General features: G+C 68.8%; 26 protein-coding genes and 1 tRNA gene. 11 read left to right on the forward strand and 16 right to left on the reverse strand.

All coding sequences use genetic code 11. The features are described from left to right. Positions 1-159: 159 nt before the first annotated feature. Positions 160-771 (forward strand): MliC family protein, encoded by a 612-nt coding sequence (locus JJL56_RS28675; protein WP_200487216.1) that lies wholly within the window; start codon positions 160-162, stop codon positions 769-771. 31 nt (positions 772-802) lie between these two features. Here the strand turns inward: JJL56_RS28675 and JJL56_RS28680 are convergent, their stop codons facing one another. Both JJL56_RS28680 and JJL56_RS28685 read right to left on the reverse strand, forming a co-directional pair. Next, on the reverse strand, positions 803-1,378 hold the full coding sequence (locus JJL56_RS28680; protein ID WP_200527758.1) for a HutD/Ves family protein: 576 nt from the start codon (positions 1,376-1,378) through the stop codon (positions 803-805). A gap of 89 nt (positions 1,379-1,467) precedes the next feature. Then, positions 1,468-3,507 (reverse strand): M3 family metallopeptidase, encoded by a 2,040-nt coding sequence (locus JJL56_RS28685; RefSeq protein WP_200487218.1) that lies wholly within the window; start codon positions 3,505-3,507, stop codon positions 1,468-1,470. 630 nt (positions 3,508-4,137) lie between these two features. Here JJL56_RS28685 and proV point away from each other — a divergent pair. From proV to JJL56_RS28700, 3 genes are read left to right on the forward strand one after another with little or no spacing between them, the layout of a single operon-like run. Beyond that, entirely contained in the window at positions 4,138-5,334 is a 1,197-nt protein-coding gene (gene proV, locus JJL56_RS28690) for a glycine betaine/L-proline ABC transporter ATP-binding protein ProV (RefSeq protein WP_119507167.1), read from the forward strand. Between the two features lie 2 nt (positions 5,335-5,336). After that, on the forward strand, positions 5,337-6,275 hold the full coding sequence (locus JJL56_RS28695; RefSeq protein ID WP_145624709.1) for an ABC transporter permease: 939 nt from the start codon (positions 5,337-5,339) through the stop codon (positions 6,273-6,275). A gap of 41 nt (positions 6,276-6,316) precedes the next feature. Next, positions 6,317-7,216 carry a glycine betaine ABC transporter substrate-binding protein gene (locus JJL56_RS28700; protein ID WP_247889370.1) on the forward strand — a complete coding sequence of 300 codons (900 nt, stop codon included), beginning with the start codon at positions 6,317-6,319 and terminating at the stop codon, positions 7,214-7,216. Between the two features lie 36 nt (positions 7,217-7,252). On the opposite strand, the gene JJL56_RS28705 is transcribed toward JJL56_RS28700, so the two are convergent. The 3 genes from JJL56_RS28705 to JJL56_RS28715 all read right to left on the reverse strand — a co-directional run bounded on the left by JJL56_RS28705 (position 7,253) and on the right by JJL56_RS28715 (position 11,981). Further along, positions 7,253-10,483 carry a PAS domain S-box protein gene (locus JJL56_RS28705; RefSeq protein WP_247889369.1) on the reverse strand — a complete coding sequence of 1,077 codons (3,231 nt, stop codon included), beginning with the start codon at positions 10,481-10,483 and terminating at the stop codon, positions 7,253-7,255. 103 nt (positions 10,484-10,586) lie between these two features. After that, entirely contained in the window at positions 10,587-11,654 is a 1,068-nt protein-coding gene (locus JJL56_RS28710) for an HD domain-containing phosphohydrolase (protein WP_145624705.1), read from the reverse strand. Between the two features lie 156 nt (positions 11,655-11,810). After that, entirely contained in the window at positions 11,811-11,981 is a 171-nt protein-coding gene (locus JJL56_RS28715; protein WP_186452867.1) for a hypothetical protein, read from the reverse strand. A gap of 443 nt (positions 11,982-12,424) precedes the next feature. On the opposite strand from JJL56_RS28715, the gene JJL56_RS28720 reads away from it, so the two are divergent. The 3 genes from JJL56_RS28720 (at position 12,425) to JJL56_RS28730 (ending at position 14,277) form a co-directional block, all read left to right on the forward strand. Next, positions 12,425-13,105 (forward strand): lysozyme inhibitor LprI family protein, encoded by a 681-nt coding sequence (locus JJL56_RS28720; protein WP_200487219.1) that lies wholly within the window; start codon positions 12,425-12,427, stop codon positions 13,103-13,105. Positions 13,106-13,287: 182 nt separating this feature from the next. Then, positions 13,288-13,707 (forward strand): organic hydroperoxide resistance protein, encoded by a 420-nt coding sequence (locus JJL56_RS28725; protein WP_145624701.1) that lies wholly within the window; start codon positions 13,288-13,290, stop codon positions 13,705-13,707. A gap of 114 nt (positions 13,708-13,821) precedes the next feature. Then, positions 13,822-14,277, forward strand: coding sequence for a MarR family winged helix-turn-helix transcriptional regulator (locus JJL56_RS28730; RefSeq protein WP_145624699.1), 456 nt, complete (start codon positions 13,822-13,824; stop codon positions 14,275-14,277). A 20-nt stretch (positions 14,278-14,297) separates the two neighbouring features. On the opposite strand, the gene JJL56_RS28735 is transcribed toward JJL56_RS28730, so the two are convergent. Continuing rightward, positions 14,298-15,515, reverse strand: coding sequence for a plasmid replication protein (locus tag JJL56_RS28735; protein ID WP_145624697.1), 1,218 nt, complete (start codon positions 15,513-15,515; stop codon positions 14,298-14,300). 764 nt (positions 15,516-16,279) lie between these two features. Between JJL56_RS28735 and JJL56_RS28740 the strand changes: the two genes are divergently transcribed. After that, the gene (locus JJL56_RS28740; protein WP_247891312.1) at positions 16,280-17,155 is read left to right on the forward strand and encodes a helix-turn-helix domain-containing protein; all 876 of its coding nucleotides are present in this window, start codon (positions 16,280-16,282) and stop codon (positions 17,153-17,155) included. A 60-nt stretch (positions 17,156-17,215) separates the two neighbouring features. Next, the gene (locus JJL56_RS28745) at positions 17,216-17,851 is read left to right on the forward strand and encodes a hypothetical protein (RefSeq protein ID WP_345772656.1); all 636 of its coding nucleotides are present in this window, start codon (positions 17,216-17,218) and stop codon (positions 17,849-17,851) included. Between the two features lie 22 nt (positions 17,852-17,873). On the opposite strand, the gene JJL56_RS28750 is transcribed toward JJL56_RS28745, so the two are convergent. The 10 genes from JJL56_RS28750 to JJL56_RS28795 all read right to left on the reverse strand — a co-directional run bounded on the left by JJL56_RS28750 (position 17,874) and on the right by JJL56_RS28795 (position 29,379). Beyond that, complete coding sequence (locus JJL56_RS28750; protein ID WP_200487222.1) at positions 17,874-18,914, reverse strand: TRAP transporter substrate-binding protein; 1,041 nt, start codon at positions 18,912-18,914, stop codon at positions 17,874-17,876. Between the two features lie 15 nt (positions 18,915-18,929). Further along, positions 18,930-21,071, reverse strand: a complete 2,142-nt coding sequence (locus JJL56_RS28755) for an adenylate/guanylate cyclase domain-containing protein (RefSeq protein WP_200487224.1) — start codon at positions 21,069-21,071, stop codon at positions 18,930-18,932. 43 nt (positions 21,072-21,114) lie between these two features. Next, positions 21,115-21,642, reverse strand: a complete 528-nt coding sequence (locus JJL56_RS28760; RefSeq protein ID WP_145624688.1) for a GNAT family N-acetyltransferase — start codon at positions 21,640-21,642, stop codon at positions 21,115-21,117. Then, on the reverse strand, positions 21,639-24,146 hold the full coding sequence (locus JJL56_RS28765) for an MFS transporter (RefSeq protein WP_200487225.1): 2,508 nt from the start codon (positions 24,144-24,146) through the stop codon (positions 21,639-21,641). The genes JJL56_RS28760 and JJL56_RS28765 overlap by 4 nt, the downstream gene beginning before the upstream one ends. A gap of 2 nt (positions 24,147-24,148) precedes the next feature. Then, positions 24,149-25,342: an ABC transporter substrate binding protein gene (locus tag JJL56_RS28770; protein ID WP_200487227.1), complete on the reverse strand. Its 1,194-nt coding sequence runs from the start codon at positions 25,340-25,342 to the stop codon at positions 24,149-24,151. Further along, positions 25,339-26,520: an alanine racemase gene (alr, locus tag JJL56_RS28775; protein WP_200487229.1), complete on the reverse strand. Its 1,182-nt coding sequence runs from the start codon at positions 26,518-26,520 to the stop codon at positions 25,339-25,341. The genes JJL56_RS28770 and alr overlap by 4 nt, the downstream gene beginning before the upstream one ends. After that, complete coding sequence (locus JJL56_RS28780) at positions 26,517-27,581, reverse strand: patatin-like phospholipase family protein (RefSeq protein ID WP_145624680.1); 1,065 nt, start codon at positions 27,579-27,581, stop codon at positions 26,517-26,519. The genes alr and JJL56_RS28780 overlap by 4 nt, the downstream gene beginning before the upstream one ends. Positions 27,582-27,655: 74 nt before the next feature. Beyond that, positions 27,656-28,390 carry an RNA polymerase sigma factor gene (locus JJL56_RS28785; RefSeq protein ID WP_200487231.1) on the reverse strand — a complete coding sequence of 245 codons (735 nt, stop codon included), beginning with the start codon at positions 28,388-28,390 and terminating at the stop codon, positions 27,656-27,658. Between the two features lie 480 nt (positions 28,391-28,870). Further along, a tRNA-Trp gene (locus JJL56_RS28790) sits at positions 28,871-28,946 on the reverse strand. 283 nt (positions 28,947-29,229) lie between these two features. Continuing rightward, positions 29,230-29,379: a hypothetical protein gene (locus tag JJL56_RS28795; protein ID WP_200487232.1), complete on the reverse strand. Its 150-nt coding sequence runs from the start codon at positions 29,377-29,379 to the stop codon at positions 29,230-29,232. 725 nt (positions 29,380-30,104) lie between these two features. Here JJL56_RS28795 and JJL56_RS28800 point away from each other — a divergent pair. Together JJL56_RS28800 and JJL56_RS28805 are read left to right on the forward strand one after the other, a co-directional pair. Next, a complete protein-coding gene (locus tag JJL56_RS28800) occupies positions 30,105-31,664 on the forward strand; it encodes a ShlB/FhaC/HecB family hemolysin secretion/activation protein (protein ID WP_247889367.1) in 1,560 nt (519 codons plus the stop codon). Positions 31,665-31,685: 21 nt separating this feature from the next. Continuing rightward, on the forward strand, positions 31,686-44,026 hold a 12,341-nt coding region (locus JJL56_RS28805; RefSeq protein WP_200487234.1), incomplete at its 3' end, for a filamentous hemagglutinin N-terminal domain-containing protein.

The raw sequence follows: 44,026 nt of genomic DNA on the forward strand, positions 1-44,026 counted from the left end.
TCGGCATCCTCTTCGCAGAACGCCAACTCAACAGACGCAACAACCGATGATCCCGGCTGTAGTACTAACCCTCTCCCCAGAGGGGAGAGGGGATGTCTTTTCCCGGGACGTAGAACGCGGCATTCTGACCGGGTCGGAAGATTGCACGGGAGAAGCCCTATGCGTGCACACCGCAACGCCCTGCGCATCGCCCTCGTGGCGACGCTCGCATGGGGAGGCACCGCCCTCGCCGCAGAAACCGCCGGCCCCTCTTTCTCCTGCGCCAAGGTGGAGACGGGCAGCATCGAGCAGATGGTCTGCACCGACGCCGACCTGTCGGCGCTCGACCGCAAGCTGGCCGAGGTCTATGGCGAAGCCACGGGCAAGGCGGCGAACGAGCATCCGCCCATGCTGAAGGCGGAGCAGCGCGGCTGGATCAAAGGCCGGGACGACTGCTGGAAGGCCGACGACCGCCGCGCCTGCGTCGAGGAGCAATACCGCCTGCGCATCGCCGAGCTTCAGGCCAAGTACCGGCTGGTGCCCTCGACCGGCCCGGTCCGCTTCGCCTGCGACGGCACTCCGGGCAACGAACTGACCGCCACCTTTTTCGAGTCCGACCCGCCGACGATGATCGCCGAGCGCGGCGACGAGGTGTCGCTGATGTACAGCCAGGCGGCGGCGTCCGGCGCCCGCTACCAGGGCCGCAACGAGAGCTTCTGGGAGCATCAGGGCGAAGCGCGGGTGACCTGGGGCTACGGCGCTCCGGAGATGACCTGCCGGAAGGCACCGTAAGCCCTCAACCTAACTCCTCACGCGGGGTCCTTTAGCCGCGCGCCGCAACACGGGCGAGGACGGCGCAGGCGCCCGGACCGGTTTCCAGGGTGGCGGCGGTGTCGCCCAGCCGGGCGGTCCAGCCCGGCGACACCCGCGCCACGCTGTCGCCGGTGCGCAGGATCACCTCGCCAGCCAGCGCGTGGACCAGCGCCATGCCGCCGGCCGGAATGTCCGCAACCGTGTCGGCCGGCAGGATGTCGAGCCGGGCGTCGGCCCGCTCGCGGTCGAAGATCAGGTTGAAGTCGCGGATCGGCCCGTCCAGCAGGACGCAGTCCACCACGGCGTCGCCGGAGAAGCGGAAAGGGGCGGCACGGTTGGTCACGGTCGCCGGAACGCCGTCCACGGTCAGCCGCATGCCGGCCCCCTCGACCACGGCGATCAGCCGCTCGTAGCCGGTGAAGGCCGAGAAGGGACCGGCCTCCGCCACGTCGGCGATGCTGACCCGCCAGAGGAAGCGGCCGGCATCGCCAGGCAGCTCCTGGAGGGCGATTTCGGTGGTCGTTCCGCCGCCGTTCTTCCAGGGCATGCGGCGGTAGCGGGCGGGGTCGAGAAGAGAAACAGTCATAAGAATCCTCACGGGACCGGGGAGGGCATCCGGCCCATCCCCCATCCCTTGTCCTCGTGATCGTGTGTGCGTCGCCGATGGGCGATGCGTCAGGCGTCCCCGAGCGATTGGGTCAGGCCCCGGTGCTTGAGAAGCGCCTCGATGCGCGGCTCGCGGCCGCGGAAGGCGGTGTACAGCTCCATCGGGTCGCGGGTGTCGCCCGACGAATAGATCGTCTTCAGCTTCGCCGCAAGGTCGGGATCGAAGGGGTTGCCCGCCTCCAGGAACGCCTCGAAGCCGTCGGCGTCGAGCACCTCGGCCCACAGATAGGCGTAATAGCTTGCGGCGTAGCCGCTGCCGGCGAACAGGTGCTGGAAATGCGTCGGGCGGTGGCGCACGGCGATCTCCGCCGGCATGCCGATCTTGTCCAGCACCGACCGCTCGAAGGCGGCCACATCCGTGTCGGCGGCGTCGCTCCGGGTATGAAACTCCAGATCGAGCAGCGCCGCCGCGGTGTACTCCACCGTGCCGAAGCCCTGGTTGAAGTTGCGGGCGGCGAGCAGGCGGCGCAGCAGATCCTGCGGGATCGGCTCCCCGGTCTGGTAATGCCGGGCGTAGGTGGACAGCGTTTCCGGAACCGCCAGCCAGTGTTCGTAGATCTGCGAGGGCAGCTCGACGAAGTCGCGGCGGACCGAGGTGCCGGACTGGCTCGGGTACCGGACGTTGCTGAGGCAGCCGTGCAGGAAATGGCCGAACTCGTGGAACAGCGTCTCGGCGTCGTCGAAGCTGAGGAGCGTCGGCTCGCCCTTCGAGAAGTTGTTGTTGTTGACGATGATCGGCGACACCGCCCCGTCGAAATTCTCCTGGTCGCGGTAGCTGCTCATCCAGGCGCCGGAGCGCTTCGACGAGCGGGCGAAATTGTCGTGCAGGAAAAGGCCGACATGCCGCCCGTCCGTCTCCGTCACCTCGTAGACGCGGACGTCCGGATGGTAGACCGGCAGGTCGGGCCGCTCGGTGAAGGTCAGCCCGAACAGGCGCCCGGCGGTGTCGAAGGCCGCGCGCACCATGTTCTCCAGCACGAAGTAGGGCTTCACCTCCGCTTCGTCGATGTCGTACTTGGCCTGCCGGACCTTCTCCGCGTAGTAGCGCCAGTCCCAGGGGGCGATCGGCTCGTTCATGCCCTCCGCACGGGCGCAGTCCTGAAGCTCCGTCCGCTCGGCGGCGGCTTTCTCCTTGGCCGGTCCCCAGACCTGCAACAGCAGCCGTTCGACGGCGGAGGTGTCCTTCGCCATGCTGTCGTCCAGCTTGAAGTCGGCGTAGCTGGCGTAGCCCATCAACTTCGCCTGCTCGGTGCGCAGCGCGACGATTTCCCGGATCAGCGGGCGGTTGTCGTGCTCGCCCTCGTGCTCGCCGCGGCGTATCCAGGCCTCGTAGGCCACCTGACGCAGATCGCGGCGAGCCGAGAAGGTCAGGAACGGCTCGACCGAGGAGCGGGCCAGCGTGATGACGTACTTGCCCTCCTGCCCGCGCTCCTTGGCGGCCTGGGCGGCGGCGTTGCGCGCGAAGTCCGGCAGGCCGGCGAGGTCGCTCTCCTCCAGCACGAGCTGCCAGTCCTTCTCGTCGTGCAGCACGTTCTGGCCGAACAGCGTGTGCAGGGTCGCCAGCCGCTCGGTGATCGCGGTCATCCGCGCCTTGGCGTCCGGCGGCAGCAGCGCGCCGCTGCGCACGAAGCCGAGATGCTGGCGCTCCAGCAGGCGGAGCTGGTCGGGGGCGAGGCCCAGCGTGTCGCGCCGCTCGTAGAGGTCGGCGACGCGGGCGAACAGCGCCGGGTCCAGCGCGATGCGCATGGAATGCTGGGCGAATTTCGGCGCGTAGTCGCGGGCGATGGTCTCCAGCGCGTCGGTGGTGTTGCTGGAGTTCAGGTTCCAGAACACGCCGCCGACCCGGTTCAGGAAGCGCCCGCCGCGCTCCATCGCCTCGATGGTGTTGGCGAAGGTGGGAGCGTCGGGGTTTCCGGTGATCGCCGCGATCTCCGCGATGCTCTCCGCCATGCCATGATCGAAGGCGGGCGGAAAATGCTCGGCCCGGATGCGGTCGAAGGGCGGCAGGCCGAAGGGCGTGGTCCAGGTTTCGAAGAACGGGTTGCTCATCAAGGCCCCTTGCTGACCGGAAGCGGAAGACATGCCGAACATGGTGCCGCAACCGGTCCCGCGCCACAACACGCCGGTCACCGCAGGGCGCATCCCAGAGCGGCGAAAAAGGAAGGAACCGCAGCGCGGAATTAGGACAACAAGCCTCTTAAGTCACGGTTGAACGACATTGATCCGGTGCCATATCCAACCAAGACACAAAAAGGCTTCAAATCTCCCCTAAAGTTTGTTAGCCTTCCGTCAGTGGCGGCCAGGAATTGTCCTCTTGAACGCGCTTCAGGAGCGTAATTTCGTGCGCGCATTTCCCTACAACCCCAGTCTGTTTCAGAGGTGACATCGATATGCATGCATAGATAAATCTGTTTTCTTGTTCATATGGCCTTCAATTTCATGAGTCTTCGCTGTTTTTGCGTTTTCTCATGTAGCTTTACTTTCCCTGTGGTTGGCGGGAGGCGGTCGCGACGCGGCTGTCAAAATTGCTGGCGTGCGGACGAAAGTCCTTGCCTTGCGTGCCTCTCCACCCCGGCACGCCCCTGCTTCCCCCTGCTTCCAATGAAGGCTGCACGACGGACCGGTCCCTCTCGGGGTCCGGAACCACACGCATTTTGCCAAGAGCGGAGGCATCAGCGGATGACCGCGAAAATCGCCGTAAACGGCGTCACCCGGATTTTCGGGCGCCACCCACGTCAGGCGCTCGACCTGCTGAAGGCGGGTCTTTCCAAGGAAGAGATCTTCAAACGCACCGGCCAGACCGTCGGCGTCCTCGACGCCAGTTTCGAGGTCGAGGCCGGTGAAATCTTCGTCATCATGGGCCTGTCGGGCTCCGGCAAATCGACGCTGGTCCGAATGCTCAACCGGCTGATCGACCCGACCGCGGGCGAGATCCGGATCGACGGACGGGACATCACCAAGCTGTCGCGCGCCGAGCTGACCGAATTGCGGCGGCGCGACCTCGGCATGGTGTTCCAGTCCTTCGCCCTGCTGCCGCACCTGCGGGTGTGGGAGAACGCCGCCTTCGGGCTGGAGATCGCCGGGGAAAGCCTGAAGGCGCGGCGCGACAAGGCGCAGCAGGCGCTGGACGCGGTCGGCCTCGGGGCCTACGCGGAGAGCTTCCCGCGGGAGCTGTCGGGCGGCATGCAGCAGCGCGTCGGCCTGGCCCGCGCGCTCGCCAACGAGCCGTCCGTCCTGCTGATGGACGAGGCCTTCTCAGCCCTCGACCCGCTGATCCGGACGGAGATGCAGGACGAGCTGCTGCGCCTTCAGGCCGAACGGCAGCGCACCATCGTCTTCATCAGCCACGATCTGGACGAGGCGATCCGCATCGGCGACCGGCTGGCGATCATGGAGGGCGGCCAGATCATCCAGGTCGGGCGCCCGGACGAGATCCTCAAGCAGCCGGCCAACGATTACGTCCGCTCCTTCTTCCGCAACATCGACGTCACCAAGATCCTGACGGCGGGCGACATCGCCCGGCGCGATCAGGTGACGCTGATCCGCCACACCGGCGAAGGCCCGCGCGCCGCCGTCCGCCAGCTGCGCGAGCGCGACCGCGAGTTCGGCTATGTCCAGGACGGGCGCCGCCGCTTCCACGGCGTGGTGTCGGTGGAAACGCTGGTGTCCGCCATCGAGCGGCACAACGGCTCCGCCACGCTGGACGAGGCGCTGCTGCCCGGCATCGAGCCGCTTCCCGTCGACCTGCCGATGGACGAGGTGCTGCCGCGCATCGCGTCGGCCCCATGCCCGCTGCCGGTGGTGGACGGACAGGGCGCCTATGTCGGGGCGATCTCCAAGACCGCTTATCTGGAAACCCTTGGACGGACGCGCTGACCATGGAATTCAAGCTTCCCATCGGCGATTGGGCCGACGCCGCCGTGATGTTCCTCCTGGACCACGCGCAATGGCTGTTCGACGGCATCGACCTCGTGGTCGGGGCGGTCGCCGACGGCGTGCAGGCCGCCCTGACCTCGCTGCCCGGCGTGGGGCTGGCCGCCATCGTGGTGCTGATCGGGCTGTGGCGGAACGGCTGGCGCTTCGCGCTGTTCGCCGCGGCCTCGCTGCTGGTCGTCGCCGGGCTGGGCATGTGGCACCAGACGGTGGACACGCTGGCCCTGGTGCTGACCGCGACCGCCATCGCCCTGACCATCGGCGTTCCGCTGGGCATCGTTGCCGCGCGCAACGACCGGGTGGAAACGGTGGTGCGCCCGGCGCTCGACCTGATGCAGACCATGCCGGCCTTCGTGTACCTGATCCCGGCGGCCATGCTGTTCGGGCTGGGCCGGGTGCCGGGGATCATCGCGACGATCATCTTCGCCATGCCGCCGGTCGTCCGCCTGACCAGCCTGGGCATCCGGCAGGTGCCGCACGAGCTGGTCGAGGCCGGCCTCGCCTTCGGCTGCACGCCGCGCCAGCTCCTGTTCAAGGTGCAGATGCCGACCGCGCTGCCGTCGATCATGGCCGGCATCAACCAGACCATCATGCTGTCGCTGTCGATGGTCGTCATCGCCTCGATGATCGGGGCGGGCGGCGTCGGCAACGAGGTGCTGCGCGGCATCCAGCGGCTGGACATCGGCCTCGGCGTCGAGGGCGGGCTGGCCGTGGTGATCCTGGCGATCCTGCTCGACCGCATCACCCAGAGTTTCGGAACCCCGGACGCGGGGGGACGCTCCCCCCGGTCCGCGCTGCGCTCCCTGCTGAACCGCCGCCGCGCGGAACGGCCGAAGGACGACGCGCACCTGTCTCCCACGCACGGAGTCACGGAAGCGGGATGAACCGCCATCCCCAAAGCCATACAAAACAAAGGATTTTTTGCATGAGACGCACGTTTCTGAAGATGATGGCCCTCGGCGTCGCTGCCGTGATCGGCAGCACCGCCCTGTCCTCCGCCGGTTTCGCCGCCGCCGAGGACAAGAAGCCGGTCCGCATCGGCTGGACCGCCTGGTCCGACGCCGAGGCGGTGACCAAGCTCGCCCAACGCCTCATCCAGGAACGGCTGGATCAGCCGGTCGAGCTGGTGCTGGCCGACATCGGTCTGCAGTATCAGGGGCTTGCCAAGGGCGACCTCGACTTCATGATGATGTCCTGGCTGCCGACCACCCACGCCTCCTATCTGGACAAGGTGGGCAAGGACATCGTGCCGCTGGGCATGCTCTACACCCGCGCCCGCCTGGGCTGGGCCGTGCCGGACTATGTGCCGGAGGACCAGGTGAAGACCATCGCCGACCTCGCCAAGCCGGAGATCCGCGAGAAGCTGAAGGGCAAGATCCAGGGCATCGACCCCGGTTCGGGCCTGATGCAGGCGTCGGAGAAAGCGCTGAAGGACTACGGCCTGAACGACTACGAGCTCGTATCGGCCAGCGGCGCCGCGATGACCGCCGCGCTCGGCCGTGCCGACCGGCGTGAGGAGTGGATCGCCGTCACCGCCTGGAGCCCGCACTGGATGTTCGCCAAGTGGAAGCTGCGCTACCTGGAGGACCCGAAGGGCTCGCTGGGCGGGCTGGAGCGCGTCCACGTCATGGCCCGCAAGAGCTTCTACCAGGATCACCCGAAGGTCGCCGAGTTCCTGACCCGGATGTATCTGCCGCTGGAGGATCTGGAGGCGATCATGCTGGAGGCCGACGCCAGCTCCTATGACAAGGCGATCGACAATTACATCGCCAACAACAAGCAGCGGGTGGACTATTGGGTGACCGGCGAGATGCCGGCCTCCTGACGAGCCCGAGACACGCCCGAGGCACTGCCCTTACCCTCACACGGGTCCGGACAATGCCTCGACGCTGTCCTTCAGCACGCTCTCCAGGCTTCCCGCCAGGACCAAGGCCTCGTCCGGCGGCGCCCTTTCCAGACCCAGCGCGAGGTCGCCCAGCCGCTTCGCCCCCACGTTCCAGGACAACCCCTTGAGCGTGTGGGCGGCGGCGCGATACTCCGCGCCGCTGGACAGGGCGGCACCGATCCGCGCCACCTGCTCCCGCGCGGTGCGGGAAAAGCCCTCCACGGCCTCGGACCAGCACTCCGGACCGAGCGCCTCGGCCACGCTGTCCATCTGTTCGCGGTCCAGCAACTCCACAACCGGAGCGCTTTCCCGAACCGCCTCGTCAACCGGCTCATCAACCGCCTTGGCAGCCGAACTGTCGATGACCGCGCGGATCGCCGCGTCGAGCGCCGCCGAACGCAGCGGCTTCGGCACGAACCCGTTCATCCCCGCCGCCATGCATTCCGGAAGCGAACTGCCCGAGGCGTGCGCGGTGAGCGCGATCACCGGAACCCCGTTGCGCGGCGCCGGCAAGGCGCGGATCAGGCGGGTGGCGGTCAGCCCGTCCATACCCGGCATCTGGATGTCCATCAGGATCACGTCGAAGGGCTGCTCCGACCGCTCCACGGTCCGCACCGCCTCGTCCCCATCCACGGCGGTGACGACACTGTGCCCGCAGCGCACCAGCAGGCCGCGCACGATGTCCCGGTTCACCGCGTTGTCGTCCACCGCCAGAACCCGCAAGGGGGTCAGGGGGGCGGACGGCGGTGGCTCCCCGGCGTGGCGCAACGCCGCCGGATCGCCCGGCGCGCAGGCGACCGAGAACCGGAACAGGCTTCCCTTGCCCGGCGCGCTGGTGACGGAAATCGTCCCGCCGAGCAACCCGCACAGCTCCTTGCAGATCGCCAGCCCCAGACCGGTGCCGCCATAGCGGCGGGTGATGGAGCTGTCGGCCTGGGTGAAGCGGTCGAACAGGGACGGGATGGACTCCGCGGCGATGCCGATGCCGGTGTCCTCCACCTCGAACTCCAGGAGGAAACGCCCGTCCGCCAGATCGGCGCCACGGCGGGCGCGCACGGCCACATGGCCGCTGCCGGTGAACTTCATCGCGTTGCCGACCAGATTGAACAGGATCTGCCGCAGGCGGGCCGGATCGGTGACCACCGCCTCCGGAACGGTGGGCAGCATGTGGCAGGACAGAAAAAGCCCCTTGTCCGTCGCCGAGGGGTTGAACACCGCCATCACCGCCTCCGCGAGGTCGGCGGGCGCGCAGGTCTCCTCCTCGATGGCGACCCGCCCGGCTTCCAGCTTGGAGAAGTCCAGGATGTCGTCCAGCAGCCGCAACAGGCTCTCCGCCGAGCGGCGGGCGATGCCGGCCAGACGCCGCTCTTCCGGATTCAGCCCGTCGTCATCCAGCAGCGTCAGCGTGCCCAGAACGCCGTTCATCGGCGTGCGGATCTCGTGGCTGATGGTCGCCAGGAACTCGCTCTTCATCCGGTTGGCGTGCTCGGCGCTGTCGCGGGCGCGGCGCAGGTCGGCCTCGATCTGCTTGGCCTTGGACAGGTCGTGGAAGACGCCGATGAAATGCTCGCGCCCGCCGGCGCGCCAGCTCGACAGGGCGATCTCGGTGGGCACCAGCGTGCCGTCGGCGCGCCGGACCGGCACCTCGCGGATCATGCCGCTCGGGCTGCCGCGGCCGCTGGACTGGTAATCCCGGAACAGGCGGTCATGGTTGCCGGCCTGCCCGTCCGGCATCAGGGCGGTGACGCTCCGCCCGATCATCTCCGCCTCGTGGAAACCGAAGAGGGCCTCCGCCGCCGGGTTGAAGCCGGTGATCACGGCGTTCTGGTCGGTGACGACGATGGGCTGCCCGACCGCGGCGAACATGGCCCGGTAGCGCCGCTCGCTGTCGGTCAGCGACCGTTCCGCCCGACGCCGCTCCGTCACGTCGGAACCGGAGCCGCGGTAGCCGACGAAGGCGCCATGGTCATCGAAGACCGGCTTGCCGCTGAGCGACCAGATGCGGGTGTCGCCGTCCGGTCCGCGAACCGCGAATTCGAAATCGCGGAAGGGCTGCCGGTCCTCCAGGGTGCGGCGCTGCTCCTCCCAGTGAGGACCGTTTCCGGCTTCCCGCAGGGCGATGTCCTCGAAGCGCCGGCCGCGGTACAGCTCCGGATCGCGGATCGACCCGGCATAGGCTCCGGACATGCCGGCAAAGCACAGATCGGCATCCATCTCCCAGAACCAGTCGGACGCCGTTTCCGCGATGTCACGCAGCTTCGTCTTGCTGGCGCGCAGATGCCGGGCGGCTTCGTCCAGCGTGGCGTGAGATCGCTCCTGGGCGCGGCTTTGCCATGTCACCAGCGCCGCCAGGACGAACAGCAGGGCGGTGGTCAGGCCCGCTCCGACGGTGTAGGCCCGTTGCCGCGCCCAGGTTTCCGCCATGAACTCCGCCTCGCCGAAGCCCGCGCTGACGATCAGCGGGTAGTTCGGAAGGCTGCGGAAGCTGGTCAGGCGGGCCACCCCGTCGACGGGACTGACCGAACGCAGGAAGCCTTGCGTTTTTTCCTGCGCCTCCCGCAGGATCGGCGACATGCCGAGTGCCATTCCGATGATGCGGTCGTCCATGACGCTGCGCGCGCGCAGGATGCCGTCGCGGCCGATGATGGAGATGATGCCGTCATGGCCGACATTCAGATTGTCGAAGGTGCGACCGAAATAGAAGGGGTCGAGCGAGGCGACGATCATCCCCCCGAACCCGCCGTCGGGGGCGTCGACCTTGCGGCTGAGCTGGATCGACCATTTGCCCGACGCCCGCCCGAAGACGGGACGGCTGATGAACAGCCCTTGGACGGTCCCCTCCTTGTGCACGCGGAAATGCTCGCGGTCGGCCAGATTCACCCGGGCCGGGGCGTTGTCCACGCTGGTCTGGATCAGGTCCCCCTTGCCGTCCGCGTAGGCGAGCTGGAGCAGCAGGTCCGAATCCAACGTCGCATTCCGCATCACGTCGCGCAGCAACGGGCTCTGGCTGCCCAGCCGGTACAGATCGTAGCCGATGAAGGACAGGATGCGGTCGGTCCCGGCGATGGCCCGCGTGGTCTGTTCCGCGATGATGTGCGCCAGGTTGCCGGTGTCGCGCTCGGCGCGCTGGAGCGCGTCGCGCCGATCGCGCTCCGTGAGGTAGAGAGCCGCGGTCCAGGCCGCCGCGGCCAGCAGAAGCGTGGCCATCCATACGCCGGAGACCAGCGCCCTGGACCGGAGCGCATAGGCCCGATGGCCGTGTTCGGGCAGGGAAAGTGAAACGGGTGTGTCCGGCATCGCGTTCTCCCGTCTACCGGAACGCGGCGCCGTCCGCCCCGGTGAAATCCGGGTCGGGATGGGCGTCGTGAATGGCGAGGATCGACGTCCACGCGCGCAGGAAGGCGTCAACGCAGACCGGGTCGAAATGGGTGCCGCTGTGTTCGACAATGTACGTCTGCGCGGTGTCGAGCGGCCAGGGCTTCTTGTAGGGTCGGGCGGTGGTCAGCGCATCGAAGACGTCGGCGATGGCGACGATGCGGCAGGCCAACGGGATCTCCTCCCCCCGCAGGCCCTTGGGATAGCCGGTGCCGTCGTACTTCTCGTGATGGCCCAGAGCGACCTCCGCGGCCTCGCAAATGAGGGGATGCTCGCTTCCCTGCAGAACGGCGTAGCCGATCGCCGGATGCTCGCGCATCACCTGCATTTCGGCGTCGGTCAACCGGCCGGGCTTCAGCAGGATGGCGTCGGGAATGCCGATCTTGCCGATGTCGTGCATCGGCGCAACCTCAGCCAGCCGGGCGCAATCGTCGGGGTCCAGACCGAGGCTTTCGGCGATGACGCGCGAGTAGCTCGCCATCCGCTCGATGTGCAAGCCGGTTTCCGGGTCGCGGTACTCGGCGGCCCGGGCAAGGCGGGCCACCAGCTCCTGCGCCTGCTGACGGAGCCGGGCGGTCGCCTCCTCCACCCGGCTGCGCAGCACGGCGGCCTGATCGCGCATCATCCGCTGGCCCAGCCTCAGATGGAGAAGGTTCTGCGCCCGGGCGAGCAACTCCGGCACGATGATGGGCTTGGTCAGGAAATCGGTGCAGCCGCTTTCGAGGGCGGTCACCCGCAGCTTCACCGACGTGTCCGCGGTGATCATCACCACCGGAACGTCGGCGAGGTGCCGCTGGGCGCGGATGCGCTCCAGCACGTCCATGCCGTCGAGGTCCGGCATGACATGGTCGATCAGGATGAGGTCGGGCGTGTTGACGGCCAACCAGTCCAGAGCCTCCAGCGGACTGTCCATGCCGATGGGCTCCGCGTCGTCGATCCTTCGGATGACAGCGCAGGTGATGAACAGCGTGGAGGGATCGTCATCGACGATTACAACCTGCATTTTTGCGCCCGCCCCAGACCACCACTTCGGGTATCATTTGAAAATAATACCCGGCAAAATCTTAACGAATCTTGCTAAAATTGGATGTATGCGGGCGAGAAAGTCGCGGCCGGTTGGTCCGGCCGCGTGCAGGGGGCCTGCCGTGTCGGATGCGCCTCAGCGGGCGGCGGTCAGACCGCCGTTGACCGGGGCGCCCGGACGGCTGAAGGCCCCGGCCAGACGGCGGAACAGGCTGCGCAGATAGGCGGCCCGCAGGGCTTCCGCCTGGCGGCGGATGTTGCGCAGTTCCGTGGACGACAGGGGGGTCGCAAAGCTATCGGCGTTCATGGCTGTCCTCGTGGCGGCGTCGAAGGCCGCGGTTCGTTGGAAATGTCTCTGGCGGTGCCGCTCGGGCGCCGGGGTCGGCGGCTGGCCGTGGAAGGGGCCTGCGCGATGCCGGCGGAGGGGCGGTGCTGCCTGCCTGGATATAATGGCACCGCCACCCCGAAAGACGACGCGCCGATAATGCATGGCTTCCATTACTATGATGCAGCGCACCATGAAGAAGAAAAGGGCACACTATCCTTCACGAACGCAAGTCTTCGCAGCGCTGTTAAAAGAGTTCATCGCAGCGCTATGACAGCGGAAACTTCCGCAGCGCTGCGAAGCGCACAGGTCCTGCCTTCCCGGCGTGACGGGAACACACCAAGCCGAATGATTCGCGGAGGGCGGGTTGACCACAGCCCACCGCCACGGCAGAGTTGAAGCCCGACCGTCGAAGGGGATTCCGCATGCTCCGCCCAGCGCTGCTCACCCTTGGCCTTCTTGCACTGCCGACCGCCGCGGCGGCGGCGGGCTTTCCCTGCTCCAAGGCCACCACACCGACGGAAAAGGCGATCTGCGCCAATCCGGCTCTCTCCGCGCTGGATGAGCGGCTGGCCGCGACCTACCGCGCCGCCCTGGAGCGCCTGTCGGGCGCCAGCCCGGAGGAGGGTGCCGCCGGGGCCGCCGTCAAGGCCGACCAGCGGGCGTGGCTGCGCGACCGCGACTCCTGCGGCGCCGACGTGGCCTGCCTGCGCCGCGCCTATGACGGGCGCGTGGCGGTCCTGTCCTTCCGCACCGACCCGACCGCGCCGCCGTCCCCCGTCGGACGCTATGCAGGCCAATTCGACCATGGGGGCTTCATCGGCATCGCCGCCATCGCCTTGCGCAACGGGACGGTCGCCGTCAGCGTCAGCGGCGCCGAGCCCACGGCCGGACGGTGGGTGTGCGACTTTTCCGGCATCGGGCGGCTGGATGACAAAGGGCGGCTGATTGTCGGCACGCCGGACGCGGAGAGCGGCGGCCTGATCCTGGTCGCGGAGGAGGGCGGGGGGGTCGTCATCCCCGATCTGGAGCCCAACCGCGCCGCCAGCAGCTATTGGTGCGGCCACAACGGCAGCTTTATCTGGACCTACCGGCGCGCCCCCTGACCCGATCCGCCCTGCGAAGCGCGTGCCTCTGCGCCATGCCATCAATGCATTGCGCACAATTCAATAACGCATAATCAAATGCATTGCGCGCAATTCGATTTTGCGCGATGGTCCTTCTCGACAACAAGCGGCAACCCGCTTCCCCGATCGAAACGATCCATCTGTTCAAAGGAGCACACGCAATGAAGATCCTCTACACGACCAAGGCGACGGCCACCGGCGGGCGTGACGGCAAGGCGGAAACCGACGACGGCCTGCTGTCGGTGGCGCTGGCCGCCCCGAAGGAGCTGGGCGGCAAGGGCGGCGCCACCAACCCCGAACAGCTGTTCGCCGCCGGCTATTCGGCCTGCTTCCTCGGCGCCATGAAGTTCGTGGGCAACCGCGACAAGATCGCCGTCCCGGCGGACGTGACGGTGACCGCCCAAGTCGGTATCGGCCCGCGCGACGACGGCGAAGGCTTCGGCATCGCGGTGGACCTCACCGTGTCGCTGCCCGGCCTGGACAAGGCGGCGGCCGAAGATCTGGTGGCCCGCGCGCACAAGGTCTGCCCCTACAGCCACGCGACCAAGGGCAACATCACGGTGAAGACCGCCATCGCGTAAAGGGCGCATAACAGGGTTTCATGCTTGCGGGCGTGTTGCGTGTCATATCCTCATGGGCTATGGGGTCGCGCGCAACAGGCCCGCGACGCGTCCCTGGCTGGGAACCCCCGAACGATGAGCACCGAGAACGACAACCCGCTCCTTCTGGCCAACCAGGCCTGCTTCGCCCTGTATTCGGCGAATCTGGCGATGACGCGGGTGTACCGCCCGCTGCTGGAGGCGCTGGAGCTGACCTACCCGCAGTATCTGGTCATGCTGCTCCTCTGGGAACAGGACGGCCAGACCATGAAGACGCTGGGGGAGCGGCTGCTGCTCGACAGCGGCACGCTGACCCCGCTGCTGAAGCGGCTGGAAGGGCAGGGGCTGGTCACCCGCGGCCGCGACCCGGCGGACGAGCGGCTGGTGCGCATCCACCTGACGCCGCAGGGCACCGCGCTGCGGGAGCGGGCGACGGCGCTGCCGGAACGCATCGCCGCCGCGGCCAACTGCCCGCTCCCAGATCTCGCCGGCCTCCGCGACGCCCTCCTGCGTTTGCGCGACTCGCTGAACGCCACGGCCGACCGGGACTGAGGCCGGCCGCGGGTGATTGGTCAGCCGGCCTTCGCCATCGGCAGACGCGGCGACTCCTCGGTCAACCGCTTGGCGCGGCGGGCGCGGGTCTCCACGGTCGCGGCGGGGGTAACCGGCACGAAGTCGGTGGGCCGGCGGTCGTCGCCGGTGATCGCCCGCATGGCCGCCACGTTGGCGCTCTCCACCGCCTGCGCCTTGCGCACCTGGGCGAGGAACTTGGCGCTGGGCAGCATCACGTAGGTGATCCCCTCGATGCGGGCGCCCACCTTGTCGTAGAGCTTCTCCGCGCTGGTCAGAATGCCTTCCTCGACCAGGGCGTCCACCGCGGAGGTCACCGCGCGCAGCGTGTCGCGGCGGCGGCTCCACACATTCATGCCGCTGTTCTTGATGATTTCGTCCGCCGACAGGGTCATCGCCCTGGCGCCCAGGTCCCCCGGCGCCTCGGCCCCCGAATAATCATACTCGGCGCTGAGACGGTTGTAGAGCCAGCGCGACACCGGGCTCTTCAGCCGCATCAGCCATTGATAGCTGACCGGTTTGAACTCCAGATTCCGGATGGCCGAGGAAACCAGCGGGTTGAACTGCAGGTGGGTTTCCTCGTCGCCCCCCTCGTCGCCGATCAGGTCGGGACGGGAGCGGATGGCCAGCACCGGGAAGGCCGTGGATTCCAGCAGGTTGGCCCCGCGGCCCTTCTTCACCCCCTCCGCCGGCTTGCCGATGATGATGCGCGAGCGCGCCAGGATGGTCAGCGCTTCGCGAATGTCGCGGATCGACAGCGTGTGGCCGACCGCCTTCAGTTCGCGTTGGATCTCGTAGAGGGTGAAGCGCATCTGGACCTTGTCGCGGTTCTCGCCGCCCAGCGACAGGCGCGAGCGGTCCATGGCGAGGCGGCGCACCACATGCTCCACCACCTGCTCGCGCTCGGCGGGGAAGACCTCGTATTCGATCTCGGTCTGGCCGTCGGCCTGGGCGGCCGCGTCGTCGCGGTTGACCATCCTGGTCAGACGGGCGGGCTGGATGGTCAGGTGGAAGGTGCTGCCGTGATAGGTGAACTCGCGCTTGATCGACGCGACGAAATTGCCCTTCGCGGGCGCGGTCTCCGCGGACCGCCCGCCGTCGCGTGAGGCGAAGACGTAGCGCGGCGCCAGATCGTACAGCGCGATCAGGTGCGACTGGGAGCGGTCCTCCAGTTCGAACAGCACCAGTTGCAGCGCGCCGGGTGTCGCGATCTTGCTCATCCAATCCCTCCTTGCCCGGCAATGACCATGCGGCGGGAGGCGCGCGCTGACAACCGCTTCGTGACGGGCGACCTCCTTCGGTATGGAGCCTTTGCCCGCGCCCATGGAGCGATAGCCCGCGGTTATGGAGCAACAGCCCGCGCTTTTCCGGCACGGCGTTGAGATCCTTCGACTCTGCGGGCGACTCCGCCACCCGATGCGAATCGCTCCGCACCGACGGGAACCAGGGTGCGGGCTATCACTCCATGACCGCGAGTCCCCCCGCGAGTCGGAACTCCATGGGTCGGATCGGTGAAGCGCGAGCAAAAGCTCCATCCTGTGCTCGCTGCCGGATGACCACCCTTGGGCGGGTGAACACGGCAAGCGCGGGCTATCGCTCCATAACCGCGGGCTATCGCTCCAAGGTGGGCGGGTGGACCTGCTCCAAAGCGCGGGCTGTTGCTCCATACTCCCGCGCGCCAGCCGCGGCCTATGGCTCCAACGGCCGGGATTCCAGAAGCGCGGGCTATCGCTCCAAGGGCGCGGGTTTCCACTCCAGGATTCCGATTCGGCGATGAAGCGCGGGCTATCGCTCCATGACGGCGGGCAATGGCTCCAGGAGCGCGGGCCAGGGCTTCAACGGTGCGGGTTACCGCTCCATGCCCGGCTATGGAGTGATTGCCCGCGGTTTGAAGAACCGTGCGCCGCTGGGAATCCTGATCCGCAAAGCCACCGGTCCGCCTTCCGTGCGGAGCCGGTCCCGACAGCCTTGCGGAGACCGCACCATGACACCCCGCGACGACACACCCATGGACGCCCCACCGGATGACGCCCCACGAGATTCCGGCCCGCCCGCCGACACCGGGCGGTGGGGCCGGATTCCCGCCTGGTGGCTCGGCCACCCCGCCATCGACGCCGACGGTCTGGCCGTGCTGGCGGCGCTGGCGACCTACGCCAACGCCCGCGGCGAGTGCTGGCCGTCCCAGGCGACTCTCGCCACGGCGCTGAAGCGCAGCCGCAGCACGGTGAACCGCATCCTCGGTCATCTCGCCGAATCCGGAGTGATCGGGATGGAGTCCCGCCGCTCCGCCTCGGGCGGGCGCCTGTCCTGCCTGTACCGGCTGCGGATGGTCCCCGGCGACGGAGCGATTCCGGCGTCCGGTGCAGCGGGCGACCGAACCGGAATGCCCTCTGTGCAGCCACAGGCCAAGCATGTCGCTCCCACCGACTCCCCTTGTGCGCCGGTGCGACAGAAACAGCCGGAATCCGAACAGACTCCGGACTCGCACGCTTCGCGCGGGCTTGCGCAGGCCGTGCCGGACGGTTGGACGCCGGATGCCGAGGACCGCGCCTGGGCCGAACACCGCTTCGCCGGGGTCGATCTGGACCGCCACGCCGAAGGCTTCCGGCTGCGCTGCCAAGCCCACGGCTACCGCTATCGCGATGCCGGGGCCGCCTGGAAAGCCTGGCTGGCGCAGGACGCCGCCGCCGGCAAGGTGCCGATGATCCGATCGCCAAGCCGCTCCGCCAGCGCAAGGCCGGCGACCACCACGGCCGTTCCCGAACAGAAGCTTGGCGCCTGGATGGCCGCCGCGGCGAAGCTCAACGCCGCCCATGGCGTCGGCACAGCCCCACAAGCCACCCAGCAAACCTGGAGGTGAACAAACGCCATGACCGTACAGCGGCGATCCGCCCCGCCCAGGGTTTCGAATCCATCGGTGGTGACGCACTTGCCGTCCCGTCCACCGCTTCCCTTCGACCCCACCGCCCCCGCCCATGAACGCCGTTTGGCGCTGGCTTCGGCCTTGCCGGTGCCGCTCAGGGACATCCTCGCCGCTGGTCAGGTGGAACGCAGACCACGCTTCGGCGACCGCGGTTTCGACGGGGTGACGGAGGACTGGAGCGCCCCCGACGGGGTGACCGGTCAGCAGGCCCAGATGGCGCGGCGCGCGCTCGACGAGCTGACCGGTTCCATCCTGGCCCCGGCCTCGCCCGACCACCTGCTGGCCCGCGTCCTGGCCCTGCTCAGCCATTATCCGGCCAAGGGAACGGCGCCGGAGGTGGAGCATCTGGTCGCGCTCGACTGGGCGGAGGATCTGGGGGAATTCCCGGCCTGGGCGGTTGACGCGGCGGCGCGGACCTGGCGCCGCACGCAGAAATGGCGCCCGTCCATCGCGGAGATGCGGGCGCTGTGCGAGGAGGCCTGCGCACCGGAATGGACGCTGGCGCGACGCCTGTCGTCCATCGCGGCGGCGGGAAGCGCGTCCGGAAACGGGGTGGGCGAGGAGGGGACGGGCCATGGCCGCGCCGGCCGGCTGCGCGCGCTGGCCGGGGGAGCGGTCCGGCGGATGGGATGAACTGACCGCCCGGCTGCGCCGCTTACGGCGTCCGCTCCTCGCGGATCGCCCGCTCGAAGGCGGCCAGCATCTCCACCCCCTCGGCACCGAACCGCCGCTCGATGGCCTGCCTCACCGCGGGCTGGGTGACCTTGCGGAACGCCTCCGCCTCGCGCGGGGTCAGCGTGTGGACCTCCATGCGCTGGGCCAGCGGTGGCAGGCCACGGTCCGAGGATTCGATCAGGCGGCTGAGCCCGCGGCTGGCGACAACGCCCAGCCGGGCGCCATTCATCACGGCCGCGCGGTCGCCGGGGGCGAGGTCGTCCAGGAATTTGGCGTTCATCACCCAGACATAGGGGAGGAACAGGTGGTTGCTCAGCGTCAGGTGGCGCTGGACCTCGTCGAAGCGGGCGAAGCGGACGATCGGCACCGGATTCATCTGGCCGTCCACCGCGCCGGTGCCCAGCGCGTTGTAAAGGTCCGACCAGGCGACGTTGACCGGCGTGCCGCCCAGGCTGCCGATCATGGTGCGGTGGGTCTCCAGATCCATGGTGCGGATCTTCAGCCCCTTCATGTCCTCGGGCTGGCGGATCGGGCGCTTGGAGTTGGTGATGGTGAACAACCCGCCCGGATCGCCGAAGCCCAGCACGGCGAGACCCGCCTTGCGCCGGATCTCCTCGGCCAGCCGGTGGCCGAAGGGGCCGTCGAAGACGTCGTAGGCGTTGGCGACAGAGGAATAGGCGAAGGGCAGGTCGATGACCGCCAGCATCGGGTAGAGCGGCGCGACCCCGCCGACCGAGGAGATGGTCGACTGGATGGTCCCCTGGCGAACCAGCTTCACCGCGTCGCCGTCGCGGCCCATCTGGCCTTCGGGAAAGATCTCCACCCGCACGCGCCTCTCGGTCGCCACCTCGACATGGTTCTTGAAGACGATCGCCATCGCCCCGGCGGTGTTGTCGAAGGCGTCGTTGCGGTTGGGGTGGGCCAGCTTGATGACCGTTTCGGCGGACACCCCGGCGGCGGCGAGCGCCAGCGCCAGTACCGTGCAGGCGGCCAACAGCCGCGCCGTCCATCTGCTTTTCATCGCGTCCTCTTCCGGCTACTTGGATTTGAAATGCTCGGCGGGGTCCCAGCCGTCGCCGGGTGGATCGGCGATCAGCCGCTCGCAGCGCGCGACGTAGAGCCGGGCCAGCGCCGCCACCTCCGGCTCGTCGGCCAGCGGCCGCAGCAGGTCCAGCGCGGCCGACCAGCGCCGGCCGCGGTAGAGCGAGACGGCGACGTGCCACTGGCGGCACAGGTCGTGGGTCTCCGGCGGACGGGCGAAGGCCGAATGCGGGTCGAGCGCGCCGACCAGCTCGAACAGCTCGATCGGCGCCGACAGGCCCGAGGGAACGGCGAGATCGACGGGCCGGAACAGGAAGCGCCCGCGCACCGCCTGCTCCACCGCCCCGGTGACCAGGATGCTGGTGCCGTAGACCTTGTTCAGCCCCTCGATGCGCGAGGCGAGGTTCACGTGGGAGCCGAGCGCCGTGTACTGCATGCGGTCGGAGGAACCGACGTTGCCCACCACCACCTCCCCCAGATGCAGGCCGAAGCGGGTCGGCATCGGCGGCATGCCGGCGGCGAGGCAGGCGTCGTTGATGGCGCGGTTGACCGACAGGCAGCCGAGAGCGGCGAGACAGGCGTGCTCCACATGGTCGGGGTCGGGGCGCGGGGCGTTCCAGAAGGCCATGATGGCGTCGCCGATGAACTTGTCCACCGTGCCGCCATGGCCGTGGATGCAGGCGGTCATCCTCTCGAAATAGGTGGTCAGCCGGTCCAGCACCTGCTGCGGCGGCATGGCTTCGCTGGTCGCGGTGAAGCCGGCGATGTCGCTGAACAGGATGCTGAGGGGGCGCGTCTCGCCGCCCAGCTCGCCGCCGTCGCCGGTCACGATGATGTCGCGCACCAGCGCCTTGGGCACATAGGCGCCGAAGCGGCGCAGCCCGCCCTTCATGGCCTCCACGGCGCCGGCCAGCTCCGCCACCTCCTGCACGCGGGTGCGGACGGCGAAGCGGCCGTTCAGGTCGAAATGGCGGATGCGCTTGGTCTCCGACACGATGTCCTGCATCGGGCGGGTCAGCCGGTGCGACAGCCACAGCAGCAGCAGGACCGACACCGCCAGCAGTCCGGTGCCGATCACGACGATGCGGTAGGTGGCGCGGCGGATGGAGCCGACGAACTCGTCCACCTCCACCGCCACGCCGACGGTCCAGCCGCTGCCGATCCCGTCGGCCAGGGTCGCGAACTCGATGATGTAGTCGCGGCCCATCGGCCCCAGCGGGGCGATGAAGCGGTCGCCGGCCCCGCCGCTGCGGCGCTCCACCGCCTCGGCCAGCACCGGGTCGGGGAAGGACGCAGTGGTGTGGAGCGCCGCCGTCGCGCCGTCGCCGCCGACCAGCAGGTCGGCCCGGTTGTGGCAGATCACCCGGCCCCGGCCGTCGATCACGAACACCGCTCCGGACGGCCCGATGCGCAGGGCGTCCAGCCGGGCCGCCAGCCTGTCCAGAGAGACGTCGGCCCCGATGGTGCCGATGGGCACCCCGTCGTCGGTGGCCATCCGGTAGGAGACGGTGACCACCGGGCGCCGGGTCGCCGGCAGGACGAAGGCGTCGGACATCACCGCCGCCCCGACCTTCTGCGCCGCCACGTACCAGGGGGCGGTGCGCGGGTCCTCCGTCGCCTCCGCCCGCTCCACGCCGGTGACCTGTCCCCAGGAGCGCAGGTAGAAATAGGAGTCGGCGAACCGGCCCGAGCTGGAATCCTGCATGCGCAGGGCGAGCGCGCTGCCCGGCGGCGGGGTGGCGGGGCCGAAACGCCCCCCGTCGGGGGCCAACCGGGCCATCTGGAAGAAGGCCCCGTCGCCGGCGAAGCCGACATAGAGCGAAGCGAGCTGCGGCAGGGTGGCCAGGGCGTCGGAAAAGTAGCGCAGCGATTCGATGCGGCGCAGCCCGTTCCGGTCGATCCGCCCGAATCCCGCCATCGCCTCGGCGACGCGGGCCACCGGGCTGACCAGACCGTTCAGGTCGTTGATGACCGTCTGGGTGGTGCGCGCGATGGACTGGGACGCGACCTCCAGCGCGCTGCGGGAATTTTCATGATAGAGGTAGCTGAGCATCACCGCGATCAGCGGCACCGTCGTCAGCAGGAAGACCAGCGCGATTCCCACGCGCAGGCGTATCCGGTACGGCGTTTGGGACATCGGGCGGTCTCCGGGGGGCCAATATTGCGGTGACAAGAGGGCCTCAGCCGCCGGCCGGGGCGGACAGGTCGCGGACGAAGAGGAGGCGGTCGTGCCCGTCGTGCTTGGGTTTGCGCGCGAAGACGCGCATCCCGACCGACAGCATCCCGCGCACGCTGGCCGTGTTCTCGGGCCGGACAGTGGCGAACCAATAGCGGTGCCGGTCCGGCGGCAGGACACCTTGGGCCGCGGTTTCGATCAGGCGCCGGTGCAGGCCCTGCCCACGCCGGTCCGGGTGCACCAGGATGCCGGTGAAGTGCAGCGCCCGGTCGAGGTCCCCGTCCGCAAGGCCGTAGTCGTGGCCCAGATTGTGGTCGGCGCGGCCGGGAAACTGCACGGCGAGGAAGGCGGCGAGCGCACCGCCGGTCAGCGCGCCGAGCACCACGCCATGCCCTTCCGCCGGCCCGGCCAGCATGTCCGACAGCTCGACCGCGTCGAGCGGGTGCATCAGCGGGCCGCAGGCCTCCCGCTGCAACTCCAGGACGGCGCCCAGCGCGTCCGGGGTCAGCAGGGCGAAGCGCAGGCCGGTCATCGCCCGCCCTCCGTCCGCGGATGCGGCGTGCGCGACGGGACGGTCCGCCGCCATGTCAGCAGGGCGAAGAGCAGCAGGCTACCGGCCAGCAGCGCGCCGATCATTCCGACCCCCTTGGGGCCGGCGCCCAGCGGGACGGCGGCGGCCAGAGTACCGAACAGCAGCGGTCCGGCGGCCTGTCCCAACTTTCGGGTGTTGACGTGCAGGGCCAGCACGGAATCGCGCCGCCGGGCCTCGCGCGCCGCCAGAAGCTCGACATGGCGGATCTGGGCGGACAGGCCGAAGCTCTCCGCGAGGCCGATCGCGAACACCGTCGCGAAGGCCGTCCACAGCGACGCCTGGAGGCCGAACAGCGCCAGCGCCCCGGCGATCATCGCCGTGGACAGCAGCGTCACCCCCGGAATCGGCAGGCGCCGCGCCGCCATCCGGGTCAGCAGCGGCCCGGCCAGCACGACGCACAGGCCGTGCAGCAGATAGGCGCGGCCCACCGTCGCCGACGACAGGCCAAGATCGGCGATGAACAGCGGCAGATAGAAGGGCAGGAACATCGCCGCCACCGCGGTGGGCAGGGAAATCAGCGCCAGGAACAGCGGCACCTTGACGCGCCGCCGCCGCGGGTGGACCGTCGCGCCGCCGGGCGCTGGAACCGCCGCCGGCGCGCAATGCGCTTCCGGCGGGACGGCTCCGGGCAGGCGGGGGATGCCGAAAACGGTGTAGAACAACCCGGCGACCGGGATCAGGGTGCCCGCGGCGAACACCGTCACCGGCCCGTAGGTGGTGGAGAGCAGGGCGCCCGACACAGCTCCGCAGTTCACCCCGGCGTACATGCCGGCGAACAGGCCGGGTTGCAGAGCGGAGCTGTCGGACACCCCGCGCAGCCGCCCGATCAGGGCGTTCGCGGCGATCAGCCCGGCCATGCCGCCCGCCCCGCTCAGCCCGCGGGCGAGGACGAACAGCAGCGGGCCGGCGGCCAGCGCCGCCACGGCGGCCAGCGCCATTCCCGCCGCCGCCATCACGAAGCCGGTCAGCGAGACCGCCCGCCAGCCGAATCGCCCGGTCAGCCGCCCGGCGGCCAGCGCCGCGGCGACCCCGCAAAGCATCTCCGCCGTCAGCGGTGCCGCGGCGACCTGGGACGGTGACAGAAAGGGAAAGGGCTCCCCGCCGAAGCTGGTCATCAGCAGCGGGACGAAGGACACCGGCAAAAAGGCGCCGAAATACATCAGAAAGGCCGAGAAGCGGGTGGGACCGGCGAAATCGCCGGTCCCACCCGCTACGGCGCGCCCTTCTCCCGAACGATGGGCCATCCGCGTGCGCCCGCCCAGCACTCGGTCCATCTCGAACATGAACAGCAGGGAGGCGACGAGGATGGTCGCCATGTCCAGACCGAATTCGGTCAGCTGCGCGGCCACCCGGTCGCCGTCCACCACGGCGACCAGCTCGCGTGCCTCGCCGCGGCGATCCTGGGCGAGCGGCCAGCGCAGCGTCACGTCCGGCATGTCGGACAGGAAGGGGACGCCGCCAACCGCATGACGGGCGTCATGGGCCGGCGGGGTTGCGCCGGGCACGGCCAGCTCGATGGATTGCAGGGTGGGCATGCCGGCGCGGATGCGCTCGAAATATCCGTCCACCCCGATCAGGGATTCATAGTCCAGCCCACGGCGGACCACTGATTCGACGTCATTGCGGATCATCCGGGCGACGATCTGGGTCGCCTGTTCGGCGGCCTCCAGATGGGCGGTGGAGATCAGCGTGTAGCATTCCGCCCCCGCCACGGCCTGGGCGGCCAGCATCGCGCCGAGCGCCAGCAGCCGGCGCAGGCGTTCCAGCCGGACCCGGCGGCCTTCCGACGCGCGGCGCAGCCCGAAGGCCATCGTCACACCGGTCAGGCCGAGGAAGCCGACCGTCCCCAGCCCCGTCCACAGGAGCTGCGGCAGGGTGCGGTCGCGGAACTCCCCGACGCGGTCGTCCACCCTGGCGCTGTCGGACTGGATGATGAGAAAGCCGGCGGGGGCGTCGGGCTTCCGATCCCCCCGCTCCGCTTCGCCGGGAGTGCGGATCGGCAGATAGAGGGCGTAGGTGCCGCGGTCGGCGTCGTGCCGGAACCAGTGGGGGCGTCGCTCCAACTCCGCGCGGGCGCGGCGCAGGGTGGCCTCGGCCATCGGCTCCACGGACCGCCCCCTGGCGGTGGCGACGATGCGTCCGTCCGCCACCGCCACCCCGATGCCCCGCGCCCAGGGCAGATTGGCGGCGAGCTGGTCGAGGATCGCCTCCAGCCCGTAGAAGTCGTCGAGCGGCTTGCCGTAGCCCAGCGCGTCCTGAATGTTCTCCACGGTCTTGCCGCCGACCACCGCGAAGGCGGCCATCAGCGTGCCCGCGTAATTCTGGCGGAAGGAGCCGAGATTGATGCTCAGGCTGAAGGCCAGCGTCACCCCCACCAGAAGCACGGACACCAGAAAGGCGCGGAGGGGGCCGGAGCGGCCGGACGGGGCGCCGGGTGAGGCCATGGCTAGAGCACTCCGTGCAGTGAATCCGCCGCCAGCAGCGCCGGGAAGGGGATGCGGTAGCCGATGGCCGCCGCGGTCGCCGCGTTCCAGGCGATGGAGGGCGTGTCGAAATAGACCTGCGGCAGGTGGCGCAGCGGCTCGCCGGCCATGACGCGGGCGAGGGTGGCGGCGCCGAAATGGCCGATGCCCGCCATGTCGGCGCGGGCAATGCTCATCAGCGCGCCGCGCTCCACCTCCTCGGGGCCGAGCTGCGAGAAGGTCGGGATGCGCCGTTTCAGGAAGGGCCGGACCAGCGAGGAGAAGCGGTCCAGCGGCCAGCGCCCGTAGGTGATGTAGACGGCATCCGCCTCGCGCGACAGCGCCTCCCAGGCGGTGGTCAGCTCGACCTCGTAGCGGTACTGGTTGAGATGGTCGATCGGCGCGCGGACATGCCGGCGCACCAGCGCGAAGCCGAGCCGCTCGGCCGTCGCCTCGATGTCGGGCAGCGAGGCGATGGCCCGGCCCGTCGGGCTGTCGTCGTGGGCGATGCCCAGCCGCCGGAACCGGAAGGTCTTGTGGAAGATGGACAGCTGGCGCTGGAACCGCCGCGGGTCGAGATGCGCCCACACATGATCGCGCCCGGTGTCGGCCTCCGCCGCGACGATCCCGGCGGCGATCGGGTTGGTGCAGGAAAAGGCGAGGACTGGCACCCGGTGCGCGTCGCTTGCCAGGGCGACGCCCGCGACCGTACCCATGACGATCATCAGGTCGATGTCGCCGTGGTCCTGCAGGCGCCTCACCAGCGTGGCGGCGCCGTCGGGGGTCAGGTTGGTGGCGTGGGCGTCGGCGACGAAGTCCAGGACCGGGCTGCCGGCGTGCGCGGCCAGCCAGGACCACAGGGCGGCGGTGTCGGTCTGGCCCGGACGGTAGGGCATCCCCGTCAGCGCGCCGGTCCAGCCCATCCTTTCCAGCTCGCCCAGGATGGCAGCGAGCGTGGCGGCGTAGTTGCCGTAGGGCATCGATTCGGCGTAGCCGACGCGCCAGCGCCGCGGCACGTCCCGGACGGACGGCAGGGGGTGGGGGGCGGCCAGGACCGCGCCCGGCGCGCAAAGGGCGCCGAGGCCGGCGGCGGCCCCGGCCATCCAGCCGCGGCGGGTCATCGTCGTGGCTGGATGGCCGGAAGTGGATCGCACGGCGGATGGGACCCGTGGGCTCATGCCGGTTTGTCCTCCCCCAAGGCTTTGCTGCGGTAGCGGCGGACGACCCGCGCTCCGAGAAGCGGGATCGCGCTGGGGCGCAGACCGGAACGCGCCGCGATGTCCTCCACGGTGATCCGGTGATCGCCCTGCCGCCCGATCAGGACGGCCTCGTCGCCCGGCTGGACACCGGGAATGTCGGTCAGATCGGCCAGCAGGCTGCTCATGAAGGGGCGCCCCAGGACCGGCGCCGGGCGTCCCCGGATCAGCAGGACCCCGCCGGCCAGCCGGTGCAGATGGTGGCCGTCGGAGAAGCCGAAGGGCAGCACCGCCACCGGGGTGCGCCGGGTTGCGGCGCTGGCGGCGGCGTAATCGGCGACGTCGCCCGGTTCCAGCGCCGTCACACGGGTGACGCGGACCTTCACGCTCATCACCGGAGCAAGGGAAGCCGATCCCTCTCCATCCACCATGCGGATGCCGAACAGAGCGGCGCCGCAACGCACCGCGGTGCAGCCGATGCGCGCCGCGGCGTCGGTCAGGAGGGGCCGGTCGAGAGCCGGGCTGCTGAGCGCGTGGATCAGCGGCGGAAGCAGGCCGGCGGACCGTGCCGTGTCGATCGCCTCGCCGAACCGCTCCAGCTCCGCCACCCCGCCGTCCTCATATGGGCCGTAGGCGCCGGACAGGTGGGTGTAGAGTCCCTCCAGCCGCAGAGCCGGCGCGGCAGCGACCGCGGCCAGCACATCGGGCAGGTCCGCCCGCGGCGCGCCGAAGCCGGCGAAGCCGATGTTCACCCGGACATGCACGTCGACCGTCCGGCCGGCGCGGTTGGCGGCGGTGGCGAGCGCCCGCGCCTCCGCCGCGCTGGTGACGGTGGCGCCCAGCCGGTGCAGGGCCGGCAACCGCAGCTGGCTTTGCAGCGGCGGGTCGATGACGAGGATGGGGGCCGTCACGCCGGCCCGCCGCAAGGTGATGCCCTCGCCCATGTCGGCGACCGCCAGCCCGTCGATCCCGAACCGCTGGAGCGCCCGCCCGACCGGCCCGGCGCCGTGGCCGTAGGCGTCCGCCTTCACCACGCCGAAGACGGCCTGACCGGGGGGAAGGCTGCGGCGCAGCCGTTCCAGATTCCGGCCGAGGGCGTGCAGATCGATGTCCGCCCAGGCGGTGGTGCTGCCCCGCCGGCCCGTCCGCGTTCCCGTCATGCAAGGAACTTCGCGCTGATGTCGGTCGAGGATTCCCTGCCGATCTTGTCGAAGTGCTGATCCAGGAACTCGTCGGCCTTATGGCGGCCCGTTTCGAACATGTACATCAGGAAGTCCCAGTCGGCGTTCAGCTTGCTGGTGACGCCCAGCTTCTCCACGACCTCTTCGGCGTCGACGGTGTGGATGTGCATCTTCTTGTGCTTCTCGGGGCTGAGCTCGCCGGAGTCGATCAGCTTGGAGACGAAGTCGACGACGCGCAGCTCGCGCATCATGCTGGAGTTGAAGCTGAGCGTGTTGACGCGGTCCATGATCTCGCGGGCGGTGCGCGGCGGCACCGGCACGCGGACCGGGTTGATCTGGATGATCAGGATGTCGCGGCTGTCGCACTGGTCGATCAGCGGGTACAGCGGCGGGTTTCCGGAATAGCCGCCGTCCCAGTAGAAGGCGTTGCCGACCTGCACCGCCTGGAACAGGAAGGGCAGGCAGGCCGAGGCGAGCACCGCGTCCACCGAGATGTCCTTCGGGCCGAACACCTTCAGCCGTCCGGCGCAGACGTCGGTCGCCGCGATGAAGGTCTTGCAGGCCGGCGCCTTGCGCAGCCGCTTGAAGTCCACCACGTCCGACAGCACGTCGCGCAGCGGGTTCATGTTCATCGGGTTCAGCTCGTACGGCGACATCATGCGCGACAGCGCGTCGAACATCTGCCAGAGCGGGGAGAAGTCCATGTTCCCCTTGCTGAACATCTTGTCGAGCGGGGTCGGCTGGAGCGGCCCCTTCTTCGCCTCGTCGGAGATGCGGCGCCAGAATTCGCGCAGCTTGCTCCGCGCGCCCTCATGGCCGCCGATGGTCAGGCCATAGGCGGTGACGGCGCAGTTCATGGCGCCGGCGCTGGTCCCGACGATGCCGTCGATGGTCAGGCGCCCGTCCTCCAGGATGCGGTCGATCACCCCCCAGGTGAAGGAACCGTGGGCGCCGCCCCCCTGGAGCGCGAGACTGATCGGCTTGGCGCCCTTCCGGTTGGCGGGCTGGACGGCGGGGGCGGGCATGGTCTGGTCGGGCATGGATGGCTCCGGTCGTTGGCGTCCTGATGAGGACGGCGGAATGGCATGGGTCGTGCTCGGGTGTGCGGTGCCGGTCAGAGCGCCGGTTTCATCACCTTGGACGGGGCTTTGGGCGGGCGCGTTCTGGTCAGCACGCCGTGCTTGGTGGCGCGCCGCGCCTGCGGGGTGTCGGGCGGCGGCTTCGCCAGCAGGTCGCGGTGATCGGGAACGGCGCTGCGCAGGTAGCTGCGGATCTGCTGAATCCACTTGCGCGCCAGCTCCTCGGAGATGGACAGCGCCGCCGCGATGTCGGCGTAGGGCTGTTCCTCGATGAAGCGCATGCGGGCGGCTTGGCGCATCCGCTCGTCGCGGATGCCGTCGAGCGACTCCAGAACCTTGACGAGCAGGGCGCGGTCGGCGTTGGTGCGTTCCGGGTCCATGGCGTCGCGTCCGCTGGAGCCGTCGGCGATGGAGGCGATCTCGACGAGGGAGCCGACCAGGACGGGGTGGCGCTGGTGGGCGCGGTGCCGGTCGATGAAATGGTTGATGGCGGTGCGCCGCAACCAGGTGCGCGTGTTGATGATGGAACGCGCGTAGAGGGGCAGGACGTCCGACAAACTGAGGCAGAGCCCGCTCAGGCAGTCGTGGATCTCCTGCCTGTTTCCTTTGCACAACCTTTGATATGTCCAAAACAGGTCGGTGTAATGGCGGCACCAGAAGACCCAGAAGGCGGTCTGGTCTCCGGCCGCAATGCGTTCCAGAAGGCCGAAATCGTCCAGTTCGTGGAGATCCTCCCCGGTGCGGGAGAGGAGCTGCGGCGATCCGGCCATGGACAGGGAGGGCCAGGGGCGTTTCGGTTCCCGCCGCCGATCCAACGCTGTTCCGGTGGGGGTGTCCCCCAAAGGTTGCGCTCTTTGCTGCATATGACGTCCCTTGCGCGTTTTGCTCAAGGGACGCTCGCCAAGTTCTACGTGTGAACGAACTGGATATACTTTTTTTCGAAATACCTATGTATTTCGCGCGAGATTATCTAAAAAAAAGCCTATCCGACCACAACCGCACTATGTCTTGATAATCAAGACATGGCTATGCACACGCAAGCGGATGCGTCGATTCTATGGGTTCGCAGCGAAGGATCGGGATAGGGACAGTAACGCCACGCGGCGCCGGGCCGTTCAAGGCCTTAAGGATAAAAGTGTATTAACCAAAGGGATCGAATGCTCGATCGCCGTCCCGGCATTGTTTCCAGATTTCTATATTTCAGGGTGTCGATGCGGCTGTGCGCGGGGCCATCCGAAGCTTCTGCCGGATGGCAGGAGTGGAGGGGCTCGAACCCCCAACCCCCGGTTTTGGAGACCGGTGCTCTACCAATTGAGCTACACTCCTGTCGCCGCTTTGCAGCGGGAAGCCGCTTTTAGGCGATTTGAGAGCGGCACACCAGCGGAAAATTGCTGCGGTCCGGTTTGAAACGCTCTTTCACGACAGACAGGACGGAGATCGGACCTGGGACGAGCGCCTCGATCGTGACCGAACCGCCGCCGTCCTCCCGTCTCCACAGTATGGGAAGTAAAAATTTGACAAAGAAATTCACATTTTGACACGCTGTGGGTGGTTTTTCTTGTTTCATTTTTGGATTATTGATGCTTTTGAAAATATCAGGTTTCAATTTTTAAAAGAAGACTTCACGACGGACATGATCGGCGTGGGAAGAACGGACATGTGATGGCTCCCGCGTCATGGACCCGCAGAGCCGCGGCGCCATGGCGTCCAACGCCGCAAAATTGCCGAGGCGCGGTGCCTCGGCCTTGCGGAAGGTCATCTCCACCTCCGGTCGGGCGATGGAGCAGAGTCGGTTGCGGGCGCAAGGGGCGACGGTCGTCCTCTGTCCGGCGTCGGTCGAAGCGCGAGGAACAACGCCCTCCGCCATGGCACGCCACTTCGCGTCCGTCCTTCCGGAAATGCCGTCCGGGCAACGTCCCCTTCCTTTATTCAACTTGAGGTGTGTTTGTCCCAGGCCGCACGCCGCGGCCTTTCCCCGTCGAAGCAACCTGACACGAAGCGCGTGTCTGCAAAGAGCCGTGTCCGGCTTCTGCGCCCTGCCATGAACCTTGCCATGAACCTTGCCGTGAAGGATGCCCACCCGGCGCCCTCGCTCAGCGCGGTGCCCCGGTGTGGTTCGCCATTCCAGCGGCGCTTAAGACAGTGGTGTGAATGTTACAAATTCCGACAAACTAGGACTAACACCCACTCCGAAATCGTATGATAGAAATGGCTACCTCAGATGGAGATCCGACGGGATCTTCGTTAATCAAAGGTTAGCAACGACCATCGCGCGAAGGTACCGGTCCAATGAACTCGTCCACCAAAGTCGCCTCTTCCATCTCCATCCCTAACGAAGGTGCGGGTAAGAGAAAAGCGTCGTGGTGGACCTGCTTCGCGGCAAGCGCTATTCTCGCGGGTGCAACTGGCGCCGCGCTCGCGCAACAGCTGCCGGCCCAACTCCCCTCAGGCGCTGAACCGCGTCCGGAGGCGCCGCGTCCGGTGATGCCGCTGCCCTCCGTGCCGGGCGGCGCGGTGACCGTGCCGAAGGCGCCCGCGGCGGAGGCGCCGGCGGGGGCCGAGAATTACCGCCTGACGTTGCGGGACGTCACCATCGAAGGCGCCACCGCCTACAGCCAGGACAGCCTCAGGGCCACCTACCAGGACATGCTGGGCCGCGAGGTGTCGGTGGCGGACCTGTTCAAGATCGCCAACGACATCGAGTTCCGCTACCGCAACGACGGCTTCATCACCAGCCGGGTCATCGTTCCGGCCCAGACGATCGAGGACGGCACCTTCCGCCTCCAGGTGGTCGAGGGCTTCGTGTCCGACATCACCTATCCCGACGACATCGGTCCGGCGCTGGCCGCGGTGAAGCGGCTTGTCGAGCCGCTGCGCGGCGTCAAGCCGATCAACGTCGCCGAGGTCGAGCGCCGCCTTCTCCTGGCGAACGATCTCGCCGGCCTGACCGTGCGCGCCAGCCTGGAGCCGTCGCCGGACACGCTCGGCGCCTCGGTGGTGGTGGTGAAGACGGACCGCAAGGCGGTGGACGCCCTGGTGTCGTTCAGCAACCGCAACACGCCCTATCTCGGCACCGCCCAGACCACCGCGACGGCGGCGCTGAATTCCTTCGGGCCGAACGCCGACACGGTGAACCTCAGCGGGCGCGTGTCCTCGCCGGCGTCGCGGGCCTGGTCGGTCGGCGCCGGCTATCAGGCGCTGGTGACCGGCGACGGGCTGACCTTCTCCGCCACCGGCTCCTATTCCAAGTCGCGACCCGGCCTGACGCTGGACCCGCTGGACGTGGAAAGCTGGGTGGCCGCGGGCGTGGGGACGCTCAGCTACCCGGTGATCCGCTCGCGCCTGGAGAACCTCCGCGCCGTGGGCGAGTTCGAATACCGCGACGTGAACACCGACATTTCCGGCGACCGCTTCAACCGCGACCGGCTGCGCATCCTGCGCGGCGGTTTCAGCTATGACCGGACCGATAATTGGGACGGCATCACCGCGGTGCGCGGCCTCGTCCACCAGGGGCTGGACATCCTTGACGCGACGAAGCTCGGCTCCGCCTACGCCTCGCGCGAGCGCGGGCGCAGCGACTTCACCAAGCTTACCGCCGACATCACCCGCGTGCAGCAGCTGCCGGCCAACTTCAGCATCCTGGCGACGGCCACGATGCAGGCCGCCGGCACGCCGCTGCTGGCCAGCGAGCAGATCGCACTGGGCGGCCCGAGCTACGGCCGCGCCTTCGACGAGGGCGAGATCTCCGGCGACAGCGGCTGGGCCGGGTCGCTGGAACTGCGCTACACGCCGGTGTTGCCGGAGAACGCCTTCGCGCAGGGCGTCCAGATCTACGGCTTCGTCGATGGCGGCGAGGTGTGGAACCGCTCCAGCCTGGAGCAGAACAGCCGGAATTCGCTGGTCTCCGTGGGCGGCGGCGTGCGCGCCGGCCTCGTGGAGCGGCTTTTCGCGACGCTTGAGATCGACAAGCCGCTGACCCGCCGCGTCGCGACCGAGGGCGACAAGGACATGCGGGTCTTCTTCAACATCACTGCGCAATACTGATAGGGCCGGGGGATACAGGACATGGGCAAGGGCAACGTCACCACCACTCCCGGCATCACCGAGATTCCCGGCGCGCGTCGCCACCGGCAGACGCTGCGTCAGCGGTTGCTGCTGTCGTCCGCGACGGAGGCGCCCCAGCGCGGCGGCGGCACCCGGCGCCAGCGCCGTGCGGCGAAGGCCAAGGGGGGCGTCGACTTCGCGCGGCTGGCGCTGCGCAGCGTGATCGGCGTGGCGCTGTCCACCCTGTTCGCCGGCGCCGCCTACGCCAACCCGCTGGAAGGCACCGTCACCGCGGGCGCGGCCACCATCCAGTCGACGACCCCGAAGTCGATGGAGATCCTGCAGTCCACCGACAAGGCCATCATCAACTGGAAGTCCTTCAGCATCGACGCCGGTGAGAGGGTCAACTTCCAGCAGCCCTCGGCCTCCAGCGTCACGCTGAACCGGGTCACCGGCGCCGACCCGTCCAAGATCATGGGCAGCCTGTCGGCCAACGGCACGGTCATGCTGGTCAACCCCAACGGCGTGGTGATCGGCGCCGGGGCGAAGGTGGACGTCGGCGGGCTGGTGGCGACCACCGCCAACATCTCCGACGCCAACTTCATGGCGGGCAAGTACCAGTTCGACCAGGCCTCGACCAAGCCGAACGCCATGGTGGTGAACGAGGGCGACATCACCGTCAAGGACAGCGGGCTGGCCGCCCTGGTGGCCCCGCATGTCCGCAACTCCGGCGTCATCCGCGCGAAGCTGGGCAAGGTCGCGCTGGGTGGTGCCGAGACCTTCACGCTCGACTTCCACGGCGACGGCCTGATCAGCTTCGACGCCAGCTCCGCCGTCAAGACGGTGGCGAAGGACGCGGACGGCAAGCCGGTCGCGGCGCTGGTCGTCAATTCCGGGGAGATCGCCGCGGAGGGCGGCAGCGTCACCCTGTCGGCGCGCGCCGTGAAGGGCGTGATCGACAACGTCATCAACACCGACGGCGTCATCAAGGCCACCTCGGTCGGCAGCGCCAACGGCAAGATCGTCCTGTCGGGCGGCGACACCGGCAAGGTCACCATCGGCGGCACCGTCGACGCCAGCGGGCGCGGGGAGGGGCAGACCGGCGGCACCGTCGTCGCCACCGGCGCCGAGATCGCCGTGAAGAAGAACGCCCGCGTCGACGCCTCCGGCAGCAAGGGCGGCGGCGAGGTCGCCATCGGCAGCAAGTCGGGCCGCTCCGGCACCTGGTCGGACAAGGTGACGGTGGAGGCCGGCGCCACCCTGTCCGCCGACGCCGTCAAGTCCGGCAAGGGCGGCAGCGTGACGGTGCTGTCGCAGAAAAGCACAAAGCACGCTGGTAAAATCTCCGCCCGCGGCGGTGCCGAGGGCGGCGACGGCGGCTTCGCCGAAGTGTCCAGCCACAAGGACATCACGCTGACCGGCAGCGTCGACCTGACCGCGCCCAAGGGAGCGGCCGGGACCTTCCTGCTCGACCCGGAAAGCCTGCGCATCGTCAGCACCGCCGGCGGCAGCCAGGACGGCGCCGCGGCGGACGGCACGATCGGCGTCAACGATCCCAACCTGGGCAGCGGCGCCGCCGTGAACACGGTGTCGAAGCAGGTGCTGGAGAGCATCGCCGGCAACGCGAACATCGTGCTGGAGGCGTCGGGCGAGATCAAGGTGGAGACCAGTCTCGACCTCCAGACCACGGCGGGCCACAGCTTCACCCTGCGGTCGCTGACCAGCAGCGGCATCGCCTTCTCCGACGCCAGCTACGAGATCCGCACCAACGGCGGCGACATCGTGCTGGAAGCCAACGGCATGGCCAGCAACCTGACCAGCATCGGGAAGCTGACGACCCGTGGCGGCGCGGTGCGGCTGACGGCCACCAACAACGTCCAGCTCGCCAACCTGATCGACACCACGCCGGTCTCGGGCAGCGCCGGGGCGGTCTCCGTCAGCGCCCAGAGCGGGTCCCTGACGGCGCTGGCCGCGGGCCGGATCGTCGGCGGCCCGATCACCTTGACCGCCGGTGGCGACATCGGCACCAGCGGCGCGGCGGTGTCGACCAGCAGCAGCCAGCTCGCCCTGGTCACCGGTGGCAACCTGTTCGTCACCAACGACCGGACGCTGACCGACCTCTCCGTCACCAGCACGCACCGGACGGCTGGGGCCGACAGCCAGTTCTTCCTGGCCTCCACGGGCCTGACCTTCACCGTGACCGATTCGTCCGGCGGCACCGCGCTCGACACGATCAGCCAGTCCGGCGGCCTGAACAGCTTCGCCTTCCGCGGTGATCGCAACATCCAGGTCGGCACGGTCAGCGCCGGAACGGGGTCCGTCGCGCTGACCAGCACCGCCGGCAACATCACCGGCACCAGTGCAGGCCTGCTGACCGGCGGCGCGCTGACGCTGACGGCCAAGGGCTCGTCGGGCAGCAACGGCGCCATCGGCACGTCGTTGCAGGCGGTGAACACCGCCGGCACCAGCCTGACCGCCACGGCCGGCAGCGGCGGCATCAACCTGTCGAACACCGGCGCGCTGGCCCTGGCCAACGTGACCAGCGGCGGCGCCACCACCGTCGCGGCCACCGGCAACCTGACGGTCGGCGCGGTGGCCAGCGGCAGCAACACGCTGACCCTGACCAGCAGCGGCGGCAGCATCCTGAACGACGCCGACGCCTCGACCACCATCAGCTCCTACAGTCTGGTCCTGAACGCTGTCGGCAGCATTGGCACCAGCGGCACGGCCCTGACCGCCAGCTCCTACAACATCGACGCCACCTCCGGTGCGGGCGGGGTGTTCCTGACGACGTCGGGCTCGGCGGTGCTGGGCTCCATCGTCTCGACCAACGGCGACGTCGCGATCACCACCGGCGGCACCACCACCATCGGGACGATCACCAGCGCCAACGGGACCAGCAGCATCGCCGTCACGGCGAACGGCACGGTGTCCGACATCACCGCGACCACGGTCGACGCCGGGGCCAACGGCAACGTCACCCTCACGACCGCCAACGGCAGCATCTCCGCCCTGTCCGGCACGATCACCGGCGACAACGTCACCCTCGCCGCCGGGGGCACCATCTCCTCCGTGACGGTGAACACCGCGGCGAAGCGGCTGACGGTCACCAATGGTTCGGGCAACGTTGCGGTCAACCAGACCGGCGCCGTGACCGTGGACAACATCACCTCCGCCGGCTCGTCGATCTCGCTCACCGTCACCGGCGGCGCCGCCACGCTGGGGACGATCAAGGCGTCGACCTCCGGCGCGATCTCCGTGACGGCGACCGGCGGCGCCGTCCTGGGCAAGGACGCCAGCAACCGGCTGTCCGCCGGCGCCATCAGCCTGAGCACGGACGGCGCCATCGGCAGCTCCGCCACCCATCTGCGCACCTCGACGGGGTCGCTGACGCTGACCAACGTCGGGGATCTGTATCTCGACAACAGCGGCGTGATCCTGAGCGGCCTGTCGATCACCAACCGCCATGTCGGCGGGGCGAGCAACGCGCTGGCGCTCACCTCCGAATATTTCAACTTCTCGGTCAACGACAACGGCACCGCGACCATCCTGGAAGCGGTCGGCAGCCCGAAGCTGTCCACCCTCAGCTTCAACAGCGACATCGACCTGATCGTCGGCGATCTGGCCACGGTGGGGACGGGCGGCACCGTCACGCTGACCTCCACCACCGGCAGCATCCGTGACGACAGCAGCGCGAACACCCGGATCGACGCCGGGACCGTGACGCTGAGCGCCGCGGCGGGCAACCTGGGTGACGCCTCCGCTCCGCTGGGGCTCAACGCCACGAAGCTGACTCTGACCACCGGCGGCGACCTGCACGTCACCAACCTGTCCGACATGGCGACGCTGAGCATCGCCAGCACGCATGCGGACACCACGGTGGTGAACAGCTATTCGATCACCGCGCCGAACTTCGCCTTCAGCCTGACCGACAACGCCACCAACGGCTATCTGCTGAGCACGCTGGTGGACACCACCGGCATGATCTTCTCCTTCAAGGGTGACCGCGACATCCGGCTGGGCCGGGTCGATCTGACCGGCGAGACCGGCGTCCTCCCCTCGAATGGCACGCCCGAGATCGGCAAGGTCTACAGCATCTTCAACGCCGAGACGACGAACGGCTCCATCCTCGACGACGGGTCGAAGACCACCGTGGTGCTGGCCGGATCGGTCAATCTGGCCGCCAGCAAGGCGATCGGCAGCGGCACCGGGACCGAGTATCTGGACATCGTCACCCCGGTCCTGAACGCCCGCGCGTCGGACGGCGGCATCTACGTCACCCTGCCGACCTCGACGGGCATCAGCAACCAGAAGAACCTCATCACGCTGGGCAGCAGCTTCTTCAGCGCCACCAACAACCCCATCGTGGTGACGGCGACCTGGGGCGACATCGCCTTCGGTTCCAGCTTCTCCTCCAGCGCCAGCAGCAACATCACGGTGACGGCGACCAACGGGTCGATCCTGAACCCGAACAGCGCCTTCCTGTCCAGCGGGTCGGGCACGCTGACCCTCACCGCCGGTAAGAACATCGGCTCGTCGGACAAGGCGGTGAACGCCCAGGCCGGTACGGTCGTGGCCACCGCCGGCGGTTCGATGTGGCTCGGCTTGGGCACCGGCCCGACGAGCCTGGACAGCCTGACGGCCGGCGGCGACATCACCGTCGTGAAGTCCAACGGTGTCATGACCGTCGGGTCGGTCAACGCCAACAACGGCACCGGCACGGTCACGCTGACGAACACCAGCGGCAGCATCCAGGACGATGCGGACAGCACGACCGTCATTGCCGCCGGCAAGGTGATCCTGAGCGCCAACGGAAGCGTCGGCGGCACCAACGCGCTGAATCTGGCGACGGCGAACCTGTCGATTGCGACGGGCGGTTCCATCGGCATCACCAACACGATGGCGCTGACCGACCTCACCCTGACGCGCGGCTCCTACTCCGGGGGCACCATCGGGATCAGTACGGTCAACGGGCAGGTCTTCACCCTGTCGGACAGCTCGTCGCAGTCCACGATCCAGACCGTCACCAGCAGCACGGCGCTGAACTTCGCCTTCAATTCGTCGCGTGCGATCAAGGTCGGCACGGTCAACGTCGGAACGGGCGGCAGCGTCGCCATCGTCTCGTCCAGCGGCGTCACCAACACCGGCAACGGCAGCAAGATCACCGCCGGCAAGGTGTCGCTTGAGGCGGGGACCAGCTCCTCCGTCGGTGATTCGACCCTCTACGGGGCCATCAGCCTCGACACCGGCGACCTGTCGGTGACCGCCGGGCGCGACATCTACGTCGACAACAACGGGCGCGCCTTCAACAGCTTGGCGATCACCAGCACGAACGCCACCACGGCCACCGCGACCAAGAGCACCTTCTCCATCGCCAGCACCGGTGCACAGGTCTACTCGCTGGCCGACAGCGGCACCAAGACGACGATCGACGTCACCGGCGCGCAGAACAGCAACTTCAGCTTCACCGGCAAGAAGAGCATCGAGATTTCCGAGATCGTCGCCGGCGGCGGATCGGTCAGCCTGATCACCGCGGGCGGCGGGGAGAACTCGACGATCACCATGGTGGGCGGCGGGACCATCGCGGCGTCCTCCGTCACCCTGTCGGCCAACGGCTCCGGCACCAACGGCGGCTCCATCGGCACCAGCACGCGGGCGGTGAAGACCTCCGCCTCGTCGCTGACCGTGGTGAGCAACGGCGACATCTATCTCAACAACAGCAACACCGCGCTGACCGCGCTGGACGTCACGGTCACGCACAAGTCGTCCACCGCCACGGGGACCTACCAGTTCAACGCCCTCGGTTCCAACCGCAGCTTCACGGTGACGGAAGCCAGTGGCATCCAGACGCTGGCGCTGTCCACGCCGAGCAGCGGCGGCAGCGCCTACATGGACCTGCGCTACAGCGTGGATCGCGGCATCGTGGCCGGCGCCATGGACGCCGGCACCAGTTCCACCGGGTCGGTGACGCTGATCTCCACCGGGTCGGCCTCGGGCGCGTCCGGCGGTCCGTCGATCAACGGGTCGGGCACGATCACGGCGGGTTCGGTCTCCCTGACCGCGATCGGCAGCGGCGGCAACGTCGGCGGCACCAACCAAGTGCAGACCAGCACGCAAAAACTGTCCATCGCCTCGGGCGGCAACGTGGCGGTCAGCAACAACGCCACGCTGACCGATCTGACGCTGGATTCCCGGCACAACAAGTCCGGCGGCGGCACCAACACTTACTCCATCACCTCTACCGGCCTGACCGCCACCTTCAGCGATTCGACGAACGACGGCCTGGCGGTGACGAACGTCACCCAGAGCGGGCTGAAGCTGAACATCAGCAACGACAAGGCCCTGCGGATCGCCAAGATCGATGTCGGAAGCACCGGCACCGTCGATCTGACCGCCAATTCCGGCAGTTCCAGCATCAGCGCCACGAACAGCAGCGGCACGACCGTCACCGCGAGCAGCCTGACGCTGAAGGGGACGAGCGTTGAACACACCAGCAGCGGGTCCCGCTTCACCACCCAGGTCGGTACCCTGTCGGCCGATCTGAAGGGATCGCTGACGCTCAGCAACACCGGTACCCTGACGCTGAAGGATGTGAAAGCCGGTTCCTCGGCGGACATCAAGGTGACCAACAACGGGTCGCTCCTCCAGTCCGGAACCAAGCCGCTGAGCGCGGACAAGGTGACGCTGACGGTCGAGGGCGGCTCCATCGGGGCGTCCGGCACGCCGCTGCTGACCGAGACGCAGACCCTGGAGGTGACCGCCGGTCGCAACGTCCACCTGACGAACAGCGCCGACCTGTACGCCCTCAGCCTGGATGTCAGGCACGCCTCCTCCGGCACGCAGAATGTCTACGACATCCGGTCGGAAGGGCTGACCTTCGCCCTGACCGACACCAACACCGGCAGCCAGTACACCCTCGGCAGCGTCGTGGACAGCAGCGGCCTCGACTTCTCGTTCAAGAGCGACAACAGCGTCGCCCTGGGGACGATCAACGGCGGCCTGTCCCGCAAGGTGTCCATCGAGACCACCGGCACCGGCAAGGACATCCTCAGCAACGGCAACTCGAAGGTGACCGCCGGCACGGTCACCCTCACCGCGACCGGGACCATCGGTCAGGCGGGATCGTCCTCCAGCCACATCGCGACGATGGCCGACACGCTGGCGCTGAGCACGGCGACCGACGCCTTCGTGGACAACGGCCGGGACCTGACCGCGCTGTCGCTGACCAGCTCGCGGACGACCGGCGCCGGCACCTATCAGATCACCGCGCCGCAGCTCGTCTTCACCATGACGGACGACGGCACCACCACCACGCTGAGCAACCTGACCGACGCCACCGGTCTCGCCGTCAAGCTGGACACCCAGCACGCGCTGTCCATCGGCACGCTGAACGTGCAGAGCTGGGGCACCGTCGACCTGACCAGCGCGGGGAACATCCTGGGTGCCGCCTCGGCGACGGCGGGCAACCCGGCCAACCGCATCACCGCGGGCACCGCGACCCTGAGCAGCGGCGGCGGCGCCATCGGCTCCTCCAGCAACAAGATCCACCTGTCGTCGTCGTCCGCGACCTTCAACGTCACCGGCGACCTCTACGTCGAGTCCGACACCCGCATCGGCACGCTGAAGATCAAGAGCACCTCGTCGAGCATCACCAACCGCACCTACAGCCTGACCTCGGTCGACACGGCAGGCGCGGCCATCGCGCTGAGCGGCAGCGAGAGCAGCAGCGCGATGGCGCTCGCCTCGCTGACCGATGGCAGCGGCGTGCGCTTCACCTTCGACAGCCACCGCAAGATGGTCGTCGGCGGTCTGGACGTCGGCAAGACCGGCACGATCAAGCTCGTCGCCTCCCCCGGCATCGTTGGGACCGGCGCCCCGAACCTCAAGATCAACGCCGGCATCGCGGAGCTGAACGCCTCCTCCGGCTCGGTCGGCGAAACCGGTGGGCAATTCGTCGGCATCACCACCGGCAACCTCACGGTGAACGCCAACAACGGCGCCGTCATCAACCTGCACGGTTCAACGGTCATCGACGCCATGAATCTGGGCGGCGCGCTGACCCTGAACAACTCCACCGGCGACATCGCGCTCGGCTCGATCTCCATGAACGGCGCCAACGCGGTCATCAACAACCAGGGCGGCTCGATCCTCAGCGGCACGATCAGTGGCAGCAATCTGGTGAACCTGACGGCGACCGGGTCCATCGGCAACGTCAGCGCCATTTCGATGCAGGCCGGCTCCAGCGGCACCACGACGCTGACCGCCAGCGCCGCCGGTAGCATCACCGTGTCGGAAAGCAAGAGCCTGATCGCCCAATCGGTGGTGAGCACCGGCGGCGGCGCGATCACGCTGTCGACCGGCTCCCAGGGAACCGGCCTCCTGACGGCCGGCACCATCACCACGACCGGAAAGGTGTCGCTGACCAGCAGCGACGGCAACATCCGCGCCAACAGCGGCAATCTGGTGAGCGGCAGCAGCGTCGAGCTGTCCGCGGTCAAGGGCGGCATCGCCGACACGGGGTCCACGCTCAACGTCGCGACGACCGACCTGACGCTGAAGACGCCCGGCACCTTCAACGTCGCCGACACGCTCGACCTCGCCAAGCTGACCATCGACCGCACGCCGTCCACCGGAACCACCACCTCCGGCACGATGAGCCTGACGGCCACCAACCTGAGCTGGAACGTCACGGACAGCGGCGGCGTCACCACCTTCACCACGCTGACCGACAGCACCGGCCTGGACTTCACCTTCAAGGCGCCGGGGGCGATCGCCATCGGCACGGTGAACACGGGCGCTTCCAGCACGGTCAGCCTGACGGCGACGGGCAACAGCGCGTCCGCCGGCAACATCACGGCGGTGAACAACAGCTCCACCATCACCGCCGGCTCTCTGAAGCTGGACGCCCAGAAGAAGACCAACGAGCAGGGCAACAGCAGCGCCATCGGCAGTGCGGCCACGGCGCTGGGCATGAACGTGTCCAGCCTGACCGCCAGCAGCGGCACCGGCGGGCTGTTCGTCAAGAACGCGGCGGGGCTGAACCTCAGCTCCATCACCACGGGCGGCGCCCTGACGGTGATCGCGGCGACCGGCGACCTGACCGTCTCCAACGTTTCCTACGACAACAGCAAGGCGCTGACGCTGACGGCGACGACGGGCCGGATCGTCGGCGGGGGTTCCAGCCTGAGCCTCGGCAACGGCAGCACCACGCTGACGGCGGCCGCCGGCATCGGCACGGCGGACTCGGCGTTCAAGGTCACGACGTCCGGCACCGGGGCGCTGACCACCAACGTCACGGGTGCGGGCGGCCTCTATCTCGACATCGCCGGATCGCTGACCGGCGGACTGACGGCCGCGGTCAACAACGGCCCGGTGGTGGTGTCGGGCAGCGGCAACATCACGCTGACCAACGTCGCCATCGCCACCGACGCGGCGGGCAACAGCATCACCGTGACCTCGACCGGCGGCTCCATCACCGCCGGGACGGTGACGGCGGGCGCCAACAACGGCTCGGTCACGCTGAGCGCCACCGGCAACGGCGGCAAGATCCTGGCCGCCAACGGCGGCTCCGCGGTCACGGGCAAGACCGTCGCGCTGAACGGCGCCGGCGGCATCGGCACCTCCTCCGCCCGCGTCGGCGTGGGCGGCGCCCAGGTGCAGGCGAACGGCGGATCGGGCGACATCTATCTGAGCACGACCGGCGCCACCGCGCTCGCCTACGCCGCGACGACCGGCGGCAAGATCGACGTGCAGGCCGGCGACCGCCTCCAGGTGGTCAGTGCCAGCACCGGCGGCGGCGCGATCACGATCTCCTCCACCGCCGCGGACGCCGACATCATCGCCGGCAGCATCGATGCCGGCACGGGCGCGGTTTCCCTCAGCTCCACCGGGGGCGGGGTGTATGACGACGGCCTTGCCGAGACGCGGATCGTCGGCGGCACCGTGTCGCTGACCGGCGGCAAGGGCGTCGGCACCTCCACCCGTTCGGTCCAGACCACCACCGGCGGCCTGACCCTGGCGAGCGCCACCGGCAGCGTTTATGTGACCGACGCCACCACCAGCGGCGTCACCGTCACCTCGGCCACCGCCTCCAGCGGCTCGGTCATCATCGCGTCCGCCGGCACGATGACCGTCCAGTCGGTGTCGGCCAACACCTCCAGCGGAGCGGTCGCCCTGACCGCCGCCGGCTCCATCCTGGGCAGCGGCAACGGCACCCATGTGACGGGCTATTCGGCCAGCCTGACCGCCAACGGCGGCGACATCGGCACCGTCACCGACGCCACCACCGGCGCCGGCACGCCGCTCAAGATGAACGTGTCCAGCCTGACCGGCCTGACAGCCACCGGCACCACGCCGGTCATCTCGGTCGACAACATCAACAGCGCCGCGCTGACGCTGGGCAACAACCTCGTCACCTTGGGAGCGGGCGGGTCCGCCTACATCCGCACCGCCGGCAACCTGGATGCCAGCGCCGGCCTGTCGATGACCAGCGGCAACCTGCTGCTGCAGTCCGGCGGGGTGCTGACCCTGCCGACCGCGGCGATCAACCTCGGCACCGGCGCGCTGACCCTGAAGGGCGCCACCGACGTGGTGGCCGCGGGCGCCTCGCCGCGGGCGCTGTCGATCACCGCGGCCTCGCTGACCTTCGCCAGCGGCTCCAACGGCGGCGACACGACCCTCAACACCACGGTCGGCACCATCGACGCCAGCCTGACCGGCTCCGGCAAGAACCTGACCGTCAACAACACCGGAACGCTGACGGCAACGACCCTCAACGCCGCAGGCACCGTCACCGCCACCAGCAGCACCGGCATGACCGCGACCTCGGTGACCGGTATCGGCACGGTCAGCCTGACCGCGACGACCGGCGACCTGACGGTCGGCGCGGTCAACGCGGGACCGACCGGGACGATCAACCTGTCGGCGGCGGGCGGCAGCCTGTTGACCGGCAATGGCACCAGCCTGACCGGCGGCACGCTGAACCTGACCTCCAACACCGGGATCGGGACCAGCAGCGCCGCCTTCACCAGCAGCATCGCCAACATCTCGGCGACGGTGACCGGGACGGGCGGGATCTATCTGGCCGGCACCGGCTTCACCCTGGGCAATCTCTCCACGACGAACGGGGACATCTCCGTCACCGCCAGCGGCGCCATCAGCGACGGCAACGCCACCACCGGCATCACCGCCGGGGGCAGCGGAACCATCTCCCTGGTCTCCACGGGCGGTGCGGTCACCCTGACCAAGGCGGTCAGCAGCACGGGGCCGGACGACACCCGGGCGAGCGTGACGGTGCAGGGCACCAGCATCGCCCTGGGCAACGTCACCACCACGGGCACGCAGACCTACACCGGCAACACCACGTTGGGAGGTGCGCTGGCCGGCAAGTCGGTGACCGTCGCCGGGAACCTGATCCTGTCGGGCACCAACCGCACGGTGACCGCGACCGGCGGCGACCTGTCGGTGAGCGGCACGCTGAACGGCGGCGGGTACGGGGCGACCCTGAACGCGGCGCAGGGCGGCGTGACGCTGGGCGGTGCGGCCAGCAACCTGGCCTATCTGACGGCCTCCGCGGGGACCATCGGCCTGCGCGCCGTGACGACGACGGGGGCGCAGAGCTACACCGGCGCGACCAGCCTCCAGGGCGCCTACGCCACCGGCAACGGCACCTTCACCGTCACCGGCGCCACGACGCTGGCGGGCGGCACCACGGTGAACTCCGGCAGCGGAAACGTGCTGTTTAGCGGCACGGTGAACGGGGCCAACTCTCTCGTGATCACCAGCAGTGGCGCGACGCAGTTCAGCGGCGCCGTGGGCGGCACGACGGCGCTGGCAAGCCTGACCATCGACGCCGGCGGGACGGCCAGCGTGAAGTCGGTGACGACCACCGGCGCCCAGACCTACAGCGGCACAGTGACGCTGGATGGGACCTACGCCACCGGCGCGGTCTTTTCGGCCATCGGTGCGGTAACGCTGGCCGGTGACACGATGGTGGACGGCACGTCGAGCGTTCTGTTCATGAACACGGTGGACGGCGCCCACGCCCTGGTGGTCAACAACAAGGGAATGGCGCAGTTCAACGGCGCGGTGGGCGGCACGACGGCCCTGGCGAGCCTGACCACCGACGCCGGCGGCACCAGCAGCGTGAAATCGGTGACGACCACCGGCGCGCAGACCTACAACGACGCGGTGACGCTCGACGGCACCTACAACAGCGGCAGCGGCGCCTTCACCGCCAACGGTGCGGCGACGCTGGCCGGGGCGACGACGGTGAACGGCGGATCGGTTCTGTTCGCCGGCACGGTGGACGGCGCCCAGGCCCTGGTCATCAACAGTAAGGGCGCGACGCAGTTCAGCGGCAC

This window comes from Azospirillum aestuarii (genome assembly GCF_016632405.1).
Lineage (GTDB): Bacteria > Pseudomonadota > Alphaproteobacteria > Azospirillales > Azospirillaceae > Azospirillum > Azospirillum aestuarii.

What these genes read in the sequence shown, in the direction of transcription:
- JJL56_RS28680 (WP_200527758.1), bottom strand. Translation starts at nt 1,378, where the DNA reads ATGACTGTTTCTCTTCTCGACCCCGCCCGCTACCGCCGCATGCCCTGG.
- proV (WP_119507167.1), top strand. Translation starts at nt 4,138, where the DNA reads ATGACCGCGAAAATCGCCGTAAACGGCGTCACCCGGATTTTCGGGCGC.
- JJL56_RS28675 (WP_200487216.1), top strand. Translation starts at nt 160, where the DNA reads ATGCGTGCACACCGCAACGCCCTGCGCATCGCCCTCGTGGCGACGCTC.
- JJL56_RS28760 (WP_145624688.1), bottom strand. Translation starts at nt 21,642, where the DNA reads ATGACCGGCCTGCGCTTCGCCCTGCTGACCCCGGACGCGCTGGGCGCC.
- JJL56_RS28730 (WP_145624699.1), top strand. Translation starts at nt 13,822, where the DNA reads ATGAGCACCGAGAACGACAACCCGCTCCTTCTGGCCAACCAGGCCTGC.
- JJL56_RS28720 (WP_200487219.1), top strand. Translation starts at nt 12,425, where the DNA reads ATGCTCCGCCCAGCGCTGCTCACCCTTGGCCTTCTTGCACTGCCGACC.
- JJL56_RS28735 (WP_145624697.1), bottom strand. Translation starts at nt 15,515, where the DNA reads ATGAGCAAGATCGCGACACCCGGCGCGCTGCAACTGGTGCTGTTCGAA.
- JJL56_RS28765 (WP_200487225.1), bottom strand. Translation starts at nt 24,146, where the DNA reads ATGGCCTCACCCGGCGCCCCGTCCGGCCGCTCCGGCCCCCTCCGCGCC.
- JJL56_RS28710 (WP_145624705.1), bottom strand. Translation starts at nt 11,654, where the DNA reads ATGCAGGTTGTAATCGTCGATGACGATCCCTCCACGCTGTTCATCACC.
- JJL56_RS28715 (WP_186452867.1), bottom strand. Translation starts at nt 11,981, where the DNA reads ATGAACGCCGATAGCTTTGCGACCCCCCTGTCGTCCACGGAACTGCGC.
- JJL56_RS28700 (WP_247889370.1), top strand. Translation starts at nt 6,317, where the DNA reads ATGAGACGCACGTTTCTGAAGATGATGGCCCTCGGCGTCGCTGCCGTG.
- JJL56_RS28740 (WP_247891312.1), top strand. Translation starts at nt 16,280, where the DNA reads ATGACACCCCGCGACGACACACCCATGGACGCCCCACCGGATGACGCC.
- JJL56_RS28795 (WP_200487232.1), bottom strand. Translation starts at nt 29,379, where the DNA reads ATGACCTTCCGCAAGGCCGAGGCACCGCGCCTCGGCAATTTTGCGGCG.
- JJL56_RS28705 (WP_247889369.1), bottom strand. Translation starts at nt 10,483, where the DNA reads ATGGCCACGCTTCTGCTGGCCGCGGCGGCCTGGACCGCGGCTCTCTAC.
- JJL56_RS28750 (WP_200487222.1), bottom strand. Translation starts at nt 18,914, where the DNA reads ATGAAAAGCAGATGGACGGCGCGGCTGTTGGCCGCCTGCACGGTACTG.
- JJL56_RS28770 (WP_200487227.1), bottom strand. Translation starts at nt 25,342, where the DNA reads ATGAGCCCACGGGTCCCATCCGCCGTGCGATCCACTTCCGGCCATCCA.
- JJL56_RS28725 (WP_145624701.1), top strand. Translation starts at nt 13,288, where the DNA reads ATGAAGATCCTCTACACGACCAAGGCGACGGCCACCGGCGGGCGTGAC.
- JJL56_RS28685 (WP_200487218.1), bottom strand. Translation starts at nt 3,507, where the DNA reads ATGAGCAACCCGTTCTTCGAAACCTGGACCACGCCCTTCGGCCTGCCG.
- alr (WP_200487229.1), bottom strand. Translation starts at nt 26,520, where the DNA reads ATGACGGGAACGCGGACGGGCCGGCGGGGCAGCACCACCGCCTGGGCG.
- JJL56_RS28800 (WP_247889367.1), top strand. Translation starts at nt 30,105, where the DNA reads ATGCCGCTGCCCTCCGTGCCGGGCGGCGCGGTGACCGTGCCGAAGGCG.
- JJL56_RS28780 (WP_145624680.1), bottom strand. Translation starts at nt 27,581, where the DNA reads ATGCCCGACCAGACCATGCCCGCCCCCGCCGTCCAGCCCGCCAACCGG.
- JJL56_RS28755 (WP_200487224.1), bottom strand. Translation starts at nt 21,071, where the DNA reads ATGTCCCAAACGCCGTACCGGATACGCCTGCGCGTGGGAATCGCGCTG.
- JJL56_RS28695 (WP_145624709.1), top strand. Translation starts at nt 5,337, where the DNA reads ATGGAATTCAAGCTTCCCATCGGCGATTGGGCCGACGCCGCCGTGATG.
- JJL56_RS28785 (WP_200487231.1), bottom strand. Translation starts at nt 28,390, where the DNA reads ATGGCCGGATCGCCGCAGCTCCTCTCCCGCACCGGGGAGGATCTCCAC.